Origin of the sequence: Mesorhizobium sp. M0815 (assembly GCF_040319995.1) — a bacterium.
Classification (GTDB): Bacteria; Pseudomonadota; Alphaproteobacteria; order Rhizobiales; family Rhizobiaceae; genus Mesorhizobium.
On sequence record NZ_JAMYOU010000037.1, the window covers coordinates 1 to 41,383 of the forward strand.

General features: G+C 64.5%; 33 protein-coding genes. 18 read left to right on the forward strand and 15 right to left on the reverse strand.

The features are described 5' to 3' along the window. Positions 1 to 328 precede the first annotated feature (328 nt). Entirely contained in the window at positions 329 to 2,356 is a 2,028-nt protein-coding gene (locus NKI01_RS27320) for a hydantoinase/oxoprolinase family protein (protein WP_023718895.1), read from the forward strand. A 290-nt stretch (positions 2,357 to 2,646) separates the two neighbouring features. After that, positions 2,647 to 4,818, forward strand: a complete 2,172-nt coding sequence (locus tag NKI01_RS27325; RefSeq protein ID WP_352965326.1) for a malate synthase G — start codon at positions 2,647 to 2,649, stop codon at positions 4,816 to 4,818. A gap of 201 nt (positions 4,819 to 5,019) precedes the next feature. On the opposite strand, the gene NKI01_RS27330 is transcribed toward NKI01_RS27325, so the two are convergent. From NKI01_RS27330 to NKI01_RS27350, 5 genes are all read right to left on the reverse strand, one after another. After that, positions 5,020 to 5,628: a GNAT family N-acetyltransferase gene (locus tag NKI01_RS27330; RefSeq protein ID WP_352965328.1), complete on the reverse strand. Its 609-nt coding sequence runs from the start codon at positions 5,626 to 5,628 to the stop codon at positions 5,020 to 5,022. Then, entirely contained in the window at positions 5,628 to 7,160 is a 1,533-nt protein-coding gene (locus tag NKI01_RS27335) for a YifB family Mg chelatase-like AAA ATPase (RefSeq protein ID WP_352965339.1), read from the reverse strand. The genes NKI01_RS27330 and NKI01_RS27335 overlap by 1 nt, the downstream gene beginning before the upstream one ends. A gap of 162 nt (positions 7,161 to 7,322) precedes the next feature. Then, complete coding sequence (gshB, locus tag NKI01_RS27340; RefSeq protein WP_352965330.1) at positions 7,323 to 8,264, reverse strand: glutathione synthase; 942 nt, start codon at positions 8,262 to 8,264, stop codon at positions 7,323 to 7,325. 216 nt (positions 8,265 to 8,480) lie between these two features. Next, complete coding sequence (locus NKI01_RS27345) at positions 8,481 to 8,855, reverse strand: GtrA family protein (protein WP_352495456.1); 375 nt, start codon at positions 8,853 to 8,855, stop codon at positions 8,481 to 8,483. 7 nt (positions 8,856 to 8,862) lie between these two features. Continuing rightward, positions 8,863 to 9,870: a glycosyltransferase gene (locus NKI01_RS27350; protein ID WP_352495457.1), complete on the reverse strand. Its 1,008-nt coding sequence runs from the start codon at positions 9,868 to 9,870 to the stop codon at positions 8,863 to 8,865. Positions 9,871 to 10,000: 130 nt separating this feature from the next. Between NKI01_RS27350 and NKI01_RS27355 the strand changes: the two genes are divergently transcribed. The 6 genes from NKI01_RS27355 to NKI01_RS27380 all read left to right on the forward strand — a co-directional run bounded on the left by NKI01_RS27355 (position 10,001) and on the right by NKI01_RS27380 (position 16,384). Then, on the forward strand, positions 10,001 to 11,800 hold the full coding sequence (locus NKI01_RS27355; RefSeq protein WP_352481399.1) for a GtrA family protein: 1,800 nt from the start codon (positions 10,001 to 10,003) through the stop codon (positions 11,798 to 11,800). Between the two features lie 132 nt (positions 11,801 to 11,932). Next, positions 11,933 to 12,700, forward strand: a complete 768-nt coding sequence (locus tag NKI01_RS27360; protein ID WP_352789065.1) for an SDR family NAD(P)-dependent oxidoreductase — start codon at positions 11,933 to 11,935, stop codon at positions 12,698 to 12,700. Then, positions 12,700 to 13,650, forward strand: coding sequence for a 2-dehydro-3-deoxygalactonokinase (locus tag NKI01_RS27365; protein ID WP_031193988.1), 951 nt, complete (start codon positions 12,700 to 12,702; stop codon positions 13,648 to 13,650). Before NKI01_RS27360 ends, NKI01_RS27365 begins: the two co-directional genes overlap by 1 nt. Then, positions 13,647 to 14,285, forward strand: coding sequence for a 2-dehydro-3-deoxy-6-phosphogalactonate aldolase (locus tag NKI01_RS27370; RefSeq protein WP_352965332.1), 639 nt, complete (start codon positions 13,647 to 13,649; stop codon positions 14,283 to 14,285). Before NKI01_RS27365 ends, NKI01_RS27370 begins: the two co-directional genes overlap by 4 nt. Then, positions 14,285 to 15,166, forward strand: a complete 882-nt coding sequence (locus tag NKI01_RS27375) for an SMP-30/gluconolactonase/LRE family protein (RefSeq protein ID WP_352481401.1) — start codon at positions 14,285 to 14,287, stop codon at positions 15,164 to 15,166. The genes NKI01_RS27370 and NKI01_RS27375 overlap by 1 nt, the downstream gene beginning before the upstream one ends. Positions 15,167 to 15,325: 159 nt before the next feature. Beyond that, positions 15,326 to 16,384 (forward strand): D-alanine--D-alanine ligase family protein, encoded by a 1,059-nt coding sequence (locus NKI01_RS27380; protein ID WP_352481402.1) that lies wholly within the window; start codon positions 15,326 to 15,328, stop codon positions 16,382 to 16,384. On the opposite strand, the gene NKI01_RS27385 is transcribed toward NKI01_RS27380, so the two are convergent. The 6 genes from NKI01_RS27385 to dnaK form a co-directional block, all read right to left on the reverse strand. Then, positions 16,381 to 16,668: a DUF1330 domain-containing protein gene (locus tag NKI01_RS27385; RefSeq protein ID WP_352965334.1), complete on the reverse strand. Its 288-nt coding sequence runs from the start codon at positions 16,666 to 16,668 to the stop codon at positions 16,381 to 16,383. The two genes, NKI01_RS27380 and NKI01_RS27385, sit on opposite strands and share 4 nt — an antisense overlap. A gap of 23 nt (positions 16,669 to 16,691) precedes the next feature. Next, positions 16,692 to 17,405, reverse strand: coding sequence for an orotidine-5'-phosphate decarboxylase (gene pyrF / locus NKI01_RS27390; protein WP_023718909.1), 714 nt, complete (start codon positions 17,403 to 17,405; stop codon positions 16,692 to 16,694). After that, entirely contained in the window at positions 17,402 to 17,998 is a 597-nt protein-coding gene (locus tag NKI01_RS27395) for an NADPH-dependent FMN reductase (RefSeq protein WP_352481403.1), read from the reverse strand. Before NKI01_RS27395 ends, pyrF begins: the two co-directional genes overlap by 4 nt. Before the next feature lie 61 nt (positions 17,999 to 18,059). Continuing rightward, positions 18,060 to 18,665, reverse strand: coding sequence for a phospholipid N-methyltransferase PmtA (gene pmtA / locus NKI01_RS27400; protein ID WP_352481404.1), 606 nt, complete (start codon positions 18,663 to 18,665; stop codon positions 18,060 to 18,062). A 116-nt stretch (positions 18,666 to 18,781) separates the two neighbouring features. After that, positions 18,782 to 19,912 (reverse strand): molecular chaperone DnaJ, encoded by a 1,131-nt coding sequence (dnaJ, locus tag NKI01_RS27405; RefSeq protein ID WP_023679852.1) that lies wholly within the window; start codon positions 19,910 to 19,912, stop codon positions 18,782 to 18,784. A 212-nt stretch (positions 19,913 to 20,124) separates the two neighbouring features. Beyond that, positions 20,125 to 22,041 carry a molecular chaperone DnaK gene (gene dnaK / locus NKI01_RS27410; protein ID WP_023718912.1) on the reverse strand — a complete coding sequence of 639 codons (1,917 nt, stop codon included), beginning with the start codon at positions 22,039 to 22,041 and terminating at the stop codon, positions 20,125 to 20,127. Between the two features lie 321 nt (positions 22,042 to 22,362). Here dnaK and NKI01_RS27415 point away from each other — a divergent pair, with 321 nt between their 5' ends. The 4 genes from NKI01_RS27415 to NKI01_RS27430 all read left to right on the forward strand — a co-directional run bounded on the left by NKI01_RS27415 (position 22,363) and on the right by NKI01_RS27430 (position 30,804). Beyond that, the gene (locus NKI01_RS27415) at positions 22,363 to 24,570 is read left to right on the forward strand and encodes a hypothetical protein (RefSeq protein ID WP_502896985.1); all 2,208 of its coding nucleotides are present in this window, start codon (positions 22,363 to 22,365) and stop codon (positions 24,568 to 24,570) included. Positions 24,571 to 24,580: 10 nt separating this feature from the next. After that, a complete protein-coding gene (locus NKI01_RS27420; RefSeq protein WP_352965337.1) occupies positions 24,581 to 28,333 on the forward strand; it encodes a DUF7929 domain-containing protein in 3,753 nt (1,250 codons plus the stop codon). 230 nt (positions 28,334 to 28,563) lie between these two features. Then, the gene (gene rpe, locus NKI01_RS27425; RefSeq protein ID WP_023718915.1) at positions 28,564 to 29,241 is read left to right on the forward strand and encodes a ribulose-phosphate 3-epimerase; all 678 of its coding nucleotides are present in this window, start codon (positions 28,564 to 28,566) and stop codon (positions 29,239 to 29,241) included. A gap of 39 nt (positions 29,242 to 29,280) precedes the next feature. After that, complete coding sequence (locus NKI01_RS27430; RefSeq protein WP_352549622.1) at positions 29,281 to 30,804, forward strand: malonate--CoA ligase; 1,524 nt, start codon at positions 29,281 to 29,283, stop codon at positions 30,802 to 30,804. A 2-nt stretch (positions 30,805 to 30,806) separates the two neighbouring features. On the opposite strand, the gene nagA is transcribed toward NKI01_RS27430, so the two are convergent. Genes nagA through NKI01_RS27450 form a run of 4 tightly spaced genes read right to left on the reverse strand, consistent with a single transcriptional unit; the run spans position 30,807 to position 34,661 of the window. Beyond that, positions 30,807 to 31,979 carry an N-acetylglucosamine-6-phosphate deacetylase gene (gene nagA, locus NKI01_RS27435; protein WP_023718916.1) on the reverse strand — a complete coding sequence of 391 codons (1,173 nt, stop codon included), beginning with the start codon at positions 31,977 to 31,979 and terminating at the stop codon, positions 30,807 to 30,809. Then, positions 31,976 to 33,007, reverse strand: coding sequence for an SIS domain-containing protein (locus tag NKI01_RS27440; RefSeq protein ID WP_352495468.1), 1,032 nt, complete (start codon positions 33,005 to 33,007; stop codon positions 31,976 to 31,978). Before NKI01_RS27440 ends, nagA begins: the two co-directional genes overlap by 4 nt. Then, the gene (locus NKI01_RS27445; RefSeq protein WP_352911714.1) at positions 33,004 to 33,786 is read right to left on the reverse strand and encodes a GntR family transcriptional regulator; all 783 of its coding nucleotides are present in this window, start codon (positions 33,784 to 33,786) and stop codon (positions 33,004 to 33,006) included. The genes NKI01_RS27440 and NKI01_RS27445 overlap by 4 nt, the downstream gene beginning before the upstream one ends. Next, a complete protein-coding gene (locus NKI01_RS27450) occupies positions 33,783 to 34,661 on the reverse strand; it encodes a glucosamine kinase nucleotide-binding domain-containing protein (protein ID WP_352640347.1) in 879 nt (292 codons plus the stop codon). Before NKI01_RS27450 ends, NKI01_RS27445 begins: the two co-directional genes overlap by 4 nt. Positions 34,662 to 34,860: 199 nt before the next feature. On the opposite strand from NKI01_RS27450, the gene NKI01_RS27455 reads away from it, so the two are divergent. The 6 genes from NKI01_RS27455 to NKI01_RS27480 all read left to right on the forward strand — a co-directional run bounded on the left by NKI01_RS27455 (position 34,861) and on the right by NKI01_RS27480 (position 41,169). Continuing rightward, complete coding sequence (locus NKI01_RS27455; RefSeq protein ID WP_023718920.1) at positions 34,861 to 35,820, forward strand: N-acetylmuramic acid 6-phosphate etherase; 960 nt, start codon at positions 34,861 to 34,863, stop codon at positions 35,818 to 35,820. Positions 35,821 to 35,822: 2 nt separating this feature from the next. Next, positions 35,823 to 37,082 carry an ABC transporter substrate-binding protein gene (locus NKI01_RS27460; RefSeq protein ID WP_023718921.1) on the forward strand — a complete coding sequence of 420 codons (1,260 nt, stop codon included), beginning with the start codon at positions 35,823 to 35,825 and terminating at the stop codon, positions 37,080 to 37,082. Positions 37,083 to 37,321: 239 nt separating this feature from the next. Then, positions 37,322 to 38,245, forward strand: a complete 924-nt coding sequence (locus NKI01_RS27465) for a carbohydrate ABC transporter permease (protein WP_023718922.1) — start codon at positions 37,322 to 37,324, stop codon at positions 38,243 to 38,245. Positions 38,246 to 38,257: 12 nt separating this feature from the next. Continuing rightward, complete coding sequence (locus tag NKI01_RS27470; RefSeq protein ID WP_023718923.1) at positions 38,258 to 39,097, forward strand: carbohydrate ABC transporter permease; 840 nt, start codon at positions 38,258 to 38,260, stop codon at positions 39,095 to 39,097. After that, entirely contained in the window at positions 39,094 to 40,155 is a 1,062-nt protein-coding gene (locus NKI01_RS27475; protein ID WP_023718924.1) for a Gfo/Idh/MocA family protein, read from the forward strand. The genes NKI01_RS27470 and NKI01_RS27475 overlap by 4 nt, the downstream gene beginning before the upstream one ends. A 15-nt stretch (positions 40,156 to 40,170) precedes the next feature. Beyond that, positions 40,171 to 41,169, forward strand: coding sequence for an ABC transporter ATP-binding protein (locus NKI01_RS27480; RefSeq protein ID WP_023718925.1), 999 nt, complete (start codon positions 40,171 to 40,173; stop codon positions 41,167 to 41,169). Positions 41,170 to 41,383: the final 214 nt, after the last annotated feature.

The following is a 41,383-nucleotide window of genomic DNA, read 5'->3' on the forward strand; positions in this document are numbered from 1 at the left end:
CTGGCCCGTCTGCTTCACTGCCATCGCGATTCCCTCAGACCGTCCACCTCAGAGAATCACAATCAGCGAATTACGCAACAGGCCCTCAAGGGGGGAGATTGGCAGCTTCGCCGGCGGCCACCCTGTTTGCAGCGTTGAAAATTTGCGAGAGCGTGGGTGACACCCAATCTCCCCCCTTGAGAGGGAGATGTCCGGCAGGACAGAGGGGGGTGCTGTCCCGCCGGCATTGGGCGAGCCTGCAGCGTGTTCGCCCGTGGCCCAGCCATCGCGGCTTTATCGATCGGCCGGTATCCGCTAAGGGGCGGAGACGAATTCTCCGGACCCGCCAATGACCGCCAAGCTCAAACCCTCCCCCCTGTTCCTCGGCATAGACACCGGCGGCACCTACACCGACGCGGTGCTGTGGTCGGAGGCCGGCGGCCCCGGCGGAAAAGTTCTGGCCAAGGCCAAGGCGCTAACCACCCGTCACGACCTGGCGGTCGGCATATCGGGCGCGGTCGATGCGGTGCTGCAAAAAGCCGGCACCGACCCGGCGGCGATTAAGCTGGTGTCGATGTCGACGACGCTTGCCACCAATGCGCTGGTCGAGGGCCAGGGCGGCCGCGTAGCACTTGTGATGATCGGTTTTGCCGAGGGCGACCTTGCCCGCGACGGGCTGAAGGCGGCGCTCGGCACCGATCCGGTGGTGTTCTGCCCCGGCGGCCACGATGTCCACGGCAATGCGGCGAGCCTCGATCTGTCCGGGCTGGAGGCAGCTTTGCCGGAATTGGAAAAGTCGGTGTCCGGCTTTGCCGTCTGCGCCTATTTTGCTACCCGCAACCCGGCGCACGAGCTTGCCGCCCGCGACCTGATCCGCGACATAACAGGCCTGCCGGTCACCGCCAGCCACGAGCTGTCGGCCAAGCTCGGCGGCCCGCGCCGGGCACTGACGACCTTGCTCAACGCCCGGCTGATCTCGATGATCGACCGGCTGGTCGCGGCAACCGAAGGTTTTTTGGCCGCGCGCAAGATCGCCGCCCCGCTGATGGTGGTGCGCGGCGACGGCGCGCTGGTCTCGGCCGCCTTTGCCCGCCAGCGGCCGATCGAGACGATCCTGTCCGGCCCGGCCGCCAGCCTTGTCGGCGCCCGCCACATGACCGGCCTCGACAATGCCGTGGTCTCCGATATCGGCGGCACCACCACCGACGTCGCGGTGTTGGACAAGGGCCGGCCGCGGCTCGATCCGGAAGGCGCCACCGTCGGCGGCTTCCGCACCATGGTCGAGGCCGTCGCCATGCGCACTTTTGGCCTCGGCGGCGATTCCGAAGTGGCGCTGGAGGACGGCGCGCTCAACCCGAAGATCCTGCTCGGGCCGCGCCGCCTGGTGCCGCTGGCGCTGGCCGGCATGATGCATGGCGACGCGGTCACATCAGAACTGGAACGCCAGCTGCGCGCACCCAATCCCGGCCGCATGGATGGCCGCCTCGCGGTGCGCACCGGCGTGCCGGAGCGGCTCGCGGCCGGACTGACCGGTGCCGAAGCCAAGCTTTACGAGCTGATCGGTGCCGTGCCGCAGGCTCTCGACAGATTGCTGACTTCGAATGCCCAGAACGCCACCTTGAACCGGCTGGTGTCGCGCGGGCTGGTGCATGTCGCCGGCTTCACGCCGTCGGATGCCGCGCATGTGCTGGGCAGGCAGGCCAATTGGGATCTGGCTGCGGCGCGTCTGGGTGCCGAGCTGTTCGCGCGCAGGCGTGACGGCCGCGGCCAGTTCATCGCCGCCTCGCCGGAGGCGATCTCGGAACGGGTGCTGACCACGCTGACCCGCCTGTCGGCGGAAGTCATCCTCGAGACCGCCTTCGCCGAGGATGGGCTGGATGGCGCGGCGACCGTCGCCCACGCGCTGGTCCAGCGCGCCGTCGACGCCCATCCCGGCATCGCCCGGCTCAGCGTCGCGCTCGACCGTCCGGTCATCGGCCTCGGCGCCTCGGCGCCGTTGCACTATGCCGGCCTGGCCGAGCTGGTCGGCAATGACTGCGTGGTGCCTGAGGATACCGATGTGGCCAATGCGCTCGGCGCCGTCGTCGGCCAGGTCCGGGTTTCGGCCGAGGCGCGGGTCAGCCAGCCCAAGGAAGGGCTGTTCCGTGTCGCCTCAGGCGAAAGCGTGCGCGATTTCAACGACGAGGCGGCGGCGATCGCCGCGGCGGAGAGAGATGTGCGCGCTATTGCCGCCGGGCGGGCGAAGGACGCCGGCACCGACAGCGCCGAGATCGAAATCGCCAGCGAGTTCCGCGTCTCCACCGTCGAGGGCCAGCGCATGTTCATCGAGGCGCATGTCGTGGCGGTCGCGTCGGGCAGGCCAAGGATGGCGGTGTGATTAGCCGATCTCCCCCCTCGAGGGGGAGATGTCCGGCAGGACAGAGGGGCGCGCTGTCCCGCCAACGTCTCAGTCTTTCGCGGTAACACCTCAGACTTGCGGCTGGTCGTAAATGGCAAGGTCGGCGATCCTTCACGCCCCCCTCTGCCCTGCCGGGCATCTCCCCCACAAGTGGGGAGATTGGCAGCTCCTGCAACGGCGAAAACGCCCTACCTTCACCTATGCCGAATTGACCCTGCAACCGCGACATGCCAAAGGCCCGGCCTAGCCCTTCGCCTGGAGAAGCCCTGATGACCGATCGCGTCGAGATCGCCGGATTGCGGATTGCCCGCCAGCTTCATGATTTTGTCGTGAACGAGGCGTTGCCGGGCACCGGCATTGAAGCGGAGGCATTCTGGAGCGGTTTTTCGGCGATCGTCCATGATCTCTCGCCAAAAAACCGGGCGCTGCTCGAAAAACGCGATGCCATGCAGGACAAGCTCGACCGCTGGTACCGCGACAATGGCGCGCCCGTCGACATGGAGGCCTACAAGAGCTTCCTCCGCGAGATCGGCTATCTCCTGCCCGAGGGGCCGGCCTTCAGCGTGACGACCGAAAATGTCGACCCGGAAATCGCGCTGGTCGCCGGGCCGCAGTTGGTGGTGCCGGTGATGAATGCGCGTTATGCGCTGAATGCCGCCAATGCGCGCTGGGGCTCACTGTATGATGCGCTCTACGGCACCGACGCCATCCCGGAGACGGACGGCGCCGAGCGAGGCAACAAATTCAATCCGGCGCGCGGCGCCAAGGTCGTCGCCTGGGCGAAAAGCTTCTTCGACGAGGCGGTGCCGCTCACGACAGGCAAATGGGCTGGCGCGAACGGGCTTTCGGTGGCCAACGGCATGTTGCGGCTGGGCGAGGGCGGCGGCGCCACCACGCTTGCCGACCCCAAGCAGTTTGCCGGCTATCGCGGCGATGCAGCCGACCCCGATGCCGTCCTGCTGACCAGGAATGGCCTGCACATCGAAATCGTCGTCGACCGCAACAACCAGATCGGCCGCACCGATCCGGCCGGCATTGCCGATGTCGTGCTGGAATCGGCGCTGACCACCATCCAGGACTGCGAGGATTCGGTGGCCGCCGTCGATGCCGAGGATAAGGTGCTGGTCTACCGCAACTGGCTCGGCCTGATGAAGGGCGACCTGGCGGAAGAGATCACCAAGGCCGGCAAGAGCTTTGTCCGGAGGCTCAACCCCGACCGCGCCTATACCGCGCCCGATGGCGGCACGCTGACCGTGCCCGGCCGCTCGCTGATGCTGGTCAGGAATGTCGGCCACCTCATGACCAATCCGGCGATATCGGACCGCGACGGCAACGAGGTGCCGGAAGGCATCATGGATGCGGCGATGACGGCGCTGATCGCGCTGCACGATGTTGGCCCCAACGGGCGCCGCGCCAATTCTCGCGCCGGCTCGATGTACATCGTGAAGCCCAAGATGCATGGCCCCGACGAAGTCGCCTTCGCCGTCGAGATTTTCGACCGCGTCGAGGCGCTGCTCGGCATGGCGAAAAACACCATCAAGATGGGCATCATGGACGAGGAGCGGCGCACCACCGTCAACCTCAAGGAGGCGATCCGCGCCGCCAGGGACCGCGTCGTCTTTATCAACACCGGCTTCCTCGATCGCACCGGCGACGAGATCCACACCTCGATGGAAGCCGGCCCGATGATCCGCAAGGGCGACATGAAGCAGGCCGCCTGGATTGCCGCCTATGAAGCCTGGAACGTCGATACCGGCCTGGAATGCGGGTTGGCCGGCCACGCCCAGATCGGCAAGGGCATGTGGGCGATGCCCGACCTGATGGCGGCGATGCTCAAGGAAAAGATCGCGCATCCCAAGGCCGGCGCCAACACCGCCTGGGTGCCGTCGCCGACGGCGGCAACCCTGCACGCCACGCACTACCACAAGGTCGACCTCCACGCCGTGCAGCAGGCGCTGAAGAGCCGGCCCAAGGCCAGGCTCGACGACATCTTGTCGGTGCCGGTCGCGGTGCGGCCGAACTGGTCGCCCGAAGACATCCAGAAGGAGCTCGACAACAACGCGCAGGGAATTCTGGGCTACGTCGTGCGCTGGATCGACCAGGGCGTCGGCTGCTCGAAAGTGCCAGATATAAACGACGTCGGCCTGATGGAGGACCGTGCCACGCTGCGCATTTCCTCGCAGCACATCGCCAACTGGCTGCACCACGGCGTCTGCACGCCCGAGCAGGTGATGGAAACGATGAAGCGCATGGCGGCGATTGTCGACCGCCAGAACCAAGGCGATCCGCTCTACCGGTCGATGGCACCGGATTTCGACAAGTCCATCGCCTTCCTCGCCGCCTGCGACCTCGTCTTCAAAGGCCGCATCCAGCCCAACGGCTACACCGAGCCGGTCCTTCACGCGCGGCGGCTGGAACTGAAGGCGAAGCAAGGCGCCTGAAGCGAAGGCGCGGGAGCCGGCGTCCCCCTCCCCTTGAGGGCAGGGTGACCCGAAGGGCCGGGAGGGGTCCTGCATGAAGTGCGCCAACGCCCATTCTGACGATGCGCCTCAGGAAGAGGATCATCGGGGCCTAGGTTCGATTTCCAAAAATAGGGCAAGTCGAGGGACGCCGCGTCCTCCACACCGCGGCTGCCTCTAACCTCACGCGGGCGAGATCGAGCACGACATGAAAATATCGGTATGTCTGACCGGCTCCGGGGTTTCACGGAAGGGCGGGCAGGGCCTGAAGCCGAACGACTCATACACGGCAATGGCGTTTTTCATGTAGAACGTCGTGTGGATCAATACCGTCCGGATTCGGCCTTTCCGGATCTCCGCCAGCGCGGCCCCCATCAGCGCACGGCCGATTCCTTTTCCGCGAAACGACGCGTCGACAAAAAACTTGTGAATCTCCGCCGTATGGTCGTCGAACTGGTCAAAGGCGAGGCAGCCCGCCGGTAGGTTCTCCGATCGCGCGATAAACGCCATGGCATCTGGCGCGCCGAACTTCGCTGCCAGCGAACTGCCGCTCCTTTCGGGGTGGAAGATGGTCCTCACGTCCTCCTCCGAGACGCCGTAAGGCTGCACGGCGTCGACATCCCATTGTGCAAGCTTGCGGCAAAGCCCGGCCATGGTCTCGAAGTCTTCGGCACTGCGTGCCGGCGAAACAGAAATCATCCCCGCCTCAGCCCCGGTTAGGTGCATGACCGTAACATATGCGATCATCGGGCGCGAACCCGCAACCGTACTTCCAGCGAGCAGCAGAAGCACTACGCCGCCTGCGCCATCCGCTCCGAGCTCATGCGGTAGGAAATTGCTTCGGCCAGATGGACGCGGCCGACCGTCTCGCTGGCCTCGAGATCGGCTAGCGTCCGCGCCACCTTCAGCACCCGATGATAGGCGCGGGCGGAAAAGCCGAGCTTTTCGCTGGCGTCCCTCAGCAGCGACAGGCCGGCGGCATCGGGCATGGCGATCTCCTCGATGACCGACGGCGAGCAATGCGCGTTGGTGGTGGCGGAGGTCGCGCCGAGCCGTTCGAAACGCTCACGCTGGATCGTCCGCGCCCGCGCCACGCGAAGTGCCACGGCTGCACTCTTCTCCGCCCGGTCCGGCCGGATCAAATCGCTGGCCGAGACCGCCGGCACCTCGATCCTGAGATCGATGCGATCGAGCAGCGGGCCGGAAATGCGCGCCTGGTAGTCGGTGCGGCAGCGGTCGCCGCGTAGGCATCGATAGCCCGGCTCGCCGGCCATGCCGCAGCGGCACGGGTTCATCGCCGCGACCAGTTGGATACGCGCCGGATAGGTGACGCGATGATTGGCGCGCGCGATCATGCAGTCGCCGGTCTCCAGCGGCTGGCGCAGCGCATCGAGCGCCTGCGGCGAGAATTCGGGAAACTCGTCGAGGAACAGCACGCCGTGATGGGCAAGCGAGGCCTCGCCCGGCCGCACGCGCAGGCCGCCACCGACCATCGCCGCCATCGAGGCCGAATGGTGTGGTGCCCGGAACGGCCTCCGGTCGGTGAGTTTGCCTTCGCCGAGCTCGCCGGCCACCGAGGCGATCATCGAGACTTCGAGCAATTCCTTCGGCGCAAGCGGCGGCAGGATCGACGGCAGCCGCTGCGCCAGCATCGATTTTCCCGACCCCGGCGGCCCGACCATCAAGAGGTTGTGACCGCCGGCGGCCGCCACCTCCAGCGCCCGCTTGGCGGTCTCCTGGCCCTTGATGTCGGCAAGGTCGGGCAAGTCGCGCGCCGAAGTATGGATGCCGGCTTCCGGCCGCGACAGAACCTGCGTGCCGCGAAAATGATTGGCGATGGCAATCAGGCTGCGCGGCGCCAATATGTCGAAATCCTTGCCGGCCCAGGCGGCTTCCGGGCCACAGGCGAACGGGCAGATCAGGCCCTTGCCTTCGGCATTGGCGCCGATCGCCGCCGGCAGCGCGCCGGCCACCGCGGCAATGGTGCCGTCGAGCGACAATTCGCCAAGCACGACATAGCCGGCCAGCATGTCGCCCGGAATGGCGCCCAGTGCCGCCATCAAACCGAGCGCGATCGGCAGATCGTAATGGCTGCCCTCCTTGGGCAGGTCGGCCGGCGCCAGATTGACGGTGACCTTCTTCGTTGGCATCGACAGGCCGGATGCATGCAGCGCCGCCTGCACCCGCTCGCGGCTTTCGGCCACCGCCTTGTCGGCCAGGCCGACGATGTGCATGTTGACCTTGCCCGGCGCGATCATCACCTGCACGTCGACCGGCACGGCCTCGATGCCCTGGAAAGCAACCGTGCGAACCCGCGCCACCATGTCTTCACCCCGGATGCAGGCTTTGCCCCAAGCCTTTGCGATCATGCCGCGAACGGCGTCACCCGAGACAACCACAGATTTCCGGCGAAGTCAAGAACATTTGGGGAACAGCTGAGCGCAACGGCTGCAATGGTTTGCAACGCGGCCGCTCGCGAAGCGAGGCTAGGTGCGCTTCTCCTCCACGGCATCCCAGAACAGGCTGGCGATGTCGGCGCCGCCGAAGCGCTGCACTTCGCGTATGCCGGTCGGTGAGGTCACGTTGATCTCGGTCATGTAGTCGCCGATGACGTCGATGCCGACGAGGATGAAGCCGCGCTCCCTCAGCCACGGGCCGATGCGGGCACAGATCTCGCGTTCGCGCTCTGTCAGCTCGGTCTTTTCGGCGCGGCCGCCGACATGCATGTTGGAGCGCGAATCGTGCTCGGCCGGCACGCGGTTGATGGCGCCGACCGGCTCGCCGTCAATCAGGATGATGCGTTTGTCGCCGGCGCGCACCTCCTTGAGGTAGCGCTGCACGATGTAGGGTTCGCGGAACATCTGGCCGAACATTTCGAGCAGCGAGGCGAGGTTGCGGTCGGCCTCGTGCAGGTGGAAGATGCCGGCGCCGCCATTGCCGTAGAGCGGCTTGACGATGATGTCGCCAAACTCCTTGCGGAAGGCGGCGACTTCGAGCGGATCCTTGGTGATCAGCGTGTCCGGCATCAGGTCGGGAAATTCGGTGACGAAGATCTTTTCCGGGCTGTTGCGCACCCAGGCCGGGTCGTTGACCACCAGCGTCTTCGGATGGATGCGCTCGAGGATATGCGTGGTGGTGATGTAGTTCATGTCGAAGGGCGGATCCTGCCGCAAAAGGATGACGTCCATCTCCGAAAGATCGGTACGGATTTCTTCGCCCAGTGAATAATGGCTGCCCTTCTCGTCGCGGACCTGCATCGCCTCGATGCGGGCAAACACCTTGCCGTCGCGCAGCGACAGCCGGTCGGGCGTGTAGTGGAACAGCTGGTGGCCGCGCCGCTGCGCTTCCAGCGACAGCGCAAACGACGTGTCGCCGGCAATCGACACGGTGGAGATGTGGTCCATCTGGACGGCGACTTTCAGGGGCATGGCAGCTCTCCGGCGCACTTGCAGCGATCCACTTGGATGCACAAAGTACGCTCCAACACTTTTGAAGCCATGCATCGTGCTGTCCGAAAATCGATTCCGATTTTCGCGCCGATGCATCGACGACAGCGATATAAGGAAATCGGCGGCTTCTGCCAATCGGCCAAGGTCATGATGAGGCTGCGCTTCGTTTGGCGCAGATCCCAATGCGATGTGCCGTCAGCGATCGAAGACCAGCTTGGAATAGCCGAGGAAGGACAGCGCCATGGCAATCAGCGAGGCGACCGCAAGGGCGATGAGCGGCGACACCGTCGGCAGCGCGAACAGGATGGCGCAATAGACGAGATAATTGACGACGCTGGTGGCAATGCCGACGCCGCCATAGCGTGCGCCCTCTTGCGCGATGCCGCGGCTGGAAGGCGAAAACGTCAGATGGCGGTTGATCAACCAGGTGACGGACAGGGCAAAACCGATCGAAATGATGCGAGCCGCGAATGGTCCGAGCGGCGCTATCGTCAGCACCAGCCAAAGCGCCGCCGCGTCGGCGACGAAGCCGATGCCGCCGGCGAAAATGAAGCGGGCGAGGCGTCCCATTCAGGCTCTAGGCCGCGCGCGGGGTCTTGCCCGGTCCGGCCTTCAAAGTCGCGAGGGCGCTTGCACGTTCACGTTCGACGCGACCGGAAGGCATCGACAGATAGAAGATGCGCTTCTGCTCGGCCCGGCCGCGCGACACCGAATCGAGGATTACCCCGGTCACCGCCGCCAGCATCGACAGCAGCAGCAGCCCGACCGACAGCACCCAGGTCGGCATGCGCGGCACAAGCCCGGTTTCGGCGAACTCGATCAGCACCGGCGCCATCAGGAACAGGCTCGATGCCAGGAAGAACACCGAAAAAGCGCCGAAGAAACGCAGCGGCTGTGTCTCCTTCATCAGCATGGCGAACATCCACAGGATCTTCGCGCCGTCGCGAAAGGTCGACAGCTTCGACGAGGAGCCTTCCGGCCGGCGGCCATAGTCGAGCCCGATCTCGCTCACCGGCAATTTGAGCTGCGAGGCGTGCACCGACATTTCGGTCTCGATCTCGAAACCGCCGGAAACGGCGGGAAAGCTCTTGACGAAGCGCCTGGTGAAGGCGCGGTACCCCGAGAAGATATCGGTAAAGTCCGAGCCGAACAGCCGCTTGTAGAGGCTGTTGAAGATGCGGTTGCCGAAGGCATGGCCAGTCCTGCCGGCATCGTCGGCGACGCCGCGCCTGGTGCCCACCACCATGTCGGAGCGCTCGGTCAGCAGCGCGTTGATCAGTTGCGGCGCGTCCTCCGGCGCATAGGTGCCGTCGCCGTCGGCCATCAGATAGATGTCGGCCTCGATGTCGGCGAACATGCGGCGCACGACATTGCCTTTGCCCTGGCGCGGCTCGCGCACCACGATGGCGCCGGCGGCGCGGGCTCGGAGCGCCGTCAGATCGCGCGAATTGTTGTCGTAGACATATATCGCGGCGGCAGGCAGCGTCTCGCGAAAGCGCCGCACCACTTCGCCGATCGTCAGCTCCTCATTGTAGCAAGGCAGGAGCACGGCGATGCTCGGCTCATGGCGCACTTCTTGTGGCATTTTCGTCTCCGGATGCCCTGTGAGGTCCCTGACCGCTCAAACGCCGGCCTCGCTCGGGGCGGCTTTACTATTTATTGAAGCTGTTAAGGCTAGGTTTAAACCGCCCCGTATTCCTTCCAAAGGTCCTGATATGAGCACAGCCGACGATGGCGCCTCCATTTGGAGGTCCGATATCGCGCTGGCGCTGCTTGCCACGCTGCTGGCGCTTGCCGTCAATGCCTTTGCCGGTTTCCCGGAACTGACCAATGCCGGCGGCGACAACGACAATCTGCTGCGCCTTGTCGAAGTTCGCGACATGCTGGCCGGCCAAAGCTGGTTCGATCTGCACCAGTACAGGATGGGCCTGGAAGGCGGCTTCGTCATGCACTGGTCGCGGCTGGTCGATGCGCCGATCGCCGCCATCACGGCCGTGTCGGCCCTGACCGGGAGCACGGTCTTTGCCGAGAATTTTGCGCAAGTGCTGTGGCCGGCGCTGCTCTTTTGCCTGACCGTGTTTTTCACCGCTCGCACCGCGCGCAGCTTTGCCGGTGACGGCGCCGTGCTGCCCGCTGTCGTCGTCGGCGCCGCCGCACTGCACTTCCTCGGCATTTTTTCGCCTGGCGCGCTCGATCACCACAATGTCCAGCTGATGCTGAGCATGGCCAGCCTGAGCCTTCTGCTTGAAGCGCCGTTGCGCAGGCCGGCGGCACTACTCTCCGGCCTGTGCGCCGGATTGATGCTGGCCGTCGGCATGGAAACCGCGCCTTATGTCGCCACCATCGGCGCCTCTGTCGCCACGCTGTTTGCCCTCGACGCCGATGGCGAGAGGCCGATTGCCAGGGATTTCGGCCTCGGCTTTGCCGGCGTGTCCGCTCTCGTCTTTGTCGCCACCATCGCACCGTCCGCCTGGGGTCAGGCGCAATGCGACGCCTTCTCGACCGTGCAGTTCGTCGTCGCAGCGATTGCCGGAACCGGCCTTGCGGCGATAGCGTCGGTCGAGCCCGCTGGCCGCACGCGCCAACGGCGCATCGCCTCGCTTGGCCTGCTTGCCCTGATATTGGCCGCAGTCGTCGTCTTTTTGTTCCCGCAATGCCTGGCAGCGCCCTATGCCAACCTCGATCCGCGCCTCAAGGAGCTATGGCTTGATCACATCGACGAGGCGCAATCGCTGTTCAAGCTTCTCGCTGAAGATCCGGCCGGGGTGGTGGCGCGCTATGCTACGCCGCTCATCGCGCTCGTGCTGATGGCGCTTCGCCTTGGCCGTGGCGGCTGGCGGCGGCAGGACAGCCTTGTCGGCACGCTGCTTGTCGTGGCCTTCATCGTCAGTGCCTGGCAGGTGCGCGGTTCGACATTCTCGATCGCCTTCGCCGTCATCCCGCTTGCTGCCTGGATTGCCAAATGGCGTCAACGGGCCGAGGCCAGCCCGTCGCGCGGCGTGGCGCTGCGCATGGCCGCCGTCTGGCTGGTTTCGGTGAATGCCGTCTGGACTGGGGCTGCCGCGGCGACCTCGGTCGCCTTCGAGGACAGCAATACCGCCGCCGATAATGGCGACGGCGCCGATGTCGCTTGCCAGCGCATGGCCTCCTTTGCGGCGCTTGGCCGCCTGCCCGGCACCACGGTGCTGGCAATTTCCAATCTCGGATCGCCGATCCTGGCCTATTCCGGACACCGCGTCTTCGCCGGGCCTTATCATCGCAACGTCGCCGGCAACCTGCTGGCGCTCGATGCCTTCCTTGGGTCCGATGCCGATGCCAGGACAATCCTGGCGGATCATCACGTCGGCCTCGTCGCATTGTGCCCCGGCAGCCCCGAAAGCAAGCTCCTCGCCGCCAAGGCGCCGGCAGGTTTTCTCGCCGGGTTGATGCGCGGCAGCGTACCGGAATGGCTTGAGCCGGTTGCCGGGACCAGCGGAGCCGCCGTCGAATTGTACCACGTCCGGCTGGGCGGCTGATCGATCGGGGGCGCGTGCGGCCTTTTGTCGGACATAAGTCCCGACTATCCACTCTTTCGCCCTTGCCCGCCCGACATGGCTGGATAGGATGCGCGCCGGTCAGACCGAGATCGTTGGACCGGGAGAGAATTCATGATGCCATCGGCACACTTTGCCGACCTCGAAGGCGCTTCGGTGCTGATCACCGGTGGCGGCTCCGGCATTGGAGCCGCCTTGACCGAGGGATTTATCCGCCAGGGGGCAAAGGTCGCCTTTATCGATATCGCCGACCGTCCGAGCCTGGCGCTGGCCGATCGGTTAGACAAGGAGCTCGGCCGGCGGCCGCTCTATCTCAAGACCGATATACGCGATATCGAGGCATTGCGGTTATCAGTTGCCAAAGCCGCCGAGGCGCATGGCGACGTGACCGTGCTGGTCAACAATGCCGCGCAGGATGACCGTCATGCCGTCGAAGACGTCACGGTCGAGTTCTGGGACAACAATCATGCCATCAACCTGCGCCCGCATTTCTTCAGCGCACAGGCGGTGGCGCCGGGCATGAAGCGGGCCGGTGGCGGCTCGATCATCAATTTCACCTCGACCTCGTTTCTCATCAACCATCCCGATATGCCGGCCTATACCGCCGCCAAGGCCGGCATCGTCGGCCTCACCAAGGGTCTTGCCGGCAAGCTCGGCGTCGACGGCATTCGCGTCAACGCAATCGCGCCCGGCTGGGTGATCACCGAGCGACAGAGAAAGCTCTGGGTCACCGAACAGGCGCTCGCCGCCCACGTCGCCAAGCAGTGCATCAAAGAGGTGATGCAGCCGGAAGACGTTGTCGGCACCGTGCTGTTCCTGGCGTCGGATGCTTCACGCATGCTGACCGCGCAGATGCTGATCGTCGACGGGGGGTTCCTGTGATCTCATCGAGCAAGGCCCCTTCTGTCGCGGCCGTCGACTGGGGCACCACCCGGATGAGGGTGTGGCTGCTCGACGGCGCCGGCAAGGTTCTCGCCGAGCGGCGCGGCGATGACGGGCTGATCACCGCCCAGGCTAAAGGATTTTCGTCCGTTCTCGAAGGGCATCTGGCTGCCATGGGTGCCCCCGAGGCGCTGCCGGTCATCATTTGCGGGATGGCCGGTTCGCGCCAGGGCTGGCTGGAGGCGCCCTATGTCAGCGTGCCGGCGCCGATCGGCGCTATCCTCGCCGGCGCTGCCCGCATCCCCGGCCAGCGCCGCGACATCCGCATCGTGCCCGGCCTTGCCCAACGCCTTGCCGATGCGCCTGACGTCATGCGCGGCGAGGAAACGCAGCTTGCCGGCGCCGGTTTGCCGGCACAGGGACGCCACCTCGTCTGCATGCCCGGCACCCATTCGAAATGGGTGCTGGTCGAGGACGGTTCCATTGCCGGCTTCGGCACCTGGCCGACCGGCGAGCTGTTTTCGGTGCTGGCTGCGCACTCGATCCTGCGCCATTCGCTGGGCGAGCCGCCGCAGCCGGTTGCCGCCGAAAGTCCGTTTTTCCGGGACTGGTGCCTGAAGGCGTTGGCCGAGGGCGGTGACATCGTTTCAAGACTGTTCTCGATCCGCGCCGCCAGCCTGTTGCAGGACCTGAAGCCCGAAGATGCCGCAGCCTCTCTGTCCGGCCTGCTGATCGGCGGCGAGATCGCTTCGGCAAATAGCCGCTATGGGGCAAGCGCCGTGCCCGTCGTGCTGATCGCATCGGGCGCACTCGGCAGGCTCTATGCCGAGGCGCTCGGCCTTGCCGGGCTCGCTTTCAGGGCGGTCGACGCCGATGAGGCGGTGCGTGCCGGCCTTGCCGAAGCCGCGCGCGAAAATGGCATGATCGCCAAAAATGGAGTTGCCGCATGACCGAAACCGCACCTTTTCCAAAGCTCAAGCGGGGTCTGGTCGCGATCCTGCGTGGCCTCAAGCCAAGCGAGGCGGTGGCGATCGGCCAGGCGATCTTCGGCGCCGGCATCGAAGCAATCGAGGTGCCGCTCAACTCGCCCGAGCCTTTTGTTTCCATCGCCAGTATTGTCGAAGCGCTTCCTCCGATGGCGCTGGTCGGCGCCGGCACGGTGCTCACCGCCGCCGATGTCGACGGTCTGCACAAGGCCGGCGGGCGGCTGCTGGTCAGCCCCAATATCGATGCCGAGGTCATGGGCCGTGCCATGCAGTACGGCATGGTGACGATGCCCGGCGTGTTCACGCCGACCGAGGCATTTCAAGCAATCCGGCTCGGCGCCTCGGCATTGAAATTCTTCCCGGCGAGCGTGCTTGGCGCGGCGGGCATTTCGGCGATGCGCGCGGTGCTGCCAGCCAGTGTGCTGGTCGGCGCCGTCGGCGGCGTTTCGGACAAGGACTTTGCCGGCTACAAAGCGGCCGGCGTCACCGTCTTCGGTCTTGGCTCCAGCCTGTTCAAGCCGGGCATGAGCATCGACGAAGTGGCAGCACGGGCGAAGGCTGCGGTCGTGGCCTGGGACGCGGCGTTTGGAGCGGCATGATGAGCGAGACCATCGTTTCGGTTTTTTCCGACCATGTCTGCCAACTCGGCGAGGGGCCAAGCTATGACCCTGCCACGGACACGCTCTATTGGTTCGACATCGTCAACGGCCAGCTCCTGGAACAGCGCTTGTCCGGCGGTGCGGTCAAAATCCACGAGCTCGGTCAGATGGCCAGCGCCATCGCCATCGTCGACGACCAACGCCAGCTGATCGCCACCGAGACCGGCCTGCATGTCCGCGATGTCGCGACCGGCAAGCTGACGCTGCACACGCCGATCGAGGCCGATAATACGGTCACCCGCTCGAACGATTCCCGCGTTCACCCTTGCGGCGCCCTCTGGGTCGGCACCATGGGTAAGGGCGAGGAGAAGGCCGCCGGTTCTATCTACTGGTTCTTCAAGGGCGAGCTGCGCCGGCTCTATGCGGATCTCACGGTGCCCAATTCGATCTGCTTTTCCGAAGATGGGACCATCGCCCATTATACCGACACCAGCACCGGGCTGTTGATGCGCGTCGGCTGCGATCCTGCGACCGGCCTGCCGGTTGGCGAACCGAAGGTCTTCGTCGATCACCGTTCGGCCAAGGGCTATATCGATGGTTCGGTGCTCGACCGCGACGGCATATTGTGGAACGCTTGCTGGGGCGGCAGCGTCGTCGAAGCCTATGGACCCGACGGCAAGCTTGTCCGTTCGGTGGCGATGCCGGCGACGCAGCCGTCCTGTCCGGCTTTTGTCGGCAGGAATGCCGACCGGATCGCGGTCACCTCCGCCTGGTCCGGCAAGAGCGAGAAGCAGCGCCTGCTCGACCCGCAAGCCGGCATGACGTTTATGCTCGACATTCCAGTCAATGGTCGCTTCGAGCCGCGCGTGCTGATTGGCTAGACCATGGTCCCGAACCTTTGGTTCGGAAAAGATCATGGTCAAACAAGAAGATGGTGCGCTTGCTGTCGTGCAGGCGTCCGATCAACGTCGGTTCCGCGCAAGCCGAATGCGTTCCCCGTGCGATGGTAGGCAATCGTGCTGCCAGGAGCCGTTCCACCCATGTCAAGCCGCAAGCCGAAGCTGATCCTTGTCTACGAGCCGGAAAAGGCCTGCTTCGATCGGCTGGTCGCCGATAACCACGTGCCGGAGCGTGCCGTCGAAATCGCCTCCTATCTGGCGCAATCGACCGACATCGCTGCTGAATTCGACGCACTTGCCGCCGCTTGCCAGAAGCGCGGCTTGTCGTTTGCGCCGGTGACACTCGACGCCGCCGCAAGCGTTCTCGCCGGCGAGGACCCGAAGACCACGCTCGTCTGGACACTGACCGACGGCATCGCCTATTTCCGCGGCGGCGCGGCACCAGCTCTGGCACGGCTGAACGGCCTGAAGGCGATCGGCGCCGACGATGCGCTTTTTGCGCTCTGTCAGGATAAGTTCCGTTCCGGCGCCGTGCTCGGCGCGCTTGGCTTGCCGGTGCCGCGGGCGGGCCTTGCCCGTGACGGAGCCTGGCTGGTCGCGCCGCCGGACTCGCCCGCCGGCTGGTTCGTCAAGCCGAACCGGCTCGGCGCCAAGATCGGCATCTGGCCGGATTCGCGCTGCCACGATCTCGGCCACGCGCTGGAGCTTAGCCGGCGCGTCTTCGCCGCCTATCGCGACGATGTCGTGGTCCAGCCCTATGTCGCCGGCCGCAACGCGCGCGCCAGTTTTCTCGGATTGAAGCCGGATACCGGCGCCGAGGCGATCGGCATCGCCCTTGTCGATTCGGGCAGCGATTTCCAGACCATGCAGGACAGCCTGGCGCTTTACGGCGATACCGGTGTAGCGGCGAAAGCCGCGGGAAATTACGCTGAGCCGTTGCTGCTTCCCGTTGGCGCCAGCCAGCCTCGAGCCGATGCAAGAATTCGTCGCATCGCCGAAAGCCTGATGGTCGGGCTTGGCCTGCGGGATGTGTTTTCCATCGACTTCCGGGTCGAAGCCGACGACAGCGTGCACCTCATCGAGTTCGAGGTCTGCCCCGGCCTGCCCTGCTTCGATTTCCGCGATTACTGTCGCCAGCAATGGGGCCTGAGCCTCGCCAATGCGATGGCCGAGACCGCGATGAACCGACTTCGCGCCTAAATCCCCTCGACCAGCACGATTTCACCATCAGCCACCTTCTGGCGGATCGCGACCGCGCGCTGGTATTCGGGCGAGTGGTAGCAGTCATGCGCCGCCGCAAGCGACGGAAACTCGATGATCACATTGCGGTCGCGGCCCGGCCCCTCGGCCTTCTCATGCGCGCCGCCGCGCGCCAGGAACTTGGCGCCGAAGCAGTCGAAGGCCAGCTTGGCGGCTGCGACATAGTCCTTGTAGCCTTCCGCATCGCGCACGTCGACGCGAGCGATCCAGTATCCCTTGGGCATCGGTTTCTCCTGGTTTTTGGTCCTTATGCCGAGCGCATTTCATCGAGGATGGCTTCAGCTGCCGCCCGCCGGTCGGCCGCGCCGACGATCGGCCGGCCGACCACGAGGTGGCTGGAGCCGTTGCGGATCGCCTGCGCCGGCGTCACCACCCGCTTCTGGTCGCCATGGTCGCTGCCCGTGGGCCGGATCCCCGGCGTCACGACGGCCAGGTCGGGGCCGACGATGCGGCGCACCGCCTCCGCTTCCTCGGCCGAGCAGACGATGCCGCCCATGCCGGCATGTAGCGCCTGCTCGGAGCGCCTCAGCACCAGCGTATGCGGATCATATTCATAGCCGGCGTCGATCACGTCCTGCTCGTCCATCGAGGTCAGCACGGTGACCCCGAGCAGGCAAAGGTCGCTGCCCTTCGCAGCCTCGACCGCCGCCTTCATCGTCTTCGGATAGGCATGGATGGTCAGCATGCTCATGCCCATCCTGACGATGTTGTCGACCCCCTTGGCCACCGTGTTATCGATGTCGAGCAGCTTCATGTCGAGAAAGATCCTGGTGCCGCCGCTGGCCAGCTCGCGGGCGAAGTCGAGCCCGCCGGCAAAGGCGAGCTGGTAACCGATCTTGTAGAAGGAGACGATCCCGTCGAGCTCGCGCACCGCTTTCTCGGCTTCCTTCAGCGTCGGCAGGTCGAGGCCGACGATCAGCCTTTCCTGCATCGTGTCGGCATGCGCGGCGTCCGGGATCATGCCTCGATCCGCGTCGACAGCATGCGCGAGGTTTCGATCAGCGTTCGGCATAGGTGCTCCATCGATTGGCGTAGTCTCTCGTCCCTGAAGTTGCCCTCGTCGTCGAAGGCGTTGCCGCCCTCCGGCACCGAGCATTCCGGTGTCACCACCTCCATCCGGCAGCGCACCAGAACGGCGCGCAGATGGTTGATGCAGCGTATCCCGCCGAAGGGTCCGTTGGAAGACGAGCAGAGGCCGGCAACCTTGCCGGCAAGCGGCCTGAACGTCCGGCCGCCATCCTTGCGCAGCTGGCTTACCCAGTCGATGGTGTTCTTGAGCAGCGGTGGAATGGAGCCGTTATATTCGGGCGTCGCGATCAGCAGCCCGTCATGGGCGGCGATCATCCGGCCGAGCTTGACGGCGTTTTCGGGAATGCCTTCTTCCTTTTCCAGATCCTGGTCGAGGATCGGCAACGGATAGTCGGCGAGCGAGATGCGGGTCACCTCCGCGCCCTGCATGGCAAGTTCCTTCTGCGCAACGTCGGCGGTCCTGGCGCTATAGGCGCCGCTGCGCACCGAACCGGCGACGACGAGAATTTTCGGGATCACAGCCATGGGGTCTGCCTTGTCACCCGATGGGTATAAGACAAGTGCTATTCAAACCCAACGCTGCAATTCAGGCGGCCCCGCGTCGGTAGATCCAAAGCTGCGTCGGCGGAATGTTGCGGATGACGAAATGGAAATGCTCGACCGTATAGTCGCCGCGGCCCGGCGGGATCGGCGACAGCGGCCCGTAAGTCAGCTGCACGATCGGCCGGCCCGCCGGGATGCGGTCGAGCAGGCTCTCGACATAGGCGATGCGCTGGGCGACCGGGAAGTTGAGCAGCGGCACGCCCGATATCACCGAATCGAAGACCAGATCGCGCTTGTCACCGAGCGTCGCGTCGAGATTGAAGGCGTCGCCCTCGATGACGTTGACGCCTGGATAAAGCTGGCGCAGATGGCGCACGAAATCAGTGGAATATTCGACCGCGTAGAGATTTTCAGGCTTTATGCCCTGAGCGAGGATGGCGCGCGTGATGACGCCTGTGCCAGGCCCGACCTCGAGCACCGGCAGGCCGGATTTCGGATTGACGATCGAGGCCATCTTGCGCGCGGTGATGGAACTGGTCGGGACGATCGAACCGACCGCCTTCGGCTTGTCGATCCAGCCCTTGAAGAACTTCAGTTCGTCGTCGAACTTTTCCGCCAGCGTCTTTCGCAGTCCGGGACTACGCGTCATCGAAAGTCCTCCTCAACGCTCCCTCGCATGCTACTTAGCAGCTACGAGGTGCAAGACAAGGCGAATCCCCGGATAAGGTGTTGATGACGCTCGGGAAGCGTTTCCAGGGATCAGCTTCAATGCTCGCCGAACGTTTCGAAAAAGTCCTTCATGCGGGCGAAAAATCCGCTCGACTGGGGCGAATTGTCCTTTGAGGAAAGCTGCTCGAATTCCTCCAGCAATTCGCGCTGGCGGCGCGAAAGGTTCTGCGGCGTCTCGACCACGGTCTGGATGTAGAGGTCGCCGATATTGGGCTGGCGCAGCACCGGCATGCCCTTGCCCTTGAGGCGGAACTGGCGGCCGTTCTGGGTGCCTTCCGGCACCTTCACCTTCGTCTGGGTGCCGTCCAATGTCGTCACCTCGAACGAGCCGCCAAGTGCTGCCGTCGTCATCGAGATCGGCACCTTGCAATAAAGATCGGCGCCGTCGCGCTGGAAGAACTCGTGCGGCTTGACCGCGAGGAAGATGTAGAGATCGCCCGATGGGCCGCCGCGCAGGCCGGCCTCGCCCTCATTGGCAAGCCGGATGCGGGTGCCGTCCTCGATCCCGGCAGGGATGTTGACCGACAGCGAGCGCTCCTCGGTGACGCGGCCCTGGCCGGCGCATTTCGGACATGGATCCTTGATGGTCTGGCCGCGCCCCTGGCATTGCGGGCAGGTGCGCTCGATCGAGAAGAACCCTTGCGTGGCGCGCACCTTGCCGTGGCCGTTGCACATCGAGCAGGTGACGGGCTGGGTGCCGGGCTTGGCGCCGCTGCCCGAGCATTCCGAGCAGGAGATCGATGCCGGCACGCGGATCTGCGCGGTCTTGCCGGAAAATGCCTCTTCCAGCGTGATTTCCATATTATAGCGCAGGTCGGCGCCGCGCTCGCGACCGCCGGACGAGCGACGCTGGCGCCCGCCCATCATGTCGCCGAAAATGTCCTCGAAAATGTCGGCGAAGCCGCCGGCGCCAAAGCCTTGCGCCCCGCCATTCATGCCGCCGTGCTCGAAGGCGGCGTGGCCGAAGCGATCGTAGGCGGCGCGCTTCTGCGGGTCCTTCAGCGTTTCGTAAGCTTCGTTGATTTCCTTGAATTTGTGCTCGCAGGCATGGTCGCCTGGGTTGCGGTCGGGATGGAACTGCATGGCCAGCTTGCGGAAAGCGCTCTTGAGCTCCTTCTCGTCGGCGCCTTTTTGCACGCCCAGCGTTTCGTAAAAATCAGCTTTCATGTTTTCCCGCAGTCCGGATAGTCAACGTCTTGAAGTATCGTTGCGTCGTTTGCCGGCACGCTGTTCCGATTTAGGTGTGATGGAGCCGGGATGCCAGTGTCTACGAGGCTTTGTCCGCATTTTTTCGGGTAGCTCGGCGTTTTTCCGGCAAAGGGTTGCAAAAAAGCCCGGCTGTGCGCCGGGCTTTTTGCTTACCTGTACCGTCAGGCGGTTCAGGCCGACTTCTTCTTCTCGTCGTCTTCGTCGATTTCCTCGAAATCGGCATCGACCACATCGCTGTCCTTGGCGGCATCAGCCTTGGCGTCGGCCTCGGCGGCTTCCTTCTGCGAAGCCTCGTACATCGCCTGGCCGAGCTTCATCGAGACTTCGGCGAGCGTCTGCGTCTTGGCCTCGATCTCGGTCACATCATCGCCTTCGGCAGCGGTCTTCAACGCCGCGATCGCATCGGCAATCGCCGTGCGGTCGGTCTCCGAGACCTTATCGCCATAGTCCTTCAGCGACTTCTCCGAGGAATGCACCAGAGCCTCGGCCTGGTTGCGGGCCTCGACCAGTGCGCGACGTTTCTTGTCGACTTCGGCATTGGCCTCGGCATCCTTGACCATCTTCTCGATGTCAGCGTCCGAAAGGCCGCCAGACGCCTGGATGCGGATCTGGTGCTCCTTGCCGGTGCCCTTATCCTTGGCCGAAACGTTGACGATGCCGTTCGCGTCGATGTCGAACGTGACCTCGATCTGCGGCACGCCACGCGGCGCAGGCGGGATGCCGACCAGGTCGAACTGGCCGAGCGCCTTGTTGTCGGCGGCCATTTCACGCTCACCCTGGAAGACGCGGATGGTCACCGCCGACTGCGAATCCTCAGCCGTCGAGAACACCTGGCTCTTCTTCGTCGGAATCGTCGTGTTGCGCTCGATCAGCCGCGTGAATACGCCGCCCAGCGTCTCGATGCCGAGCGACAGCGGCGTCACGTCGAGCAACAGCACGTCCTTGACGTCGCCCTGCAGCACGCCGGCCTGGATGGCAGCGCCAAGTGCGACGACCTCATCCGGGTTGACGCCCTTGTGCGGTTCCTTGCCGAAGAACTGCTTCACGATCTCCTGTATCTTGGGCATACGGGTCATGCCGCCGACCAGAACGACCTCGTCGATCTCAGCGGCCTTGAGGCCGGCATCCTTGAGCGCCGCCTTGCAGGGCTCGATGGTGCGCTGGACGAGATCTTCGACAAGGCTCTCGAACTTCGCACGCGTCAGCTTTAGCGTCAGGTGCTTAGGGCCGCTGGCATCGGCGGTGATGAAGGGCAGGTTGATCTCGGTCTGCGTGGTGGACGACAGCTCGATCTTGGCCTTTTCAGCCGCTTCCTTGAGGCGCTGCAGGGCGAGCTTGTCGTTCCGCAGGTCGATACCCTGTTCCTTCTTGAACTCGGCCGCCAGATATTCGACCAAACGCATGTCGAAATCCTCGCCGCCGAGGAAGGTGTCGCCATTGGTCGACTTCACTTCGAACACGCCGTCGCCGATTTCGAGCACCGAAATGTCGAACGTGCCGCCGCCAAGGTCATAGACGGCAATCGTCTTGCCTTCCTTCTTGTCCAAGCCATAGGCAAGTGCTGCCGCCGTCGGCTCGTTGATGATGCGCAGCACTTCCAGGCCGGCGATCTTGCCTGCATCCTTGGTGGCTTGGCGCTGGGCGTCGTTGAAATAGGCCGGAACGGTAATGACCGCCTTCTCGACCTTTTCGCCGAGATAGGCTTCCGCCGTTTCCTTCATCTTCTGCAGGATCATCGCCGAGATCTGGCTGGGCGACTGGTTCTTGCCGCCGGCCTCGACCCAGGCATCGCCATTGTCGCCCTTGACGATCTTGTAGGGGACAAGCTTCTTGTCCTTCTCCGTCACCGGATCGTCATAGCGGCGGCCGATCAGGCGCTTGACCGCGAAAATGGTGTTTTCAGGATTGGTGACCGCCTGGCGCTTGGCCGGCTGGCCGACGAGGCGCTCGCCGTCGCTGTTGATGGCGACGATCGAAGGGGTCGTGCGCGCGCCTTCCGCATTCTCGATGACCTTGGATTCCTTGCCGTCCATGATGGCGACACAGGAGTTGGTTGTTCCCAGATCGATACCGATTACTTTTGCCATTTCTCTAATCTCTCCGCTAAGCAGGCTCTCAGGACCCGTACAGGCGTTCCGACGAAAGCCCCTGTTCACAAGAAATTCCGCTCCGGCAACCGGCATTCGGCGCTGGACGGCTTGGCGCGTATATAAGAACAGGCTGCGTGGCGCGCAAGCATTCTGCGCAAGGCGTTCACCATTCATCGCGGTTGATCGGATTCGGGACCGGCAGGCCCGTATTTTCCGGCCGTGATCCAGCCGGCCCGGCCCCGGTCCATGAACCTTTCCGCCTCACCTCGCGACTGACGCTCAGGTGCCGCGTGGTGCGGCCCCGGAAAGGAAAGCCCCATGACCACAGATCCAGAGGCTCGATGGTCTCCGGGAACAGCAGGAACTCAGCGCGACAGTCGCCTTCGGGACCGGGTCGATGCGCTGGGCTTTCCGCTGGTTCCGTTGACCCTGCGCGGACGCCGGCGTATCATGACGGTGAGGAAAGCAGACAATTCGATCAGGGATGAACGTGCCGGAACGCCGCGCCTTGCCCTGATTTGCGCGCCGAGACCGGATGTTTCTCCCATGACCTGTGGGGGGAGATCCATGTCTTGCGACCATGGCGCGTCCGTGCGCTCTCGTGCCGGCCATTTGCGCCGCGCAATCCAGGCTGCCAGCGGATTATCGGCCTTGGCACTCGCCGCTGGGCTCTGGCTCGGCGGCTCGGCACAGGCCCAGGAAACCCAGATCATCTATCCCGGCTCGATGGCAGTGACCGGATTCTCTGGCACCATCATCCCCAATTTCGAGGAAGGCCTGCCGCCGGGCGTCGATCCGGTCGACGAGACCTTCATCGACACGGCGCGCGCAACCTTGCGCGTCTTCGACGTTTCAAGGCTGGGCGGGCCGGCGTCTGGCCAATTGGTCTTCACCCCGCCACCCTTCGAGGTCACGGCCGAGCAAATCGGCCAGGTGTTCGGCATCACTTATGACGACGGCGTGCGCGACGGCGTTCCCTCGGCCATTCCAAACCTCTATGCCGGCGCCACCTCGCTGCACGGCATCCGCATCGTCACACCAGACGGCGATGCCGACGGCCGGCCGGAGCGGCAGCGCCGCGGCACGGCTGACGCGGTCTTCATGGACGGCCAGTTCGGCACCGAAAACGGCGGCGGCCCCGGAACGATCTGGAAGATCGATGGCATCACCGGCGCCGTCTCGAAATTCGCCGATATCGACGCCAATAGCGGTCCCGGCATCGGCGACGTCACTTTCGACAATATCCACCGCCAGTTCTTCGCCAGCGATCTCGACACCGGCCTTATCCACCGCATCGACGCCAATGGCGCGCTAGTCGACACGTTCGACCACGGCGTCGCCGGCCGCCCGGCGCACGGGCTGCCCCCAGTCGCCGACGACGGCTCGGTGATGGACATCCAGGGTGCTGCCTTCGACAGCGAGGACCCCGATAGCTGGGGCTACACACAGGACGAGCGCCGCGTCTGGTCGGTCGCCTATCGTGGCGGCCGGCTCTATTACTCGGTCGGGGAAAAGGCGGAGATCTGGTCGGTGGGCATTGCCGGCGACGGCAGCTTCGGCGACCCGCGCTGGGAGCTGGCCGTCAAGGCCGACAAGGATTACGCGGTCACCGACATCGCCTTTGACAACAAGGGCTTCATGTATCTGGCTCAGCGCGGCCCGGTGGAAAACCGCTACGACTACAGCCAGTTCGCCGATTCCGGCAAGGGTGAGGTCATCCGCTACTGGCGCGAAAATCCGGACGATCCGGCAACGGAATCGGTCTGGGTGGAAGTGCCGCAGGAATATGCGGTCGGCTTCCCGCAAGACAACCGGCAGTCGGCCGGCGGCCTCGACCTGCAATATGGCTACGATTCCGAAGGCAATCTCGATACCGGCATCTGCACCGACACGCTGGTCGATACCGGCGACAAGTTGCGCGACAACCCGGCGCTCGCCGAACAGCTCGCAGCCGGGGGGCCGCTTGCCGTGCACGGCGTGCAGATCACGCCGACGGCGCTGGTCAGGCCGGCCAACGTGCCGCCTTTCGGCTCGTGGTTCGTCGATTTCGACACTTATTTCGAAGACCCGGAAGTGGAAGGCCATGTCGGCGACGTCGAGGTCTGGCGCCCCTGCGAAGGCCGTGCCGGCTATTACGAGCAGGTGCCGGGCGGCTATCTGCCACCGTTCTATCCGCCGGACTTCCCGCCCCCCGGCAATCTGCCTCCTTGCCTTGATGTCGAGGATGTCGAGTATTTCTGCACGCCCTCCGGCCTCGAGGCCGATCTCTATCTTCATGACCATACCGGCTTCGGCGGCGATTCGATCAAGGCTCTGTCCAGGACGCCTGGCGTCGGGGTGACTTCGCCCCTGTCGCATGCGCCCGGCGCGCCATTCACGATCGGTATCACCGGCCATTATCCTGGCGACAGGGTCGATGTCGGGCTCTGCTTCTACAGGCAGTCCGACCGCGACAAGGGTGGCTACTACCCTTGCTGCAAGATGACCTTGCCGCTCAGAACCCCAGCCGTCAGCTGCGAACCGTGAGAAGGGGAAGATGAGCAATCTTGCACAGTCCCCGCTTGCGACGAGCAGCCAATCAACCGGCAAACAATCATTCGTCATGGAGACCATCATGAAACCCCTGTCACTCGCCAGGCGCGGCGCGCGCTGGCTGATGGCGGCCGGTATCGCGGTCGCCATGCTGAGCCCGCTGCAAGGCTTCGCTGAAGACCTTGCTCCGGCCAAGGCCAAGCCTGCCGATGCAGGCACTGTCATTCCAGATCCCAAGCTCGATTTCGACAATCCTCGCATCGTCAACCCGGAGCCGGGCCGGATCGTGCCCTTCTTCACCAAGAAAGGCGGCCAGAGAGGCTGCGACTATGTCGTATACTCGCTGAGCTTTGGCTTGCGCGGCAATCCGCAGGGTTTTGCCGGCCCGGGCCTCGCGGCCATGCTGAAAAAGGTCAGGCTCGACTTCAGGGACCAACTCCCGCACGGCCTGCGGATTGTCGGCGTGCATGTGACCGGCGACGGCGCCGACGCATCCGGCGGACCGCTGCCCGGCGCTGCGATCAGCAGCTCGGCTGGCCCGGACGATACGGCGACGGTGTCCGATTTCCGGATTTCCGCCAGCGACCTCGACGGCATCGGCGCTGCGAACGAGCGCGCCATCACCTTCCAGATCACCGCCAAGATCGACCATGCGGCGTTTCCGTCGCCGGCAATCGTCGATAACCAGGGGCTGATCAAGGTGAGCCGCGGCGACCGCGGTGCTGGCGTCGAAATTCCGTCGCAGGACCCGGGCAAGCCGGACGACGGCAACTATCTCACGGGTGCAAAGACGTCGATCAAGATCGACGTCACCGAGTGCAACCCACCGCCTCCACCTCCTGGCAATCGTGAATGCTTCAAGGTGGAGCGAGGCACGGTCGATTGCGTGCCCGGCGGCGGCGCCTTCATCTACCATATGCCGGTCGGCCCAGAGATGGCTGGCAAATGGGTGCAGCTTTCGACGACGACACCCGGCATCACAATCATTCCCGACACCCAATTGGTGCCGGCCGGCGGCGGTGTGCTCAACTGGAAGATCGTCGGTGCTTCACCCGGCGACGTTATCCACATCATCGTCACCGGTATCGAAACCTATGCCGGCCCGAAGGAGGGCTGGGGCCTGTGCTGCACGCAGACCGTCGACATCGTCATCCCGCGTGACCAGAGGTGCCCGCCGAAGGACAAGGAACCGGATCTGAAAGTCGAAAAGCGTGCCGACGTGCAACGTTGCACGATGGCGGGCGGCTGCGACTTCACCATCAGGGTCACCAATGTCGGCGATGCGCCCTACCACGGCAAGATCGTGCTCGACGAAGTCACCCTGCCGGCCGGCTCCACCCTCGATTCAGGGCCGAACCCGCCTTGGGTCTGCGCGCCTGGAATCACCCCGATGATTTGCACTCATCCGGTGACCACGCTCAATCCGGGCGCCTCAGTCGACCTCAAGCTTGGCTTCAAGCCGGCCGCAGGCTGGCAAGGCAGCGTTTTGCGCAACTGCGCCACCTACAATTACGGCGCCAGCGGCAAGCCGCTTTTCGGCAGCCAGCTAAACGACCGCGGCTGTGCGTCGATCCCGGTCTGCCGCCGTGGCGATCGTGACCGCGACTGCCGGCCACCGGTGGAGAAGAAGGTCGACCTGATCCTGAAGAAGCGCGCCCGCACCGAATTCTGTTCGGCCGATGGCGTCTGCACCTTCGTGATCGACATCATCAACAATGGCAGCGTCCCCTACAATGGGCCGCTGACGGTCGTCGATAGCTATCCGGGCGGCGCGCCGGCATCCTCGACCTTCGGCCCGACGCCGCCATGGACGTGCGGACCGAACGGTTCCGGCAAGTTCCGCTGCGACAATCCCGGCATCGCGCTTATGCCGGGCGCCTCGACGCCGATCTTCGTCAGGGCGGTGATGCCGGCCAACTTCCGGCCCGATAGTGTCGAGAACTGCGCCGAGGTGAAGGCCATTCCCGGTGAGAACGACATCACCAACAACAGGGCCTGCGCCAAGGAACGCATCCGTCATCCGAATGGCGGGCAGCCGGCCATGCGCATCACCAAGGTGTGCAATGGCTCGCTGGCCGGTGCTGCGGTCGTTTCCTGCCGCATTACCGTCATCAGCCTCGGCGCCACAGCCCCGACCGGTCCGGTGCGGGTCAACGATGCCGCGACGCTGATAGCCGGCGGAGCGCCGGTCCAGATCCAGAGCGTCACCCCAGACGGCGCGGAATGGGCTTGCGGACCGGTTCCGGCCAATGCGCTGTCGTGCCAGATTCCCGGCGCCGTTATGACGCCTGGAACCAGCCGCCATTTCGACGTGACGGTTGCTGCGAACGGCGAATTCGAGAACTGCGCACGCGGCTCCTACGGCCCGGCTCCGGGAGACGATATCGTCTATCCGATCGGCCAGGCCTGCGCCAAGGGCGGCGGTGCCTCGACCATCCGGGTCGAGAAGACCGGCGACGCCGAGTGCAAGCCCGGCCAGCCCTGCTCGTTCGAGATCACCATCACGAACGATGGGACGAGCGCCTTCTCCGGTCCGGTTCGCATCGGCGATGCGATCGGCGTCGAAGGCCTCGGCCGGCTGGAAGGCGTTGCGATCACCTCGATCGATCCGCCCTTCGGCTGCTCGCCGGAGCCGGCAACCTTGCCTCTGTCCTGCATCGCCCAACTGACGCTCGGCGCCGGGGAAAGCCATGTGCACAATGTGACCGTGATCATTCCCGACGATGGCCGTCTGACCAATCTGCAGGGCACTGTCAACGGCCAGAACTGCGTCGGCGTGCTGTCTCCGAACACGTCGGTGCAAGGCGGTGGCGACGTGTTGTCTCGTGGTGCCGCCAATGTGCAGGGCGATCGCGGCAAGGCCTATGCCTGCCATCCCTTCATCATCACGCATGAGGTGAAGAAGGAATGCTCGCAAGGCTTTGTCATGAACGACGCCGGCAACTGCGTCTGCCCGCCAGGCACGACCTTCCGTAACGGCCAATGCTCATCCGGCGGCGGCACGGTCATCGTGCCGAAGCCAAAACCTTGCGTTCTCCTCAAAGGCCAGATCCGTACCGAGGACGGACGCTGCGTCTGCCCGCGCGGGACCGAGCTGGAGAACGGCGCTTGCGTGGGCAACAAGCCGCAGCCCGAGCAATGCACCATTCGTGGTCAGATCCACAACGCCAACGGCGAGTGCGTCTGCCCGCGGGGCACGGAAGTCAGGGGTAATGTCTGCCGGCCAATCCAGCCAAAACCCGAACAGTGCACCATTCGGGGCCAGATCCATAACGCCGCTGGCGATTGCATCTGCCCGAGGGGCACGGAAGTCAGGGGCAATGCCTGCCGGCCAATTCGGCCGCAGCCCAAGCAGTGCACGATCCGTGGTCAGATCCACGACGCCAACGGCGATTGCGTCTGCCCCCGGGGCACGGAACTGCAGGGCAATGCCTGCAGGCGCAAGAAGCCGGTTGTGGTGGAGTGCCCGATACCTGGCCAGATCCACAACAAGCGCGGCGCCTGCGTCTGTCCGCGTGGGACAGAGCTGCGCGACGGCGCCTGCCGCAAACCACGGCTGGAATGCGCACCGGGCGCGCGGCCGATCAATGGCCAGTGCCAGCCGATCATCAAGCGGCGCTGCCCTATCGGAACGGTCGGACGATATCCGGACTGCGTCCCGGTCCGCAGGAAATCGACGCTTGAGCCGAACCTGCTGCTGAATCCGAATGTTCCTCAGCAGGTCGTGCCAAGGCGCAAGCCGCAGCCGGAGCAATAGGATACGGCGCGGGAAATCCAGAACTTCAAACAGTGACCGTACTCGTCACCCAATACCCGCCGGAGCGATCCGGCGGGGTTTTTCTTCAGCGGGCAGATGAGAAGGCAGCGCAAACCTGAAGCCGCTGCATCGGCGGAAGGACAAACCGGCTTCCACTTTCCGGACTCATGGTCTAGGCAGTCGATACAGACAGAGGGTCCGCAAACCGGGGCGTACGGGAAGGCCGCATCATGAGCAAAAAAACCCTGATCGCGCCATCGGTGCTTGCTTCCGATTTCTCGAAGCTCGGCGACGAGGTCGAGGCGGTGACGGCCGCCGGCGCCGACTGGATCCACCTCGACGTCATGGACGGGCATTTCGTCCCGAACATCACGTTTGGGCCACCGGTGATCAAGGCGATCCGCAACCGCACCGAGGCGTTTTTCGACTGCCATCTGATGATCGCGCCGGCCGACCCCTATCTGGCCGCCTTCGCCGAGGCCGGCTGCGACGGCATCACGGTGCACGCCGAAGCCGGGCCACATCTCGACCGCTCGCTGCAGACGATCAAAAACCTTGGCAAGAAGGCCGGCGTGTCACTCAACCCGGCGACACCGGAAACGATGATCGAATACGTGCTCGACCGGCTTGATCTGGTCCTGATCATGACGGTCAATCCGGGGTTCGGCGGCCAGGCTTTCATTCCAGCGATCGTCGACAAGGTGAAGCGGGTGAAGGCGCTGATCGGCAACCGGCCGATCCGGATCGAGATCGACGGCGGCATTTCGCCTGAAACTGCGCCCCTTGTCACCGCGGCCGGCGCCAGCGTGCTGGTCGCCGGCGCGGCTATCTTCAAGGGCGGCAGCGTCGACGCCTACCGGGCAAACATCGAGGCAATCAGGGCAGCGGCGGACAAGGCGGCCGGCTGACCGCTGCCGTCCGGCCGGACCAGCCGCTCGGGGGGAAATATGAGCAACCATCTGTTCGATGCTTTCCGTGCCCGGATGCCCGCGCCCGAACGCCTTTTGATGGAGACAGAGGATGGGCGCTCGATCAGCTATGGCGAGACGCTGGCGCGCTCCGCTCAACTGGCGCATGCGCTGTCGCAGCTGGGCGTCGAAGCCGGCGACCGCGTCGCCGTTCAGGTCGAGAAGAGCCCGGAGGCCATTTTCCTTTATCTCGCCTGCCTGCGTGCCGGCGCGATCTTCCTGCCGCTCAATACCGCCTATACGCTGACCGAGCTCGACTATTTCTTCAGGGATGCCGAGCCGCGACTGGTCGTCTGCGACCCGGCGCGAGCGGGCGAGATCGGCGCTTTGGCGCAGACCTCGGGCGCTGCGGTCGCGACACTCGGCAGCAAGGGCGAGGGTTCGTTGACTGATCGAGCCTCTGAGGCGGCCGTGGACTTCCACGATGTGGCGCGCGGACCGGACGACCTTGCCGCGATCCTCTACACGTCCGGCACCACCGGCCGTTCGAAAGGCGCCATGCTCAGCCACGAAAACCTCGCCTCGAATGCGCGGGTGCTGGTCGACCTCTGGCGCTTCACTGCCGCAGACGTGCTGATTCACGCGCTGCCGGTTTTCCACACGCATGGCCTTTTCGTCGCCACCAATGTCGTCCTGATGGCCGGCGCCTCGATGCTGTTCGAAACCAAATTCGACCCGACCCGCATCGTCTCGCTACTGCCGCGCGCCACCGCGCTGATGGGCGTGCCGACCTTCTACGTCCGCCTGCTGCAGCAGGACGGTTTGAACCGGCAAGCGGCGAAAAACATCCGGGTGTTCATTTCCGGCTCGGCACCGCTTTTGGCCGAGACGCACAGAGCGTGGCGCGAGCGCACCGGCCACGCCATCCTCGAGCGCTACGGCATGACCGAGACCAACATGAACACGTCGAACCCGTACGAGGGCGAGCGGCGTGCCGGCACGGTCGGCTTCCCTTTGCCCGGCGTCTGCCTGCGCATCTCCGATCCCGATGGCGGCGAAACACTTGCCCGGGGCGAGGTCGGCATGATCGAGGTCAAGGGCCCGAACGTCTTTTGCGGCTACTGGCGCATGCCGGAAAAGACCAGGGCGGAATTCCGCGACGACGGCTACTTCATCACCGGCGATCTCGGGCTGATCGATGCCGACGGCTATGTCCACATCGTCGGCCGCGGCAAGGACCTGATCATTTCCGGCGGCTACAATATCTACCCGAAGGAAGTGGAGAGCGAGATCGACGCTCTTGCCGGTGTTGCCGAAAGCGCTGTCATCGGCGTTGTCCATCCGGATTTCGGCGAGGGTGTCACGGCGATCGTGGTGAGGGCGCCGGGCTCGACGATCAGCGCCGCCGCGATCATCGAGGCCATCGCTGGGCACCTCGCCAGGTACAAGCATCCGAAACAGGTGATCTTCGTCGACGAACTGCCGCGCAACACGATGGGCAAGGTGCAGAAGAACCTGCTGCGCGAAGCCTACAAAGACCTCTATACGTCCAAAGCCGGCTAACCCTAACAAGCAGGGCTGGCTGCAAAAACCCTGGCGCCGTCGATCCAGACGCTTTTCATGTCCAGATCGTCCGACAACGAAACGATGTTGGCGGCGGTTCCCCTGGCGAAGCGCCCGAGCCGGTGCGACTGGCCGATCGCCTGCGCCGGATAGAGCGAGGCCATGCGCAAGGCTTCGTCGAGGTCGAGACCGACCACGCGATGCACGAAGCGCACCGCGGAAATCATGTCGAGATCCGCGCCCGCCAGCGTGCCGTCGGCAAGTGTCAGCCTGCCATCCTTGCGGTGGATGGTGCGACCGTTCAGCGTGAACGAGGTCATGTCGGTGCCGATCGTCGCCATGGCGTCGGTGACGAGCAGGATCTTGCCCGGCCCCTGCTTGGCGCGCAAGGCGATGGCCATGGTGGCCGGATCGACATGGATACCGTCGGCGATGATGCCGGCATAGAATGTGCCGGTATCGATTGCCGCGCCCGCCAGCCCCGGCTCGCGATTGCCGATCTGGCTCATCGCGTTGAAAAGATGGGTGACCACCGTTGCGCCGGCCTCGGAAAAGGTGCGGGCCGTGGCATAGTCGGTATCGGAATGGCCGATGCTGACGATGACGCCGGCATTGCTGAGCGCCGATACCTGGTCGGGCTCGACGGATTCGGGCGCCACCGTAGTCAGCAGCACCGGCAGGTTTTTCCGCGTCGCGATCAGCATCGCCTGGTCGGGATCTAGCATCGGCCGGATCAAGGCCGGGTCATGTGCGCCCTTGCGGGCGATCGACAGATGCGGGCCTTCGAGATGCAGGCCTAGGAAGCCCGGCACCTTCCGTTGTGCGGCCTCTGCTCCGGCGGCAACCGCCGCGGCGGTGATCTCGGACGTGTCGGTGATCAGCGTCGGCAATAGCGCCGTCGTGCCGAAGGGCGCGTGCGCCCGGCAGATGGTCTCGATCGAGGGGACGTCGGGATGGTCGTTGAGCATGACGCCGCCACCGCCATTGACCTGCAAATCCACGAAACCCGGAACCAGCATACCGCCGCCGGTCTCGATAGGCGCAACACCGGATGGGACGGCGCCGGCGGCAACGATGGCCTCGACGAGGCCGTCGCGCACGACAAGCGCCGCATTGTCGTGCCAGTCATCGCCATCGAATATCCGGGCGCCGGTCAGCGCAAAGCGATCGCTCATAGCGTTTCCGTCACCTTGCGCAGATTGGGCGGCGTGTCTGGGTCGAGGCCGCGATGGCGGGCAAAAGCCTCGACGAAACCATAGAACGACACGATCAGTGTCAGCGGGTCGGTCAGCGGATGACCGGTGGCGACATGCGGCAGAGGCTGCGCCTTCTTTGCCTTGTCCGAAGTCACAAAGACAGCGGCGCCCTTGCCGGCCAGGCTGTCGGCGGCCTCGGCGACGGATGGTTCGGACGCATCGCGGGCAGCCAGCGCCAGCACTGGGAAGCCGGGACCGACTAGCGCCAGCGGGCCGTGCATGACTTCGGCGGCACTATAGGCTTCCGCATGCATGGCGCAGGTTTCCTTGAATTTCAGCGCCGCCTCGTTGGCGATCGCCGCCGACGGGCCCCGGCCAAGGATGAACAGCGAGTTCGGCGTCTCGAGTGCCCCGGCCAGCGCCATCCAGTCGCAAGCGATCGCCTTCCGAAAATGCTCCGGCAAGCGGGCAAGTGCTGCCAGAAGTTTGTCGTCGCCGGTGCAATGCGCCATCAGAGCGAGCCCTGCGACCGCCGAATTGACGAAGGTCTTCGTCGCTGCGACGCTGCGCTCCGGTCCGGCAAGGATGTCGATCGCGTAGTCCGAAGCCCGCGCGAGCGGCGAATCGGCGGTGTTGGTGATGGCGACGGTCAGCGAACCGCCGGCCCGCGCCGCTCGCGCCATCGCAACGATGTCCGGGCTCTTGCCCGACTGCGAGATCGCCAGGCAGGCCGAGCCGCCCAGCTTCAGCTTGGCGCCATAGATCGAGGCGATCGACGGGCCGACCGATGCAACCGCCAGGCCCGCGGTCAGCTCCACGGCATATTTCATGAAGGTCGCGGCATGGTCGGACGAGCCGCGCGCCACTGTGACGATGAAATTCGGGTCGCGCTCGCGAATGCCGCGCCCGGCTTCCGTCAGCACGGCGGCCGAGCCGTCGAGCAGGCGGGCGGTGGCCTCCGGGATCTCCTCGATCTCGCGCCGCATATGGGTCATTGTTGCGGTCATGGCCTGCCCTCTTCGCCCGGCTCGCTCAGCCGGAGTTCGGCGACGAAATCATAAGCGTCGCCCCTGTAGATGGAGCGGGTGAACTCGATCACCTTGCCGCTCGCCAGACAGGAGATACGCTCGATGTGCAGGCCGGCAATGCCCGGCGGCACTTCCAGCAGATGCGCGTCGCCATCGCCGAGATTGGTGGCGGAAATGCGCTGCACCGCCCGCACCGGCCTGTTGCCGGTCTTTTCCAGCGCCGCGTAGAGCGACGAACCGATCGCCGCCGGATCGGGCAGCACGCTTGTCGATAGTGAGGCGCGCTCGATCGCCAGCGGCGTGTCGTTGGCAATGCGCAGGCGCGCGACGCGCGCCACCAATTCGTTCGACGCTAGGCCGAGCACCATCATCTCGTCGGGCGATGGCGGATAGAGGCCGCGGTCGAGCCAGGCCGAACGCACCGCCATGCCGCGCCGTGCCATGTCCTCGGTAAACGAGGTCAGCATCGACAGGGACTGCTCGACGCGCTCCATGCGCGGCGCAACGAAGGTGCCGGAACCATGACGCTGGACGAGGATGCCGCCCTTGACCAGGTCCTGCACCGCCTTGCGCACGGTGACGCGCGAAATATCGGCCTTGCTGGCGATGTCGCGCTCGGAAGGCAGCGCATCGCCCGGTCCGATCAGCCCGCGTTTGACGGCGTCCTCGATGCTTTTCCTCAGCTGCAGATAGAGTGGCGCGCCACTCTGCGACGATTGTCTCAGCGCCGCGAAAATCTGGTCGGCGGCGTCGCTCATCGCGCCGCCTCCGCCTTCGTAAAAATCCGAACCGCCATCTGAACCGCGCCGCCCAGCGCGTCGTCGAGCGGCGGCTTCAGCAGCGCCCGGTAGCGCGCCGACAGGCGCGGCGCGTAAAGCGGCGCCAGGCCGCCGAGCAGGCAGAGCGGATCGTCGCCACCAAGGTCGAGCACGCCAAGTGCTGCCTCGACATCGGCCACCGCCTTGTCGAGGATCCAGATAGCGACGACGTCGCCTTTTTCGGCATGTTCGAACACCTTGGGTGCGAAGCCGCCGAAATCGCCGGGCTTGGCATTGGTGGTGAATTCGACCACATCCTCGGGATTGTTGCGGAAGATGGCGAGCATGGCCTGCGTCAGTGGCGATCCTTCGCGGATGCCGTCATAGGCGAGCAGCGTCTGCTCGAGCAGGTCGCGGCCGATGCGGGCGCCGCTGCCCTGGTCGCCGACCTGGAACCCCCAGCCGCCGATGGCACGCGATCGGCCGTTCTTGCGCGCCATATAGGCGGTGCCGGTGCCGAGTATGGCCATGGCGCCGTCACCGGAGCCGACCGCGCCTTCCAGCGCGATCTCGGCGTCGGTCTCGACACGGCTGATGCGGAACGGCAAGATCGCTTCGAGCTGCTGCCTGTAGGTGCCGACATTGGCGCCGGCTAGGCCGAGAATGGCCGGAGTTTGCGGGATCAGTCCGGGATCTCTGCCCGCGGCGACAAAGGCCTGCTGCGCCGCGTCGACGATGTTGGCCCTGGCGCCGGTGAGATCGGTTCGGATGTTGGCGGCGCCGCTTTTGGCGCGGCCGAGGACGCTGCCATCGGCCGTTGCAAGGGCCGCCCTGCAGCTGGTGCCGCCGCCATCGATGCCGAGCACGAATTTCACGCGATTTCTCCTCCAGACGGATAATACCAATAAAATACCAATAGCCAAGGATTAATTTCCGTTTCAAAAAAGTTAAGGCGTAGTTTGTTGGAAAATCAGCTGATTTCGTCCGCAAGCCTGCGCCACCGCAAGGATTTGATTAATGCGTGTGGACAAGTGGTATTTTTTTGGTATGGTTTTCTCGATTGGAGGAAAGCGGATGGCCGAAACGCGCACCGAAGCGCTTCACCACAATGCCGAGGGACTGGATATCCAGGCCCCGGAAGCCGTCCTTTCCTCTTTGGCCAACGCGCAGATCGAGGCCGCCAAGGCCGTTCACGGCGCCATTCCTGCCATTGCCGCGGCAGCCGAAATCATCGCAAGCAGACTGAAAAGCGGCGGCAAGCTCGCCTATGCGGCCGCCGGCAGCTCGGGCCTGATGGCATTGGCCGATGCGCTGGAGCTGCCGGGCACTTTCGGCATCCAGCGCGACCGTATCGCCATCCTGATCGCTGGCGGCGACGAAGCTTTCAAGACACTGGCCGGCGGGCCGGAGGATGACACTGACGAAGCTTCGGCAGCGGTCGCCGCCGCCGGCGTTGGCAAGGGCGACTGCCTGATCGCCGTCTCGGCCAGCGGCTCGACGCCTTATGCTGTCAGGGCGATCGAGGATGCCAGGCGCCGCGGCGCGGCGACCATTGCTGTCGCCAACAACGGGGATGCGCTGCTGCTGCGGCTGGCCGACATCGCCATCCTGCTCGAAACGCCGCCCGAGCTGATTGCCGGCTCGACGCGCATGGGCGCCGGCACCGCCCAGAAGATCGCACTCAACATGCTGTCGACGCTGGCAGCCATCCATCTCGGCCATGTCCATGATGGCTACATGGTCAACCTCACGGCCGACAACATCAAGCTGCGCGACCGCGCCGCACGCATCGTTGCCGCCGTCAGCGGGCGCGACAAGGACGAGGCGGCGCGCCTGCTCGATAAGAGCGGCGGCGTCGTCAAGACCGCTATTCTGCTCGCCGCCGGCGCCGCCAGCGCCGATGCGGCCGAGAAGATACTGGAAGGGACCGGCCACAAGCTGCGACCAGCCCTTTCCGCGATCGAGGGGAGCAAGGGGCGCAATGCCTCCGTTCTCATCAAAACCGAACCTGAAAAAGGTCAACAGGGAGACTGAGCATGACAACGAAGCTACTGACGGCACTTCTTCTCGGCACCAGCATTCTCGGCACCGCCGGGGTGGCTTATGCCGACGACGTAACGCTCAACATCGAAAGCTGGCGCGGCGACGACCTTGCCATCTGGAAGGACAAGCTGATCCCGGCTTTCGAGGCCAAGAACCCCGGCATCAAGGTGGTGTTCGCACCGTCGGCGCCGACCGAATATGACGCCGCCCTCGGCGCCAAGCTCGCCGCCGGCTCGGCCGGCGACCTGATCACCTGCCGCCCGTTCGACAAATCGCTGGAACTCTTCAAGAAGGGCAATCTCGCCGATATCTCGACGCTGCCCGGCATGGAGAACTTCTCCGATGTTGCCAAGGCCGCCTGGCAGACCGACGACGGCAAGTCGAGCTTCTGCGTGCCGATGGCCTCGGTCATCCATGGCTTCATCTACAACAAGGACGCCTTCGACAAGCTCGGCATCAAGGTGCCGACGACCAATGAGGAGTTCTACGCTGCGCTCGACAAGATCAAGGCCGACGGCACCTACATCCCGATGGCGATGGGCACCAAGGATCTCTGGGAAGCCGCGACCATGGGCTACCAGAACATCGGCCCGAATTACTGGAAGGGCGAGGAAGGCCGCCTGGCGCTGATCAAGGGCGAGCAGAAGCTGACCGATCCGCAGTGGGTCGAGCCCTACAAGGAACTGGCCAAGTGGAAGGACTATCTCGGCGACGGCTTCGAGGCGCAGACCTATCCGGACAGCCAGAACCTGTTCACGCTCGGCCGCGCCGCCATCTACCCGGCCGGCTCGTGGGAAATTGGCCTGTTCAACACGCAGGCGCAATTCAAGATGGGCGCCTTCCCGCCGCCGGTGCAGAAGGCCGGCGACACCTGCTACATCTCCGACCACACCGATATCGGCATGGGCCTCAATGCGGCCTCGAAGAACGCGGATGCGGCCAAGACCTTCCTGTCCTGGGTGGCTTCGCCGGATTTCGCTACCATCTACGCCAACGCGCTGCCCGGCTTCTTCAGCCTGAACAACACGCCGGTGAAGATGGAAGACCCGCTGGCCCAGGAATTCGTCTCTTGGCGCGGCAAGTGCAAGTCGACGATCCGCTCGACCTACCAGATCCTGTCGCGCGGCACGCCGAACCTCGAAAACGAGACGTGGGTTGAATCGGCCAACGTCATCAACGGCACCGACACGCCGGAAGCTGCCGCCAAGAAGCTGCAGGACGGCCTCGACAGCTGGTACAAGCCGGCGAAGTAAGGCGCGGCGAAGCGATATCTCCCCCCTCGAAGGGGAGATGTCGCCAAAGGCGACAGAGGAGGTCGGTCGAGGCAGGCGGCAGCTTGATCGTTGCTGGAAAGCACGGTCGAACGACGATGGCGCGCTGCCTCGGCCGACCCCACCCGCCTCGCTTCGCGAGGCACCCTCCCCTCGAGGGGGAGGGAGGCGCCGTGGCTTTTGACGGCAATAGCAAGACCTGATCGGCGGGGACCGAACGCATGGCCGCAGCACCGAAAAGACCGTTCCGCTGGCATATCGGCGTTTTCCTGGCACCGGCGTTGCTGGTCTACACGGCGATCATGATCTTGCCGCTGGCCGGCACGCTGCAGCTGTCGCTGTTCCGCAACATCAACCAGTCGCAGGTGTTCGTCGGACTGGAAAATTTCCGCATGCTGTTCGGTGATCCCAACTGGTCGGTCAATTTCTGGAACGCGCTGCGGAACAATGTCTGGTTCTTCATCATCCACATGCTGGTGCAGAACCCGATCGGCGTCCTTTTGGCAGCACTTCTGTCCAGCCCCCGATTGCGGTTTTCCGCCTTCTACCGCACGGCAATCTTCGTGCCGACGATCCTGTCCTTCGTCATCGTCGGCTTCGCCTGGAAGCTGATACTGTCGCCGCTATGGGGCGTGGCGCCGCATATGATGGACCTTGTCGGCCTGAAAAGCCTGTTCACGCCCTGGCTCGGCAAGGCGCAATATGCACTGACCGCGCTCAGCCTGATCTCAGTGTGGCAGTTCGTCGGCATCCCGATGATGCTGATCTATGCGGCACTGCTGTCCATCCCCGAAGAGGTGATCGAGGCCGCCGAATGCGACGGCATCACCGGCATGGCGCAATTCTGGAAGATCAAGCTGCCGCTCATCCTGCCGTCGATCGGCATTATCTCGATCCTGACCTTTGTCGGCAATTTCAACGCTTTCGACCTGATCTACACGGCGCAAGGCGCCTTGGCCGGGCCGAACTATTCGACCGATATCCTCGGCACCTTCCTCTACCGCGCCTTCTTCGGTTTCCAGCTGCAGGTCGGCGACCCCAATATGGGCGCGGCGATCGCCACGATGATGTTCCTGATCATCCTCGGCGGCGTCTGCGTCTACCTATTCCTCGTGCAGACGCGCTTGCGTCGCTACCAGTTTTAGGGGAGCGTGACCATGAGCACCGCAACCCGTTCGCTGCCCCGCACCATCGGCGCGCATGCGATCCTTCTGACCTACACCGCGATCGCGCTGTTTCCGGTGATCCTCGTGATCATGAATTCGTTCAAATCACGTGCCGGTATCTTCGGCGCGCCGCTGACGCCGCCGACGCCAGGGACCTTCGACTTGATCGGCTACACCACGGTGATCGGCCAGGGCGACTTCATCCACTATTTCCAGAATAGCCTTGTCGTCACCGTCGCCTCGCTGTTCTTCGTGCTTCTGTTCGGCGCCATGGCGGCTTTCGCGCTGTCGGAATACCGCTTCCGCGGCAATTCGCTGATGGGGCTTTACCTGGCGCTCGGCATCATGATCCCGATCCGCCTCGGCACCGTCGCCATCCTGCAGCTGATGGTGGCGAGCGGGCTGGTCAACACGCTGACGGCGCTGATCCTGGTCTACACGGCGCAAGGCCTGCCGCTCGCCGTCTTCATCCTGTCGGAATTCATGAAGCAAGTCTCCGACGATCTGAAGAATGCCGGCAGGATCGACGGCCTGTCCGAATACACCATCTTCTTCCGGCTGGTGCTGCCGCTTGTGCGGCCATCGATGGCGACGGTCGCGGTCTTCACCATGATCCCGATCTGGAACGACCTGTGGTTCCCGCTGATCCTGGCGCCGTCGGAGGAGACCAAGACGGTGACGCTCGGCGCGCAGCTGTTCCTCGGCCAGTTTGTCACCAACTGGAACGCCATTCTGGCCGCACTGTCGCTGGCGATCATGCCGGTGCTGATCCTCTACGTCATCTTCTCGCGGCAGCTGATCCGCGGCATCACTTCGGGAGCGGTCAAGTGAGTTCGCAAACACCCCTTCGCGTCGTCGTCGCCGGGCTCGGCAATATGGGGCGCAGCCATGCGCTGGCCTATCACACCAACCCGGGCTTCCAGATTACCGCACTGGTCAACCGCTCGGATGTGCCGCTGCCGGAAGGGCTTTCGAGCTATGGCATCCGGCGTTCATTCGACGAGGCGCTGCGTGACGAACGGCCTGACGTCGCCTGCATCGCCACCTATTCCGACAGCCATGCCGATTATGCGGTCAAGGCATTCGAGGCTGGCTGCCACGTCTTTGTCGAAAAGCCGCTGGCAACGACGGTCGCGGACGCAGAACGCGTCGTAGCCGCGGCCAAGGCCAACGGCAAGAAACTGGTGATCGGCTACATCCTGCGCCACCACCCGTCCTGGATCAGGCTGATCGCCGAGGCGCGGAAGCTCGGCGGCCCTTACGTATTCCGCATGAATCTCAACCAGCAATCCTCCGGACACAGCTGGGAGACGCACAAGCAGCTGATGCAAACGACGTCGCCGATCGTCGACTGCGGCGTGCATTATCTCGACGTGATGCTGCAGATCACCGACGCCAGGCCGGTCGAGGTGCGCGGTATGGGGCTGCGGCTGAGCGACGAGATTGCGCCCACGATGTACAATTACGGCCACCTGCAGGTGCTGTTCGACGACGGTTCGGTCGGCTGGTACGAGGCCGGCTGGGGGCCGATGATTTCGGAGACGGCTTTCTTCGTCAAAGACGTGATCTCGCCCAACGGCTGCGTGTCGATCGTCATGAAGGAGGGCGTCAGGTCCGACGACATCGACACCCACACCAAGACCTCGACCATCCGCCTGCACAGTGCTGCAACCGGCGCGGATGGCAAGTTCGCCAAGCCGGACGAGATGCTGTCGATGGAAGGCGAGCCCGGCCATCAGGACCTCTGCGACCTCGAACAGGCGTTTGTGCTGAAGGCGATCCGCGAGGATCTCGATCTTGGCCGCCACATGGACGACGCGGTGAAGTCGCTCGCCGTCTGCCTTGCCGCCGACGAGAGCGTGCGCAGCGGCCTCGCCGTGAAACTCTAGAACAGGGACGAAGCCGTGGGCTCGCTGAACATCGAGAACGTGAAAAAGGCCTTTGGGCCGGTCGAGGTGCTGAAGGGCATCAACCTCGAGGTGACGGATGGCGAGTTCGTCGTCTTCGTCGGTCCATCCGGCTGCGGAAAGTCGACGCTGCTCAGGGTCATTGCCGGGCTGGAGGACTCGACCTCGGGCCGCGTGGTCATCGACGGGGCGGACGTTTCCGCCACGCCGCCGGCCAAGCGCGGCATCGCCATGGTGTTCCAGACCTATGCGCTCTACCCGCATCTGACGGTGAAGAACAATATGGGCCTCGGCCTCAAGCAGGCGGGCACGCCGGCGGCCGAGATCGACCGCCGCATCGGCATCGCCTCGTCGATGCTGTCGCTGGAGCCCTACCTCGAAAGGCGCCCGGCCGAATTGTCCGGCGGCCAGCGTCAACGCGTCGCCATCGGCCGCGCCGTGGTGCGCGAACCCAAGCTTTTTCTGTTCGACGAGCCGCTGTCGAACCTCGATGCCGCACTGCGCGTCAACACCAGGCTGGAGATCGCCCAGCTGCACCGTCGGCTGAAGGCGACGATGATCTATGTCACCCACGACCAGGTCGAGGCGATGACGCTGGCCGACAAGATTGTGGTCCTCAACGCAGGCAAGATCGAGCAGATCGGCGGCCCGATGGAGCTTTACAATTCGCCGGCAAATGAATTCGTCGCCGGCTTCATCGGCTCACCGAAGATGAATTTCGTCGACGGCACCAGGCTTGGCGAAACGGCAAAGACCATCGGCGTCCGGCCCGAACATTTGACCGTCGATCCCAAATCCGGCGCCTGGAAAGGCACGGTCGTGCATGCCGAGCACCTCGGCGCCGACACCAACCTCTATCTCGACTGCGAGAAGGCCGGCTTGATCACCGTGCGCATTTTTGGCGTCTACAATGCCGAACCCGGCACCACGCTCTATGCGACGCCGGATCCGGTAAAGACCTATCGGTTTGGAGCGGATGGCAAGGTGATGAAGTAGCGCCCCTCTTCCTTCTCCCCTTGCGGGAGAAGGTGGCCGAGCGAAGCTCGGTCAGATGAGAGGTGCTAGACGGAATGAGGCGTTGGAGTTCCTTCCAACACCCCTCAATCGTCTCGGCGCTGCGCGCCGATCCACCTTCTCCCACAAGGGGCCTGTTGCGTAATTCGCTGATTGTGATTCTCTGAGGTGGACGGTCTGAGGGAATCGCGATGGC

What these genes read in the sequence shown, in the direction of transcription:
- NKI01_RS27320 (WP_023718895.1), top strand. Translation starts at nt 329, where the DNA reads ATGACCGCCAAGCTCAAACCCTCCCCCCTGTTCCTCGGCATAGACACC.
- NKI01_RS27325 (WP_352965326.1), top strand. Translation starts at nt 2,647, where the DNA reads ATGACCGATCGCGTCGAGATCGCCGGATTGCGGATTGCCCGCCAGCTT.
- NKI01_RS27335 (WP_352965339.1), bottom strand. Translation starts at nt 7,160, where the DNA reads ATGGTGGCGCGGGTTCGCACGGTTGCTTTCCAGGGCATCGAGGCCGTG.
- gshB (WP_352965330.1), bottom strand. Translation starts at nt 8,264, where the DNA reads ATGCCCCTGAAAGTCGCCGTCCAGATGGACCACATCTCCACCGTGTCG.
- NKI01_RS27345 (WP_352495456.1), bottom strand. Translation starts at nt 8,855, where the DNA reads ATGGGACGCCTCGCCCGCTTCATTTTCGCCGGCGGCATCGGCTTCGTC.
- NKI01_RS27350 (WP_352495457.1), bottom strand. Translation starts at nt 9,870, where the DNA reads ATGCCACAAGAAGTGCGCCATGAGCCGAGCATCGCCGTGCTCCTGCCT.
- NKI01_RS27355 (WP_352481399.1), top strand. Translation starts at nt 10,001, where the DNA reads ATGAGCACAGCCGACGATGGCGCCTCCATTTGGAGGTCCGATATCGCG.
- NKI01_RS27360 (WP_352789065.1), top strand. Translation starts at nt 11,933, where the DNA reads ATGATGCCATCGGCACACTTTGCCGACCTCGAAGGCGCTTCGGTGCTG.
- NKI01_RS27370 (WP_352965332.1), top strand. Translation starts at nt 13,647, where the DNA reads ATGACCGAAACCGCACCTTTTCCAAAGCTCAAGCGGGGTCTGGTCGCG.
- NKI01_RS27375 (WP_352481401.1), top strand. Translation starts at nt 14,285, where the DNA reads ATGAGCGAGACCATCGTTTCGGTTTTTTCCGACCATGTCTGCCAACTC.
- NKI01_RS27380 (WP_352481402.1), top strand. Translation starts at nt 15,326, where the DNA reads ATGTCAAGCCGCAAGCCGAAGCTGATCCTTGTCTACGAGCCGGAAAAG.
- NKI01_RS27385 (WP_352965334.1), bottom strand. Translation starts at nt 16,668, where the DNA reads ATGCCCAAGGGATACTGGATCGCTCGCGTCGACGTGCGCGATGCGGAA.
- pyrF (WP_023718909.1), bottom strand. Translation starts at nt 17,405, where the DNA reads ATGATCCCGGACGCCGCGCATGCCGACACGATGCAGGAAAGGCTGATC.
- NKI01_RS27395 (WP_352481403.1), bottom strand. Translation starts at nt 17,998, where the DNA reads ATGGCTGTGATCCCGAAAATTCTCGTCGTCGCCGGTTCGGTGCGCAGC.
- pmtA (WP_352481404.1), bottom strand. Translation starts at nt 18,665, where the DNA reads ATGACGCGTAGTCCCGGACTGCGAAAGACGCTGGCGGAAAAGTTCGAC.
- dnaJ (WP_023679852.1), bottom strand. Translation starts at nt 19,912, where the DNA reads ATGAAAGCTGATTTTTACGAAACGCTGGGCGTGCAAAAAGGCGCCGAC.
- dnaK (WP_023718912.1), bottom strand. Translation starts at nt 22,041, where the DNA reads ATGGCAAAAGTAATCGGTATCGATCTGGGAACAACCAACTCCTGTGTC.
- NKI01_RS27415 (WP_502896985.1), top strand. Translation starts at nt 22,363, where the DNA reads ATGACCACAGATCCAGAGGCTCGATGGTCTCCGGGAACAGCAGGAACT.
- NKI01_RS27420 (WP_352965337.1), top strand. Translation starts at nt 24,581, where the DNA reads ATGAGCAATCTTGCACAGTCCCCGCTTGCGACGAGCAGCCAATCAACC.
- rpe (WP_023718915.1), top strand. Translation starts at nt 28,564, where the DNA reads ATGAGCAAAAAAACCCTGATCGCGCCATCGGTGCTTGCTTCCGATTTC.
- NKI01_RS27430 (WP_352549622.1), top strand. Translation starts at nt 29,281, where the DNA reads ATGAGCAACCATCTGTTCGATGCTTTCCGTGCCCGGATGCCCGCGCCC.
- nagA (WP_023718916.1), bottom strand. Translation starts at nt 31,979, where the DNA reads ATGAGCGATCGCTTTGCGCTGACCGGCGCCCGGATATTCGATGGCGAT.
- NKI01_RS27440 (WP_352495468.1), bottom strand. Translation starts at nt 33,007, where the DNA reads ATGACCGCAACAATGACCCATATGCGGCGCGAGATCGAGGAGATCCCG.
- NKI01_RS27445 (WP_352911714.1), bottom strand. Translation starts at nt 33,786, where the DNA reads ATGAGCGACGCCGCCGACCAGATTTTCGCGGCGCTGAGACAATCGTCG.
- NKI01_RS27455 (WP_023718920.1), top strand. Translation starts at nt 34,861, where the DNA reads ATGGCCGAAACGCGCACCGAAGCGCTTCACCACAATGCCGAGGGACTG.
- NKI01_RS27460 (WP_023718921.1), top strand. Translation starts at nt 35,823, where the DNA reads ATGACAACGAAGCTACTGACGGCACTTCTTCTCGGCACCAGCATTCTC.
- NKI01_RS27465 (WP_023718922.1), top strand. Translation starts at nt 37,322, where the DNA reads ATGGCCGCAGCACCGAAAAGACCGTTCCGCTGGCATATCGGCGTTTTC.
- NKI01_RS27470 (WP_023718923.1), top strand. Translation starts at nt 38,258, where the DNA reads ATGAGCACCGCAACCCGTTCGCTGCCCCGCACCATCGGCGCGCATGCG.